This is a genomic window from Sporosarcina gallistercoris (genome assembly GCF_014836415.1).
Taxonomy (GTDB): Bacteria; Bacillota; Bacilli; order Bacillales_A; family Planococcaceae; genus Sporosarcina; species Sporosarcina gallistercoris.
The window spans coordinates 1-41989 of the sequence record NZ_JACSQY010000015.1 but is presented as its reverse complement, the minus strand read 5'-3'; the positions used below and the strand labels follow the sequence as shown (position 1 = coordinate 41989).

The following is a 41989-nucleotide window of genomic DNA, read 5'->3' as shown; positions in this document are numbered from 1 at the left end:
GTAGATTCTCCTCATCTCTTTGGTTGTATTCTACAAGACCCTATCTTTATTGTCTAAGTAAGTGTAGCCTATTCAAATATGCCATATCGAGAAATCGCGTTGATGTTTTTTATACAGGATTTGGGGAGGTGCTCTATTTTATCCTTAGAGATGCAAAGGACTCAGAGTTATAAAATTAATTCATTTAAACTACAATTTATTTGTGATGATCTGGCTTTTCATAGACACTTTAAATTGATCAATCCATTCTTTGAAATACGTATTCTTCGATACAAACTTCACCGCATAATACCCCAGAATCCCTCCGAGCGTATTCGCAATCAAGTCATTCACATCCACGCTTCTGGCACTATTCACAGTGATGTAAAGCAACAACTGCAGCACTTCTATCGCTAGACTGAACAGCAAACTCCTTACTGCTACGAGCTCCCACGAAATCTTGTCCTGCTTCACTACTAGCCACTGATAGACCCCAAACGGAACCAACATAATGATGTTCAAAATAAATGTCGCCATATCAATCGTCAGAATCGGAATCGGATTGATTCGGCTGTACCACGGAGTCTGATTCTTATACATCCCCAAATTCACTTCAATCGGAAACGTCGTCAATGCCACCACCGAAAGAATATATATTCCCAGTGAAATTAACGTAATGTATTGAAAAATACTATAGTTCTTACCCTGTCTTTTCAACTTCAGAATCACTATTATCAAATACACAATAAATAGCGGCCCTATAATATACCCCGCATCAATCGTCCTCATAAACGACCACGATTCTTCTGTTGTCATGCCATTCCACTCCTCTTCTTCAGATTAATCTCGTATCTGCAATTAAGTGATACACTTATTATTTCATTGAAATCTGAAGAAACACGTATGGCAATTCTTAAGGTTTTCTTAGGGTAGTCTTAGAAAGGAGTTTTGGGAAGTTCTACTTCAATTTATGAAGAATTCATTATAGACAGGGTTTTGCCAAGATTCCCCTGTGGGGTACCATTGATGTACCTGTGAAGAAAACTACTCTGCTTAAGTCGTTTGAAACAATTCGGCAATTGTCTTTTGCGTCATTCAGACAGTTTTGCCTTCTATTACTCATTAATAGAACGACATCCAATTGAACATTTCACTTACCTTTAATATAAATCATCTGAGTCTCTCACTTATGCTAGATTACTTTCACATCACTTATGGTACGGTTCAACGCGATTAGTCTAAGTGCGATTTTTAAGATTTTACTACTGGTAACAAAACTCTTCATAGACTTATTACCAATCTCCAACAAAAAAAGTAGCGTATACATATATAAAACCGATTGGAGTTAATGGCGTGAGTAAGTTTAATTCAGAAAGACTATCTGTTGAATACAGGAATGGTGTAACGGCTACGGAACCGATTATTCCAAGAAATCACACTCTCACTCACTCTGATTTCACTGGAGAACTATTCTTAACAATTGGAACTCAATTTGCGTGGGATAAAGTCAATCCTGACATGAGAGATGAAGTATTAGGTGAATGGAAAACAAATAGAAATTGCTTGTATTACAATGTATATCTATTTATAGATCAAGGAGAACATGACTTAATCGCGGCAACAAGACGGAATGAAGTTTTCCGACGCGAATTGCCACTTGCATTAACAGCTATTCGATACGGTGATAGGTTTTTATTCGATCTGTACCCAAATCTAGATTATGCTTTAATAATCGTAAACTTTATGTCCACTCAGCCTCTGTTTGCTAGACAAGAGATTTGGGGGACTTTCAACAGTTATTCCATATAATTTTCATCTAAAAATTTGTAAAGGCTGAAATATACAATGATCTTCTGTATATTTCAACCTTTTTAGTTTACAGTACTTGCACTAAATCATTTTTTATTAGATGGTTCACCATTAGTATAACCTAAGCCTGTCTGTCCTTCCTGCCTCTTTATTATAAGGCTGTTTACATAAATAAATTGCACTTACTTATGATACGGTTCATTCCTCATAATTCTAAACCCACGATACACCTGCTCCAACAAAATCAGCTTCATCAACTGATGTGGGAATGTCATCTTAGAAAACGACAGCAGCTCATCGGCTCTCTTGTAGACATCAGCATGTAATCCCAAGGATCCGCCAATGATGAAAGTGATTTTGCTTTTTCCATATGTCATTAGAGATTGCAGGTTTTCTGCTAGTTGTTCGGATGTTTTCTGTTTCCCTTCAATCGCAAGCGCAATGACGTGTGCATCTGGTGAAACTTTTGCAAGAATACGGTCCGCTTCTTTTTTCTTCACGATTTCCATGTCAGCGTCGCTGAGTTGTTCGGGCGCTTTTTCATCCGCCACTTCGATTAAATCGATATTTGCATACGCACCGAGTCGTTTTGCATATTCCTCGATGCCCATTTTCAAATACTTCTCTTTCAATTTCCCAACCGTCACAATTGTAATATTCACAGCGTTGTCCACCTTTTTTGAAAAGTTATACACGGAAGTTATACACATATCCACAGGTCCATCTAGATATAGTGCCCGATTATGTGTTCGTCACAAGATAGACAGCAAGTGTATCACAGTAATCGCACTTTGTGGATAACTTCTCTTCGTTTGTTATCGGCTCCATGTTCGGAAATGTCTCCTCTTGTGCCACAAATTCGTCAAGTGCCCGGTTTATATGGGTTTCACAGCTATGAATTTTCAAATTATTCACCCCTTTTTTACTTTTACTTCCCCACAGAGTTATGCACAAATTTTCAGTTTTATCCACAAACGTAGAATTGTTGATAAAAAAAGCAGACACAATAGCGGTTTCTCTGCTATCGTGTCTGCTGTGGATAACTAAGTGGTGATTTTATACACATGTGCATTAGAACGAGTTGCCGTCTTTCAGAACCATGTCAATTGTGACAGGCTTTCCTTCGCGATAGACTTTCATCGTCATACTATCGCCGACTTTCTTTTCGTTGTACAAGTGTTTGCGCAACGTCACCATGTCTTCAATCGGTTCTCCGTCCATTTCTACAATTGTATCATATTTTTGGACACCTGCGGTTTGTGCTGGCGTATTACGGAAGACTTCTGTGACTACAACACCATTTTTAACGTCTTCCGGTAACTTCAGAACGCTCTGTTGCTGGACGGGGATACTTCGTAAATCGAGTAGTGATACACCCATTGTCGGGCGATTCACTTCACCTGTCTGTTCCAGCTGCTCAATTACTGGCAAAGCTAAGTTGATAGGAATTGCAAGACCAATTCCTTCTACCGTCTCCTCGGTAATTTTCATGGAGTTGATTCCAATTAGCTGCCCTGCCATATTGATAAGCGCTCCGCCAGAGTTCCCTGGGTTGATGGCTGCATCGGTTTGTAAAACATCCGCTTGCCAGTCGATGGTACCATCTGAGTTAATGTCGATAGGAATAGAACGGTCTTTACCTGAGACGACCCCAACTGTGACCGAACCAGAAAAACCAAGGCCTAACGGGTTCCCGATCGCAATGACCGTTTCTCCACGTTTTAGCGCATCGGAATCTCCAAATTCCATAATGGATGTGATGTCTTTGTCGTCGATTTCAACAACTGCTAGATCCGTCCAGACATCACTCCCAATTAACTTACCTGCAATCTTTGTTCCATCGTCAAGTGTCACTTCCAGTTCTTCTGCATCTTCGACAACATGATGATTGGTGACAATGTAGGCTTTCCCATTTTCTTTCTTATAGAGGACGCCCGATCCCGTTCCAATTGCTTGCGGTGTATCCGATTGGGTCCAGAAATCTTGACCTCGCTGTAAATTCGTAATCCCAACAACGGCGTCAGTCGATTTTTCTACGACTCCTGTTAAATCACTATCGATGTCGACACTCACTTGCTTAGAACTTCCCGATTCCTTAACTGTACCCGTTGTCTTGTTGTCATTGTCATCCGATTCGCCCACGGCAAACATGAGTAACCAGACGAGCAGGCCGCCAAGGATGGCTCCAAATAATGCAGGGAGAAATCCACCTCTTCGTTTTGGAGGTTCTGGAGGCGGTGGAGGTGGTGTGGTTGCTCGTGTTCTGTATACGGGTTCACTTGGCGGAGCCTCGTGATTTTCTGAAGGCGTCGGTTCCTGTAGTGGATCTGTTGGCCTCTGTTGTTCCTCTTCTCGATCCCTGTTGTAGTCGTCCATGGCTCTCGTCCTTTCGATTCCATTCTCTCTTTACACTTTACCCCATTCTGAAAAATTTAAAAGAAATATGGGGACTTCTATAAAAAGACGATGGAATGGAGCGAATCGTTCCCGTTAAAGGAGATTTAAAGTATGCACAACTAAAGGAGCGGATGGCCATGGTAAACGGTAGGGTTCCTGGCTGAAATGAGCGGGTGCTTCGGCGAAACGGGCGGGTGGCCGTCCGAAATGAGCGGGTGCTTCGGTGGAACGAGCGGGTGGCCGTCCGAAATGAGCGGGTGCTTCGGTGGAACGGGCGGGTGGCCGACGTAAACGAGCGGGTACTTCGGCGAAACGGTCGGGTTGCTGAGAATACCAGCGACTGCCACTCACATCAACTTCATTCCCATTAAAAAACCGCATCGCTTAAAGCGATACGGTTTCCTTTTCAAACTGTGATTAATTCAGTTGGTTCTTCTGCGTCCGTATCATGCAGATGGACGAACTCTCCTGCGACAATACCGCACGTTTGTAACGTCTGCTCGACGCTCATGCGGGCAAGGTCCTTCATGTTATTGTCGCGGCTTAAGTGGGACAAATAGATCTGGGTCTCTTTTTGTTCAATGACATCACTCATTGCAATTGCGGCATCCTCATTCGATACGTGACCGACATCACTCAATATACGCCGCTTGACACTCCACGGATAGCGGCCCATTTGAAGCATGCCGACGTCATGATTCGACTCAAAGACAAACGAGTCCGCATTCTTAATGATTCCTTTCATCCGATCACTCACGTATCCAGTATCGGTTATGATCGCAAGTTTTCGATCATTTTCATGGAACACGTAGAACATCGGATCAACGGAGTCATGAGAAACGGCGAACGATTCAATAGAGATCGAACCAAGTGAGTGGACAGTTTCCACGTCGAACTGAAACCGTTGGTCAAGCGCGATTTCTCCTACTAGTCCATCCATTGCTTGCCACGTTTTCTCATTCGCATAAATGGGAACTCCGTGTTTTCTTGCTAAGACACCTACGCCTTTAATGTGATCGCTGTGCTCATGAGTAACAAAAATAGCTTTGACGTTTTTCATCGAACGACCGATTTTTGCAAGCTGTGCTTCAATTCGTTTTGCTGTTAAGCCAGCGTCTACTAAATAAGCTCCCGAGTCATTTTCTATATAAATGGAATTACCAGTACTGCCGCTGGCAAGTATGCTGAAACGCATTGTAAAAACTCCTTATTCGGATTGCTCTTCGGTTTCTTCCGTTTCCTCTTCAAGTTGGAACTCAATCACTTTACCTTCATTCGCACTGAGGAAGTGATGCTCTTTTTCCCCATTCTCTAATTCTACTTGAACATCCCACGTTGGGGCAAACACTTGGGTTTCCGTTAAGCGTACAAGTGTTGAATAGCCCATTTTGACATTGGTCACCTCAGAATTCTGTTTCAACAAACCTCGTGAAGCGAGAGATCCGATGATTTCTAGTGGCGAGAGCAAGTCTTTCTTATTGAAATTTGCAAAGTTATTTAACATCCGCTGCTCATAATATTGAATTTTTTCATCATCATCCCATGTGATCTCGAGCATGGCACTCGGACTATAATAGATCGGGCGTCCCTCGAATTGCTGGAAAAAGAATGCTTTCTTTTGTTCTTCCGCCACCTCCCACAGTACGTATTCCGTTCCGTTCAATACGTATTGGGAAAGGAACGATTTGAAATCATCTTTCTTTGCTTCTTCAAGTGTTATTTTATCGGTAATGGTTGACCTCAACAGGTTATCACTCATGATGGATGTTTTTTGACCTTTTAAATCTTTTAGTGATTCTTTGTTAAAGTCAACGACATCTGCAGAAACAAATGATGCTTCTTTGTCTACGAATGGAGGCAGCTTGTATGTGATGTGTTCTTGCTTTAAGACATCTTCCATAGAAGTCTTCCCCGTCACTTCCAGGTTTTCAATCTTTGCATTCCGATTCAAATACAGGAAACACAGTAATACATTCAGTATCGAAAACACTATGATGAAGATTGTTTTGGTTTTACTCCAATCCAAGAAGGCCGCCTCCCTTCCGATTTAGCTCTTCCTCATACACTTCCCAATTCCCTTTGATGTAATAGAACCAATGAGGTTCGAATTTCAAGACACCTACATCCGTATCATGAATAAGTAGATAGCCAGGCTTTATTTCTTCGATTGCTGTGAAATCGAGATCGTCTGATGCTTCTAGTTGACGGGCAACCTCCGTTGCTGGAGGGAGTGTCACTTCATAACTCTTGATAGGAGAGTTGAGTGTAAAATAAGGACGGCTATAACGGGCTACTCGGTTGTCTCCCAGTATTTCCGTTATTTCTGCACCGTTCGGGACGTCACTGAAGACTGGAAGTCCATTGTCATGGAGCTGAAACTTAATATAACGCGAAACTGGGTTCATGTAAGAGTAGCGGTAATCATCTGTCCAGCCGCTGTGATCATTTACAAATTCCACAGTAGCTGTCATCAGTTCAGACGGAATCGCCAATTCCTGACTTTCAGGAGGATAGACGAAGTTTAAAACTTTCGATTTCGTATTTACATTCATCAGCGCATGATCGTCCCCATACTCTTCCTTATGAGGTTCGACCAAATTTCTTCTGACAGCGTTTGGATCATTAAACAACGCATCTTTAAACAAGGAAGGATTGATCTCCTCTTCGATGTACGTCGAATGGATCGCAGTGATGGGTTCACTTGAAATCGCTAACGTTTTGGTTTCATTCACTTGTACTTCTTTATATTGAGACAACTTCTTACCTTTATCAATAATCGACTTTTGGAAACGCTGAGTATCTTCCATTTTCACTTTCGCTTTATAATGCGTCCTGCTGACGGTACTGATAAAGTGGACCTCAGGTAAACTGTCTTCCGGATTCCAATTGACAATGAGGAGATTGAACAGAACTTCCGGAACGTTTTTGTCCTCGATTTCAAGCACGTCCTCATAGACGGAAACCGGTACTTCCCCTGGATAATAGAGGGTATACTGATTTCCTTTAGTGAGCAAGTTATGCAGTTCTTCTAACGTAAGATTCTGATTCACAGCAGTAAGTCCAAACACTTTCCAGCGCATCATTTCTTCAAGAACCGGCTTAATTACAGACGAATCTGTCGTTCCAAATAATTCTTCATCGTTAAATTTAAAGACCCATTTGTAAGGAAGTACAATATCAGATATCGGTTTCTTGTTTTGTATGGTTGTAATCGATCCATCGACCGACTGATTCGGGTCAATCGGATCGAACTTTGGTGCATACGACCATATTGAAAACGTGAATGTGATGCTCAACAGGACGAGCAGTAGCAGGACGACTGATTTGATTGTCTCTATATGTCTCACACGTCCCACTCCCCATCATCGTGTTGTTCATAAGGCAATGTAAAGAAGATCGAGGTCCCTTCCCCTTCGACACTATGCGCCCAAATCTTGCCCCCATGTGCACTAATCATCTCTTTCGCAATTGCGAGACCTAGGCCGGTACCACCCATTGCCCGGGAACGGGCTTTGTCTGCACGGAAGAAACGATCGAAAATCCGATTCACATTCGCGGCTGGGATGCCAAGACCTTCATCTGCAATACTTACCCGGATCGAGTCCTCCAATACCGCTACATTGAAACGGACAATTCCACCGTCAGGCGAGTACTTCAGTGCGTTCGAAATGATGTTATCAATTACTTGCGTCATTTTGTCCGTATCAATTTCAACAAACAGATCCTCTGGCGGAACAATTCTACGGAAGCTCACTTCTTGTGATTTGGAAAACTCGAATCGATCTATGATCGAGTTGAAGAACGTATTGAAGTCTACCCACTCTGTGTTGAGCTCGTACTCGTTACTGTCCATTCTGGAAAGTTTCAGCAAATCATTTACAAGCCGGATCATCCGTTCAGTCTCTGTTTGTGTCACATTCAAGAAGGCAGGTGCAATGTCTTCATTTCTCCATGCTCCTTCAGCGAGAGCCTCCAAGTAACTGCGCATTGTAGTGAGTGGCGTCCGAAGTTCATGTGAAACATTTGAAACAAACTCACGACGTTCCATCTCAATTTTTTCTTGCTCTGTGTTATCATGCAGAACGACTATGAGTCCATTCACAAAACCTGTCTCTCGTTGAGTCACTGAAAAGGTGGCGCGTAATATAGATGGTTCGTCTTCTGTGCTAAAGTCTAACGGAAGCGATTCACGCATCTCTATCAAGTCTTCAAAGGAATATTCTTTTTCAATTCCAAGAATAGTATTGATCGGTCGGTTCAATACAAGATCACTGGTCATACGAAGCATGCTGAGCGCCGAGTCATTTATCAGACTTACCCGGCCCTTCCGATCTGTTGAAATTACTCCGTCTGTCATATTTTCCAGCACAGACGCCAATTTCCGTCTTTCCGCTTCTGTGGTGGATTGAGACTCCAACAGCTGGTTCGTTAAATGGTTGAACGCAATGGCCAGCTGTCCCATCTCGTCATTTCCATAGACCCGGACTTTCCTGGAGTAATTTCCCTTCGCCATTGCTTGGGCTTGCCTGCGCATGTCCGAAATAGGACGGGTGAACGTCTGGGCAATGAAGATTCCAATGATGATGGTGATCGTAAGCGAGACTGCAGCAGCTCCTGCAAGGATTCGATTGATTTCATCGATCTGCTTAAAGACTTTTTCAATGTTGGACTCCACGTAGAGTGCTCCAATGACTTCACTGCCGTTCATAATCGGATGCGTACGTTTTTGTACTCGTTTATTTGCTTTATCATTGAAGTAAATGATGCTTTGAGGACTTTCAGAGACTATGGCACGTTTGACTATATCGTCCGTGGATTTCTGTCCCACCATCGTTTTCTGGTGATCGAGAACTGAGGATGCTAAAATACGATATTTTGAATCGATGACTCGTACTTCATTGATATCATCAGAACTAAAACCCGTAAGGACTGTCCGCAAACTCGTTTCGACTGACGGATCGTCAGAGGATCGTTCTTTCAGCATTTCTTCACGTACGCTAAATTCAACGAGGTTAATACGATCTTTAATCGACGTGTTAAAGTTCTTTTTCAACGTATCTTCTAACTCTTTTGAAAAGTACAGACCGATAATCTGCAAGGCGAGCAAGATGAGCATGACGTAAATCAGCACAAACTTAACATGAATGGAATTGAAGATCCCCACTTTTCTCATTCTGTTAGTTACTCCTGTTCCGGATCCCGCAAGTAGTAGCCAACGCCACGACGTGTCACAATCCATGTTGGATGGCTTGGTGTATCTTCAATCTTCTCTCGAAGTCTTCGGATAGTAACATCCACCGTCCGCACATCACCGAAGTAATCATAGCCCCAAACCGTTTGCAGCAAATGCTCGCGCGTCATCACTTGTCCTATGTGATTCGCTAAGTAATGCAGCAGTTCAAATTCGCGATGGGTAAGCTCAATGGTTTCTCCTCGTTTTTGCGCTAGATATGCATCTGGCTGGATGACGAGACTGCCGACCGCAATATCATTTGTAACTTCTTCTGCATCTTCAGCTGCAACTTTTTGATGTCTGCGCAAGTTGGCTTTGACTCGAGCAATCAGTTCTCTTGTTCCGAAAGGCTTGGTAACGTAATCATCTGCACCGAGCTCCAGTCCAAGAACTTTATCAATCTCAGAGTCTTTAGCTGTCAGCATGATAATCGGAAAATCATATTTCTTGCGAACTTCGCGACATACTTCCATCCCATCCTGTTTTGGCAGCATTATGTCGAGCAGCATAATATCCGGCTGGACCTCTTCCACTTTCGCCAGCGCTTCGTCCCCATCATAAGCTGTATAGACAGTAAAGCCTTCTTTTTTTAAATTGAATTCCAATATATCTGCAATGGGTTTCTCGTCATCTACGACGAGTATTGTTTTGTTTTGCATGAGTTCTACCCTTTCTGGCCGAGTCGGCGCATTTACTTGGTATCCTTTACTCTACCATTCTTCATGCATTTTCGCACGTTCAATCGTTTCGTAAACCGCATGAAGAGGGCATTCATACTCTATTATTTCCCGGGGAATATTCCCCGGATTTTGTCGAAATTCCCCGCAAGTAAAAACGCTTCCCCACTCCACCCATAGGCAGTAGATGAGGAAGCGTTTTATAGGATTGGCTTAAGCACGCCAAACGCTTTTTACCACGTTTGTTTGTGTACGATCCGGTCCTACTGAGAAGATCGAAATCGTTACGTCTGTGAGCTGGGAAATACGTTCTAAATAATGACGTGCGTTCTCTGGAAGTTCATCGAGTGATTTACACTTCGTGATATCTTCTGTCCAGCCTGGCAGTTCTTCATAAATCGGGGTACATTCAGCAAGCATTCGCAAGTTTGCAGGATACTCTGTAATTGTTTTCCCTTGGTATTCATAAGCTGTACAGATTTTAACTGTCTCCAAACCTGTCAATACATCGATTGAGTTTACCGATAGATCCGTTAGTCCACTGACGCGGCGTGCATGACGGATGACGACACTATCGAACCAGCCGATACGGCGTGGACGACCTGTTGTTGTTCCGAATTCTTTACCGACTGTACGAATCTGATCGCCTATTTCATCGAATAGTTCCGTCGGGAAAGGACCGTCACCAACACGTGAAGTATAAGCTTTACATACACCTACGACGTGATCGATCTTTGTTGGGCCGACACCAGAACCGATTGTTACTCCACCTGCAACTGGGTTGGATGATGTAACAAATGGGTAAGTACCTTGGTCGATATCGAGCATGACTCCTTGAGCACCTTCAAAAAGGACACGACGTGCTTGGTCAAGTGCGTCGTTCAACACTTTGGATGTATCTGTTACATACTTCGCAAGTTCTTGACCGTACCCGTAATACTCTTCTAAAATGTCTTCGACTTTGAATCCTTCAGTATCATACATTTTTTCAAACAGACGGTTCTTTTCTTTCAAGTTCATACGCAGTTTCATCTCAAACACTTCATGGTCAAGCAAGTCTGCCATACGGATCCCGATTCGTGCAGCTTTGTCCATATAAGCTGGTCCAATCCCTTTACCCGTAGTCCCGATCTTGTTTTCCCCGCGGCTCTGTTCTTCCACAAGGTCTTGTTTCAAGTGGTATGGCAAGATGACATGTGCACGATTTGAAATACGCAAGTTGTCTGTATTGACGCCTCGGTCTTGAAGGCCTTTCAATTCGCCGACGAGTGCTTTTGGATCGACAACCATGCCGTTTCCGATAACAGACGTCTTCTCTTTATAAAAAATGCCGGATGGCACGAGGTGAAGTTTATATGTTTCTCCGCCGAAAATAATCGTATGACCCGCGTTATTCCCGCCTTGGTATCGTGCGATTACTTCTGCATTTTCTGAAAGGAAATCTGTAATCTTCCCTTTCCCTTCGTCTCCCCACTGTGTTCCAACAACTACTACTGATGGCATTATCAGCACCTCCGTTGGATGCATAAGCATCCTCATTCAAACAGCTATTATTGTAACAAGTTTTATGGTCCACCGTCAATAAAAACACGAACATTAGAGAGATTATATTCTCCTACATTCGTGTTTAAGCACCAAAGGATTCGTGCTGTGACCAATCGATATTCAAGAACTTGTTGTATTCCTTGGCAAAGGCTAATGTCACTGTTCCAGTTGGGCCGTTACGTTGCTTAGCAATGATAATTTCAATCATATTTTGGTTTTCAGTTTCTTTATCGTAATAGTCTTCACGGTACAAGAATGAAACGATATCCGCATCTTGCTCAATACTTCCTGATTCTCGCAAGTCAGACATCATTGGCCGTTTGTCTTGCCGCTGCTCAACACCACGGGAGAGCTGTGACAAGGCAATGACAGGGACTTTCAATTCACGCGCGAGAGCTTTCAAAGAACGGGAGATTTCCGATACTTCCTGCTGTCGGTTCTCACCCGATCTGCCACTCCCCATAATGAGTTGTAAGTAATCGATCATAATCATTCCTAGTCCATGCTCTTGTTGAAGACGTCGGCATTTCGAACGGATCTCGTTGATACGGATACCTGGTGAATCATCGATGAAGATTCCTGCGTTGGATAGACTGCCCATCGCCATCGTCAGCTTGCGCCAATCCTCCGCCTCGAGATTCCCTGTCCGCAGAACAGATGCATCAATATTACCTTCTGCACATAGCATACGCATGACGAGCTGTTCAGCACCCATCTCGAGACTGAAGATTGCAACGTTCTCATCAGTCTTTGTGGCAACGTTTTGCGCAACGTTCAATGCGAATGCCGTCTTACCCACTGAAGGTCGTGCAGCCACAATGATCAGGTCATTGGGCTGGAATCCTGCAGTGATCTTATCGAGGTCTGTAAACCCTGTAGGGACGCCTGTGACGTCTCCTCTACGTGTATGCAAAATTTCTATGTTGTCATACGTATCCACGAGTACGTCTTTAATATGACGGAAATCACCTGCATTTTTGCGATTCGCAACTTCCATCATCTTCTTTTCGGCTTCGGACAGGAGCGCCTCCACTTCGTCCTCTCGTGTATATCCATCTTCCATGATCGTAGAGGCTACAGAAATCAATCGTCTCAACAGCGATTTTTCTTCTACGATACGGGCATAATGTTCAATGTTTGCAGCAGTTGGCACAGAGTTGGCTATCTCTGTTAAATAAGAGAGTCCTCCGACGTCTTCCAATTCCTTTTTCGCAGACAGTTCTTCCGTGACAGTGACCACATCGATCGCCTGCCCCTTATCACTTAAGCTGATCATCGTTAGAAAAATCTTATGATGTGCAGTCCGGTAAAAATCCTCGGGTATCAGAATCTCAGCTGCTGTAATGAGCGCTTGAGGATCCAAGAAAATTGCACCGATGACGGACTGCTCGGCTTCGTTATTATGAGGGGGAATACGATCTATCATTTGATCCATCAGACTATCTCCTTATCATTCTTCAGTTACGTGGACTTTCAACACCGCGTTGACATCGTGATGCAGCTTCACAGGTACGTTCGTATAGCCAAGTGCACGGATTGCATCCGGCAGATCCATTTTACGCTTATCCAGCTTAATACCGTGTTGCTTTTCCAGAGCTGCTGCAATTTGCTTAGAAGTGACCGATCCAAATAATCGACCATCTTCACCGGACTTCGCTGTCAATTCAACTGTGAGCTCTTCGATGCGCGCTTTTAGTTTTTTCGCATCTTCCAATTCTTCTGCAGCATCTTTTGCCTGGCGATTCTTCTGTCCTTCTAACTTACTGAGGGCTGCTGGCGTTGCTTCAACAGCCACGTTGTTTTTTAGTAAGAAGTTTTGGGCATACCCTACAGAAACCTCTTTTACATCACCTTTTTTACCTTTACCTTTTACATCTTGCAGAAAAATCACTTTCATGTTCAGTCTCCCCTTTCCTGATCATCCAAAATTACTTGTTTCAGTTGCGCTTCAGCCTCTTCTACACTGTCTAACATCAGTTGTGTAGCTGCGTTTGTCAAGTGCCCCCCGCCGCCAAGCTGTTCCATCACTCGTTGGACATTCAGTTCACCGAGTGAACGGGCACTTATACCAATTTTACCATCTGACCGTGGAGCGATGACAAAGGATGCAGATACTCCTTGCATCGTCAGCAAGATGTCGGCGGTTTGTGCGATCAGCACAGAATTGTACGGCACCCCGTTTTCGCCTTTCGCAATGGCAACCCCGCCATTCATGATCTCAACCGTTTCAATAAGTTTCGAACGCTCTACGTAGGTTTCTATGTTCTCCTTCAACAAACGTTGTACGAGAACGGTGTCTGCGCCATTCGTGCGCAGATAGGAAGCTGCTTCAAACGTACGGGAACCCGTGCGTAATGTAAAGCTCTTCGTATCGACCACGATACCCGCTAGCATAGCTGTCGACTCAAGCATCGTCAATTTCTCGTTTTTCGGCTGATATTCAATAAGCTCGGTCACTAGTTCGGCAGTCGATGACGCATACGGCTCCATGTAAACGAGCATTGTATTTTGTACAAACTCTTCACCGCGACGATGGTGATCGATCACCACCAGTTTTTCTGCTCTGTCAATCACACGTTCATCGATGACCATGCTCGGTTTATGTGTATCCACTATGACCACAAGTGACTTGTCCGTCATTTTGGATAACACCTCATCAGGATGGATGAAATGATCATACAAGTCAGGATCTTGTTCGATTTCGTCAATCAGTCGATTTACACTTGCATCCAATTCATCGAAATTCACGACGACATATCCCGGAACATTATTCATACGAGCCATTTTACGTACACCGATTGCTGCCCCAATCGCATCCATGTCCGGCATCTTATGACCCATGACAAAAATCTGATCACTGCCTTGGATTAAGTCACGTAGTGCATGGGATATGACTCGAGCTCTCACTCTCGTCCGCTTCTCCACGGGATTCGTCTTACCTCCGAAGAATTTCAGCTTTCCATCTGATCGTTTAATCGCGACCTGGTCACCACCTCGCCCCAGCACGAGATCCAAACTGGACTGTGCGAGTTCACCCAATTCGATGAGTGATGGAGAGCCTGCACCTACCCCGATACTCAATGTTAAACCATTACTTTGTTTCGCTGTTTTTTCCCGCACATCATCGAGAATCGCGAATTTATTTTTTTCTAGCTCATTCAGCATGGATTCGTTGAACACAGCTATGAACCGGTCCGAGGCTACACGTTTCACAAAGATGCCATTGTCTGCGCCCCAGCTATTAATAAGAGAGGTCACAAGCGAATTCAGCTGACTTCTTGTTTGATCATCCATAGTCTGTGCCAATTCGTCATAGTTGTCGACGAGTAAGATTCCGATAACCGTTCGATCTGCATAATACAGTGACTCGATTTCGCGCTTTTTCGTTACATCAAATAAATAAATGAGTCGATCCTCGGGCTTATATGCAAGTCTGAAGGAACGTTCTCCTACCGTCATCGTCAAATCTTCAGGTACGTCATCTTTTAAAAAAGAACGGAACTGTTCAGAGAGCTCAAAAAGCTCTTCACCAATTAACGATTCTTCTCCAAAGATTTGTGCCGCGTATGGGTTGGCCCATTCAATAATCTGTTTTTCATTCAACAGAATGATCCCAATCGGCAATTCAAATAGTGCCTCTTCACCGACTTTTTTCATTCGATAGGACATCGTCTCAATATGCTTTTCCGTATCCATATAGGTTTGTTCTTCAATTTTCCATGAAGAGCCGATAAGTGCAAAGAAAATCACCGTATAGATCAGCCCCACCCAAAAGTTGAACATAAACAAAAATACTGCCGCCAGGACGCCGAGGAGTGAGACGGCAGCAAGCGGATAACGAATCGCTCTCTTCCTAAAAAAAGATGTCATTGTCTCATCCTCCTAGTTCACCTTGTCTTTTCCTATCCAAGCCCGAATGTCAATGGCCGTGTCCAGTGTCCCAAGCAGGATCGTCATAGGATTCAACATCACCGCAAAAACTGTAGCAATCACAGTTATGAAGCGAGGTAGTTGTCTTTCATGTAAAAAGTAATAGATAAGTGAAAGTCCTTGTAGCAAAAATGCAAATCGCAAAATGACCATCGCATTGATATAGAATAAGTAATACGTGGACGTTGTATCATTTCCCATCAAGAATGAGGAAAGAATCACTAACGCATAAACAATAATTGTCATAAACGGAAGTTTCATTTCCCGGAACGGTGGGAACTTCTGAATGTTCGCCCCTACTCGTTCTGCTGTATAAAAGCTCGCAGCAACAAACAAATAGCCTGCAAACAAGGATCCTAGTATCACCATTGCCGGAATTGTGGAACGGTAGTATAAAAAAGTATCGGAAATGATTTTTTCATAATCCTTTGGAAGTGTACCAACGTCTGATAAAAACTCCGTCATCTTTTGTTGCGCCTCTTGAAAAGTATCCATCATCACTTCAATTGCATTGAATTCAAAAAATAACACGCCGCCTACATACGTAACTACCATTGAAAAAAGGACAGTGAGGCTAACGGCCATTACAGTATAGAACTTGGATTTTCCTAGTTGGATCGTCTCGCCCATTACAAAACCAATGAGAACAAGTGAAATTGCAGCGGGAATGGATAGGAAACCACCTAGTAATGAAGAAACTAATATAGCCGCGACAGCGACCACTAGACTTGCGCTTCGATCATAGCGAAGTCGGTAAAGTAGAATGGGCAGCGGGATGAAAAACAGCGAAACACTGCCAAGCAGCGGTATAAAAAGACTCACCGCAAACAAGACCGCGAACAATGCAATCATCATGGCTCCATATGTCAGTTTTCGTGCATTGTCTTGCATAATTTGGATTCCTCCGGTTCGTAGTGCATCATCTGTATGAAAAGCCCTATGGATTTCGTCTAGATGTCCTCCTCTGATTGTATCACGATTAGAGAACAGACACCAAAACCACACAGCTGTTCCCTGGATTTTTACTGGGAATAAAAAAGCCACCCCGCACCCTAGGGAAATCCCAGGCTGACAAGGTGGCTTTTGTAATTATCTTTCTTCTGCTACGAATGGTAGAAGTGCCATGATACGTGCGCGCTTGATAGCGGAAGTCAGCTTACGCTGATACTTCGCGCTTGTACCTGTAACGCGACGTGGCAAAATTTTCCCACGCTCAGAAACAAATTTCTTGAGCAAGTCTGCATCTTTATAGTCGATGTGTGTAATGTTGTTAGACGTGAAATAACATACCTTACGACGTCTTTTTCCTCCACGACGTGGTGCCATAATCGTTTCTCCTCCTTTTTATCCGTATGGATGAAATCCGGATCAGAACGGCAAATCATCGTCCGATACTTCAATCGGACCGCCACCTGATTGGAACGGATCTTCATCAGTACGTGTATAGTTTTGCTGGTTAGGCTGATAAGATGGCTGATTCTGTTGCTGATTCTGATTATACGGACGGTCGGACTGTTGGTTTCCGTACGCAGGTGCACTTTCTTGTGAGCCGGATCGTTCAGAGTTTGCATTTCGAGGTTCCAAGAATTGCACGCTATCTGCCACAACTTCCGTCATGAAGACGCGCTTGCCATCTTGTCCTTCAAAATTACTTGTCTGAATACGACCGTCTACACCAGCCAGACTTCCTTTGCGTAAGAAATTCGCAGTATTTTCCGCCTGTTTTCTCCAAGCTACACAGCTGATGAAATCTGCTTCACGTTCGCCGGACTGGCTTGAGAACGGTCTGTTCACTGCCAGTGTAAAGCGAGTGACCGCGATTCCACTTTGTGTATATTTGAGTTCAGGATCTTTTGTCAATCGGCCGACCAATACGACGCGGTTAATCATCAGAATTCAGCCTCCCTCATCGTTTTTTACGTTAGTTTTATGGATTATGCGTCTAGACGGACAGCCATATGACGAAGGATTCCTTCGTTGATGTTCGCAAGACGTGTAAATTCGTTGATTGCTTCTGTACCTGCGTTAAGAGTTACCAACTGGTAGAAACCTTCACGCAAATCGTCGATTTCGTATGCAAGACGGCGCTTGCCCCACTCTTTCGACTCGATGATCTCCGCACCGTTAGAAGTCAAGACTCCGTCGAAACGTTCGATCAATGCTTTTTTCGCGTCGTCATCTAGACTCGGGCGAATAATGTACATAATTTCATACTTTCTCATCTGTAGTCACCTCCTTATGGACTTGGGCCCTGCTGCACGCAGCGGGCAAGGAGTAAGTAAATTCGTTTACTCACATCAATACATACTATCATAGGTTCCTTCGTAATTCAAGCGTTTCTCCTGTATAGTAAAGAAAAAGATAGCTAATGAAGTTTGCACTAATAGAAAGAGGTGTTTGGATGCTTGCGTCTCGGGAACCTGCACATATTGTTGACTTAGACTTACAAATAGTAGCAAAAAAAGGGTTATGGGTAACCTTATGGGTAACTCTTGGCATATTTGTTTTCGATAGCTTGATTCAACTTGGTATCCAACAGGAGCTGACAATTTCTTTTTCTTTTTGGAAAGTCCTTTTTGTGATCCTCGGATACATTGTCCTGATCGTTGTACATGAGTTGTTTCATTTATTAGGGTTTCGCGTATTTGCCGGTGTTCCGTGGCGGAAGATGATTATTGGAGTGAATTTAAAGCTCGGTATCGCTTACGCTACAACGGATGAGTGGATGACCAATGCCGCCATTCGAAAGGCGCTGCTATTACCATTTTGGACTACGGGTGTTATCCCGACTATTATCGGCTTATACCTTTCGGACGGAGTATGGTTATTGCTCGGCGGGCTGCTGATTGGCGGAGCTGTTGGAGACTTTGCAATGTACAAAGAGCTCAAGCAATTTCCAGATGATTGGCTCGTAAAAGATGATCCGGAACGCCCGCGTCTTTATCTGCACGAACCTGCAGATTGTCATGGATCAAGCAACACATAAGTTGCGGACTTCTCTATAGATGGATCGAGTATATAACATCCCTTTTATCAACATGAAAAAGCAAGGCATGAAGGAGTTGTCCTCACCTGCCTTGCTTTTTCTTTTCGTTCCGATTAAACGTTAAAACGGAATAACATAACATCGCCGTCTTTAACGATGTATTCTTTTCCTTCAAGACGTACTTTTCCGGCTTCTTTTGCAGCCGCCATAGAACCCGCTGCCATCAGATCCTCATAAGCAACCGTTTCAGCACGGATGAACCCGCGTTCAAAGTCCGTGTGGATGACGCCAGCACATTGAGGAGCTTTCATGCCTTTACGGAATGTCCATGCACGCACTTCCTGCACACCAGCTGTAAAGTACGTTGCCAATCCAAGCAACTGATACGCAGCACGGATCAACTGATCTAGACCGGATTCTTCGATGCCAAGCTCGTCGAGGAACATCTGCTTCTCATCATCATCGAGCTCAGCCATCTCCTCTTCGATTTTAGCACAGACAACGATGACTTCTGCATTGTCTTTTTCCGCGAAGTCACGAACAGCTTGGACATGCTCATTGTTTGCCGCATCAGCGATTTCATCTTCCGAAACGTTCGCTACGTAGAGCATCGGTTTAATGGTCAACAAATGCATGCCTTTCACAACTGCAGTTTCTTCTGGAGTGAGTTCAACCGAGCGAGCAGACTCCCCTGCTTCAAACGCATCTTTCAGTTTGAGCAACACCGGTTCTTCGATCATTGCTTCTTTGTCTTTCTGTTTTGCCATTTTTGTGACACGTTGGAGACGCTTGTCCACGCTCTCCATATCCGCGAGAATCAATTCAAGATTTATCACTTCGATGTCTGACAACGGGTCCACTTTACCACTTACGTGTGTAATATTGTCATCTGCGAAACAGCGGACAACCTGACAAATTGCATCTGTTTCCCGGATGTGAGACAGAAACTTGTTTCCAAGTCCTTCCCCTTTGCTTGCTCCTTCGACGATTCCAGCGATATCTGTAAACTCAAAAGCAGTAGGAACTGTCTTTTTCGGAGTTACAAGTTCCGTCAGCTTTTGAAGCCGCTCATCGGGTACTTCTACGATTCCGACATTCGGATCGATCGTACAGAACGGATAGTTTGCAGCCTCCGCACCAGCTTTTGTAATTGCGTTGAACAACGTGGACTTCCCTACGTTCGGAAGTCCGACGATACCAGCCGTCAATGCCATAACTTTCCCAACCTTTCATCTATACAAAATTATGATGTTCGATTATTCAATGCAGCTCTTCCATTATAAGGAGAGAACGTCTTTCTGTCCATTCAGCTTTCGATTTCACCCTTCTGGGTAACACGCTTCATTTTTTTTGTGAATTCGTTACGAGGAATCATGATACTATGGCCACACCCTAAGCATTTAATACGAATGTCTGCGCCCATACGTATGACTTTCCAAGAATTCGTTCCGCATGGATGCTGTTTCTTCATCTCTACGACATCATTGATGCCAAATTTCTTAGCTTCCAATCTATTCACCCCGATCATCCATTCTTATACATTCACTTGAGATTAGTTATGTACGTATAATCTGGCTTTGTTTTGAGTATACTGCAGGACACCACACATTCCTACTACTATTCCTAGACAGGAGCCTGATTATGCAAAAACTTGAACAAGCTGAATTGAACTCTCGTATTCATTACAAAGAAACCGGAGCCGTTTGGAAATTGAGCACGTTATTGCTTGAGAATATCCCTTTTACAACACGTGAAATCCTGTTCCTCTGCATTGGAACGGATCGTTCAACTGGTGACGCTCTCGGTCCTCTCGTTGGCTCGCTGCTCACAGAAACTCGATCATTTCCTTACCGAGTCATCGGAACTTTAGAAGAACCCCTTCATGCACTTAACATCGAACAGACTGTATCGGAGCTTGCTGTGACCCACCCCGATGCCTACCTCGTAGCGGTTGATGCATGTCTTGGGAAAAGTGAATCCGTTGGCCATCTGCTTATCCAAGACGGTCCCTTGCAACCGGGAAAAGCAGTTGGAAAAGAACTGCCTTCCGTTGGTGATATTGCTATAAAAGGCGTTGTCAATATCGGTGGCTTTATGGAGCATTCCGTTCTTCAAAGCACGCGGCTTCATCTGTCCTATGAAATGGGACGAACTATTTCACGAGCACTGCAACTCGCTCATGGCCGCCTGCAGTCAAAACGCGTATATGATACTTACAATCAGGGCCACTACCGGAATAGCGGGAATGAAATTCGCTACTCGGATCTTAGTCAAGCCGATTAAGTTCAGGCCAATTGCCAAAATCATCAAACCTCCAGTCGCTGTCATCTCCGATATGAAAAGTTCTAGTAGTTCATCCGGGACAAAGCGACTGATCTGTGTAGAAAACAAGGTGATCAATCCTTGATATAGCAATACGGGTACCGCAGAAAAAATCACTCCAATTCCGAGTGTGGAGCTGAGAATGATGGAAGTGAACCCATCGATTATCCCTTTCATCATCAACACATCGTGATCATTCCGCAACCCACTGTCAATTGCCCCTATTATTGACATAGATCCAATGACAAAAATCATCGTCGCTGTAATGAACCCCTGAGAAATGCCTTGTCCACTTTTTTGGACAGGCATTTTTGATTCCAACCACTTTCCTGCTTGCTCCATCATATTATCGACGTTAATCCATTCACCAATAACAGATCCCAGCACAATACTAATAATGACAATGAGCAACTGTGTACTCTCAAAGGTCATTTGGATTCCAATCGCCATTACGGCTAATGCAATACCATACATCACCGTCTGTTTCATACGATCAGGGATGTTTTTAAATACTCTGCCTATCAAAGAACCTGCGACTATCAATGCTACGTTCACTAACGTACCGTAAAACACCACGTATACCACTTCCCGACCATTAAAAAATAGTACCTATTCCGCTAATGCGAAATAGGTACACGTTCAATCATTCAGCAAATCAAGAATCCGCTCAAAATCTTCTTCGGAGAAAAATTCAATTTCAATTTTCCCTTTGTTTTTTGTCTTTTTAATAGATACATTCGTTCCAAAGTGTTCACGCAATGTTGTTTCCTGTTCAACGAGAAACAAATCTTTCTTTTCTTTCTTCTTAATTGTTTCACGTGAAACATGTTCATTTAACTTTTGAACTAACGCTTCCAATTGACGAACATTCAAGCCCTCTTTCATCGTCTTTTCAGCGATAATATTAATTTGGTCCTTTTTACGCAACCCGAGTAACGTACGACCATGTCCCATCGATAACTTCCCTTCCGTAATGTCTTTACGGACTTTCTCGGGCAGTGCGAGCAATCGGATATGATTGGCGATATGAGGACGACTCTTCCCTAAACGGAATGCAAGTTGCTCTTGGGTAAGCTCCAGGCTGTCCATTAAGTTTTGGTACGCTTCAGCTTCTTCAATGGGTGAAAGATCTTCACGTTGAAGGTTTTCCAAAATCGCAAGTTCCATTGATTCGGTATCTGTAAGTTGGCGAACAACTGCAGGAATCTCTTTCAATCCAGCAAGTTTTGCTGCTCTGAAACGACGTTCTCCAACCACAATCTCGTGGGCAGATCCGACTTTGCGTAAAATGATCGGCTGCAAGACACCATGTTCTTGAATGGAAGCACTAAGTTCCTGAATTGCTGTCTCATCAAAACGTTTCCTAGGTTGATACGGATTGACAGTAATACTCTTAAGATTGATTTGCTCCACTGCTTCCGCTTTTACAAGTGACTCTCCTGGAAATAATGCATTAATTCCCTTGCCAAGACCTTTAGCCATTGTGAACCACTTCCTTTGCCAGCTCTAAGTAAACTTCCGCTCCGCGTGAACGTGCATCATATAAAATGATCGGTTCACCATGACTCGGTGCTTCACTCAACCTTACATTTCGTGGAATAATCGTTTTATATACTTTGTCTTGGAAGTATTTCTTTACTTCATCAATAACTTGAATGCCTAAATTCGTACGTGCATCAAACATCGTGAGCAACACACCATCAATCACAAGATTTTCGTTTAAATGCTTTTGCACGAGACGAATCGTGCTGAGCAATTGACTCAATCCTTCCAATGCATAATATTCACATTGTACTGGTATGACAATGGAATCGGATGCAGTCAGTGCGTTGATGGTCAACAACCCTAACGAAGGCGGACAGTCAATAATGATGTAATCATAATTGGCTTTCACTTCTTGAATGGCATGTTTCATACGAACTTCCCTTGAAATTGTTGAAACTAATTCAATTTCCGCTCCTGCCAATGAAATCGTTGCGGGAATACAATCCAATTGAGGTACTTTCGTTGGCAAAATCACGTCTTTCATTGGGACGTCGTCTATAAGGATGTCATAAATACAATTCTGGACATCCCCTTTGTTAATGCCTACTCCACTCGTCGCATTTCCTTGTGGATCTGTATCAATCAACAATACTTTTTTTCCAATATGAGCAAGACAGGCGCTGAGGTTTACCGAGGTAGTTGTCTTCCCAACGCCGCCTTTTTGATTGGCTATTGCGATAATTCTTCCCAAACGAGCACCTGCTTTCTTCCTAACATGCTGTTCGATCCTTACATAATTGTTCTATCTATCAGTTTACCAAAAAAGCATAATAAATGGTACGAATAACAGACCAAAAACTCTTGCCAACTGAAAGCAAGAGTCTTTTCACACGATTTTCATTTAGATTTCGGGATTTTCACTGTGAATGTGTAATAGTCCTCAGAGTCTTCCTCTTCCGTTGTAAGGTCAATTCCACTCTTCGTTACCATCGTCAGGGATTGACGAATTGTATTGACTGCAATGCGGACATCTTTACTTACCGACTTCCTTCGCGGGGCTACCTTTTTCTCTTTTGGCTCAGGAGGCGTTAATACTTCTTTTATTCTTGCTTCTAACTGTTTGACGTTAAGTCCTTTTTCTAACGTTTCCTGAAATACTTGTTTCTGGAGTTCAGGATCTTTCAACGCAATAAGTGCGCGGGCATGACGCTCCGATAACTCTTTAGTCAATATTGCTTGTTTAATATCCTCAGGAAGCTTCAGCAATCTCATTTTGTTCGCTATCGTTGATTGGCCTTTTCCTAAGCGTTGCGCCAATGCTTCTTGTGTCAACGCATGGAGCTCCAGCAGCTTTTCATATGCATATGCTTCTTCAATTGCTGTAAGTTCTTCCCGTTGTAAGTTTTCAATCAGGGCAATAGACGCGGTTTCTTTATCGTCCAAGTTACGAACAATGGCAGGAACTTCTTCCCATCCAAGTTTTTTCATTGCCCGGTAACGGCGCTCCCCGGCAATAATTTCATAAGTGTCTTCTTCAGTCTGTCTTATGACGATTGGCTGGATGATCCCGTGCGTATGAATCGTACGAGCCAGCTCCTCAATTTTCTCTTCAGAGAAGATGGTGCGCGGTTGAAAACGATTCGGCTTAATACGATCGATTTGAATTTGTTCTACGGATTCATTCACCATAGGTTCCGCCTCTTCTAACGGGGGGAGTTCTTTTTCTCCATTCCCAAAAAAACGTGAGAACGTATTTTTCATTCCAGACACCACCTTTTCAAGACTATCCTCTGTTGTGAACACGTCCAGTCGCTGCAGAGAGGATGATTTCCTTCCATCATTCGTACAACTATTTTTCTGTTGGTACATTTTGATGGCAGTCCATTTCCTTTGAATTGGACTGAAAACCTATGTAAGAAAGAGAGCAATGCGCTCACTCCCCTTCTTTCCGGCCTACAATGTTCCACGTGAAACAGTTCAACAGATTGGCGTCTTATTTGGAATGCCCGGTTTTCGTGGATACTTTTTAGGCGTCTTTTTGACTTTAGAGAATACAAATACAGTCCGTTCACTCTCTTCTAGCGGAAGAAAGAATGTATGTTTATCTTCTAACACAACGCCGAGAGTTTCAAGTGCTTTTTTCGCATCAGCCATTTCGTCAGCTGCAGCAGCACCTTTCATGGCAATGAATTGCCCCTCTACTTTCAGTGCAGGAACACATAGCTCTGCTAAGACACTTAGCCGTGCAACCGCCCGTGCTGTTACGATATCAAATTGTTCACGGTATGCTGGATTTTGTCCAAAATCCTCAGCACGCGCATGAACGAATCGAACATTTTCCAACTTTAGTTTTTCTGCAAGTTCATTCAAAAAATTAATGCGTTTATTTAATGAATCCACAATAGTTACGTGTAGATTAGGGAAGCAAATCTTTAACGGAATACTTGGGAATCCTGCACCTGCACCTACATCACAAAGCGTTAGTTCCTTGGATAAATCCGAGAAAAATGCTGCCGAAATTGAATCGTAAAAGTGTTTTAGATAAACTGACGGAGCATCTGTAATTGCTGTCAAGTTCATTTTTTCATTCCATTCTACAAGTAGTTTGAAATACAGATCAAACTGAGCAAGCTGTTGCTCAGTTAGAGAGATTCCTTTCTCTTGTAGTGCTTCTATAAATTGTTCTTCGTTCAATGGAATCCACCTTTCAAAAAAGCTAATACGGACTTTATATCCGTATTAGCTGGGATTAGCCGGATATTTTAGCGATTTTACCTTGTTCAATGTAGACAAGAAGGATGGATATGTCCGCTGGATTCACTCCTGAAATTCGAGATGCCTGTGCAATCGATAATGGACGGACATCACTGAGATTCGCTCTTGCTTCTTTAGCAAGTCCAGTAATTGCGTGATAATCGATGCCTTCTGGTATCTTCTTGTTCTCCATCTTCTTCATTCGATTCACTTGTTGCATCGCTTTTTCAATGTATCCTTCGTACTTGATTGAAATTTCAACTTGTTCTGCCACTTCGGGAGTACATGCTATTTCAGGGGGAATGACTTTGCTGATTTCTTCGTATTTCATCTCAGGACGCTTCAACAGATCGGCAGCTTTCATCGGTTCACGAAGAGGTGTCCCTCCTGCCGCTTCAATAATTGCCTGGACTGCTTCATCAGGCTTCACGGAGACTTTCCGTAACCGCTCAATTTCTTCTTCAATCTGTTGTTTTTTCATTACGAATTTTTCATAGCGCTCATCAGAAATCATTCCAAGTGCATGTCCAATTTCAGTAAGGCGTAAATCCGCATTATCATGTCGCAACAATAGGCGGTATTCTGCACGAGAAGTGAGCAACCGGTATGGCTCACTTGTTCCTTTTGTCACAAGATCATCGATTAGGACACCAATATAAGCATCCGCCCGTCCAAGAACCACTTCTTCTTTTCCTAGCACACGACTTGCTGCATTGATACCCGCCATGATGCCTTGTGCCGCAGCTTCTTCATAACCGGATGTACCGTTTAGCTGGCCTGCGGTATACAAATTCTTGATTTTTTTCGTCTCCAGTGTTGGCCATAGCTGTGTCGGAACGATCGCATCATACTCGATCGCATAACCTGCACGCAGCATTTGAGCTTTTTCCAGCCCTGGAACACTTTCAATCATTTTACGTTGTACGTGCTCAGGTAAACTCGTAGATAATCCTTGGACGTACATTTCCCGCGTATTCCGGCCTTCCGGCTCAAGGAAAATCTGATGTCGTGATTTATCTGCAAAACGGACAATTTTATCCTCTATTGACGGACAATAGCTTGGTCCTTTACCTTTGATGACGCCTGAATACATCGGTGACAAATGAAGGTTATCGTTTATAAGCTGATGCGTTGTTGGGGATGTATATGTTAACCAGCATGGCAGCTGATCTGTGATGTATTCCGTTGTTTCGAAACTGAATGCACGTGGTGTTTCATCACCCGGTTGAATTTCAGTCTTGCTATAATCCACCGTATTACTATTCACCCGCGGAGGTGTTCCGGTCTTGAATCGGACCGTGTCGAAGCCAAGTTCACGAAGGCTATCCGCCAAGCCGATGGAAGGCATTTGGTTATTCGGACCGCTGGAGTATTTCAAGTCTCCAATGATGACTTCTCCTCGTAAAAAGGTTCCTGTCGTGACAATCACTGTTTTCGCACGGTAGATGGCTCCGATTTGTGTGAGTACACCTTTCACTTCTCCGTCTTCTACAATCAGTTCCTCTACAACGCCTTGGTGAAGAGACAAATTCTCCTGATCTTCCAGCATACGTTTCATTTCTTGCTGGTAAAGGACTTTGTCCGCTTGCGCCCGAAGCGCACGTACTGCAGGTCCCTTTCCTGTATTTAACATCCGCATTTGGATGTGTGTTTTGTCGATTACTTTACCCATCGCTCCGCCAAGTGCATCGATCTCACGGACAACGATCCCTTTTGCAGGACCTCCGAGTGATGGATTACAAGGCATGAAGGCAATCATATCCAGATTCATGGTAAGTACGAGCGTGCTCGCCCCCATTTTTGCTGATGCATATGCTGCTTCTACGCCTGCATGACCGGCGCCGATGACGATACAATCGAACGTGCCTGCTTCAAATTGTGGCATGCTCGTTCATCCTTCCTATATGTGAATCACTAGGCTACAGACCAAGTGTTCAATTGATTATTTTCCGAGGCAAAACTGAGAGAATAGCTGGTTGATGAGACTGTCTTGAACGGTATCTCCAACAATTTCACCGAGAAGTTCCCACGTCCGTGTGATATCGATCTGAATCATATCAATAGGAACGCGTGCTTCTGCTGCTTGAATGGCATCTTCAATGGATGTTTTCGCTTGGTGCAGCAGCGCAATGTGACGCTCGTTAGAAACATATGTCGGATCTTCCGCTTCGATGTCTCCCCCGAAAAAGAGGCCGGCAATCGTTTCTTCGAGTTCTTCTACCCCTTCATCTTGAAGGATAGAAGTTGTAATGACGTGCTTTTCGCCCGCCAGTTGTTGGACGGATCCGATATCGATTTTCTGAGGAAGGTCCGTCTTGTTCACGACAATAATCGCATCCATTGGACGGATCGTTTCAAGTAACCTTTCGTCTTCAGGTGACAGATCTTCTGAACCATTCAACAGCAATATGACAAGATCCGCTTCCTTTAGTACTTGTCGGGAGCGTTCTACACCAATTCGTTCCACTAAGTCTTCCGTTTCCCGAATACCCGCTGTATCGACCAATTTCAGGGGTACGCCTTTTACATTCACGTACTCTTCAATAATATCACGAGTTGTCCCTGCTATGTCAGTTACAATTGCTTTATTTTCCTGGACAAGGCTGTTAAGTAAGGAAGATTTCCCTACGTTCGGCCGTCCGATAATGACTGTAGAAAGCCCTTCTCGTAAAATTCTACCTTGGGAAGATGTGGCAAGGAGCCGAATGATTTCACTTCGCACCCACTCCCCTTTCTCAATCATTAAAGGAATGGTCATTTCTTCTACATCATCGTATTCAGGATAATCGATATTCACTTCGACTTGTGCAAGTGTTTCGAGGAGTGCCTGACGTAACTCGCCTATCAGACGTGATAACTTTCCGTCCATCTGATTTAACGCGACATTCATCGCGCGATCGGTTTTAGCCCGTATCAGATCCATGACGGCTTCGGATTGAGACAAGTCAATACGGCCGTTTAAAAAGGCACGTTTCGTGAATTCCCCTGGTTCCGCTAGTCGTGCACCATACTGCAGCACCAGACGAAGTACCCGATTCACGGAAACTAAACCACCGTGACAATTCAATTCGATCACGTCTTCACGAGTGAATGTTTTCGGGGCCTTCATAAGAGACACCATGATTTCTTCCACGGTTTCGTCAGTTGCTGGGTCCACTAAATGACCATAATGAATCGTGTGGGACGATGAATCCACTAAACGCTTGCCGGACGGTGATCGGAACAATCTGTCCGCTATTGCAACAGCTTCATCACCGCTGATGCGGACTATCGCAATTGCTCCCTCTCCCATCGGCGTTGAAATTGCCGCTATCGTATCAAATTGCACGCTGACTCACCTTCCTATTTCTCGTTATCCACATGTGTACAACCATTTTTCGGGCGTAACTATCTAACAGTAAATTTTATCACAAATCTGTCTGTTGGCCTAGCACGTGGCACGAAAAAATGTGGATAACTTGAAAACTTTGTGGCTGCTGCTTATTAAATGTCGATACGGCAGTTTTTCCGTAAAACGGAATTGTTTAAAAATGTCGCTTTCTCCTTATAAAATGGTACATGGAAACTGGAGTTTTTATGTCACTAATCACGTTACAACTAATCGAGTTATGAGCATGTGGTATGGGGGATTTTTCATGAAATCAGGGAATGGTTGTAGAGGTTTTTTATGCATTTCAGTCATCTTCAGTTATAGAAGATATAAAAAAAAGGGCTTTTCAGCCCTTTTTCACACAATCGGTTCGATCACTAAGTAACGACGTGGATCTTTACCTTCAGAGTACGTTTCAATGTCAAGTCGGTCTGCCAATGCATGATGCAAAACCTTCCGCTCGTTTGAAGGCATCGGTTCCAGCTGAACTTTACGCCCACTGCGAACGGCTTTGTCGGCCATTCGTTCTGCAAGCTGCTCAAGCGCCTGTTCACGACGAACCCGGTAATCTCCAACATCTACACGAACCACTTTGTAAGTTCCCGTGCCTTTGTTCGCCACTAATTGCGCTAATTGCTGCAACGCATTCAGTGTACTCCCTCTTTTACCGATTAAATATGCTGCTTTTTCACTTTCCAATTGGAAGTGAAGGATTTTTCCATGTTTTTCACTACTGATTCGCAGATCTTCTACACCCATGTCTTTCGCAATCTGACAGATATATGCACTAGTTTCTGCAATGATTTCATCATCTGTCACGGTTGGTGCAAACATATCTGTTGCCTCTGTTTCTCCTGTAGCATCTTTTTTTTCAGTCTGTTCTACGATGACTTCACTTTCAGAAACTTGAACGGATGCCGATTCTTTTGCAAGTTCCTCATCAACCTCTTCTTTTGAATCCGAGGAAGATGAAGTACTTAAAATCGGTTCTTCAGGAATACGTCTAACTAAAACTTCAGCAGGTACTGCGCCGAAGCCAAGAAAACCTTTCTTTCCTTCAGTGATCACTTGGACATCGACTTGCTCCCGCAAAGTATTCAATTTCTCTAATGCAGAGGCAATTGCGTCTTCAACGGTCTTGCCAGTCTGTCTGATCTCACTCATTTCCGTTTCGTTCCCCCTTTACCTTTAGGCTGTTCCACCACGACCTCTTTTTTCTTAAAAGGTTTGTAGATGAAGAAGTTTTGTACAATCGAGAATATATTACCGACTACCCAATATAACGCGAGTGCTGCAGGTAAAAATGATCCGAATATCATGATGAAAAACGGCATGATATACATCATGATCTTCATCTGAGGGTTATCCATTGCTGGCCCAGTACGCAGGACGATGAATTGCATGATTCCGGCAAAAACAGCCAACGCAATACTTGGTGCAGCTAAGTCAAAGACGAGGAATTTACCTAATGGAATCTCAGGTGTGGCATTCATACGGCTGATCGCATGATAGAAGCCGATTAATATCGGCATTTGAACAAGTACAGGGAGACATCCTGCTACAGGATTGACTTTGTTTTCCGACATGACAGCTTGCATTTCTTCGCGATATTTCTGCTGTGTCACTGCATCCTTGGACTTGTACTTCTCTTTTAATGCTTGCAGTTTCGGCTGAATTGCTTGCATTTGTTTTGAACTTTGAGTTTGTTTCAGTGTGAGTGGCAATAAAATGAGACGAATGATAATTGTGACTGCGATAATCCCGAGCCCGTATGTCCCAAGCAATTCTTTAAACGTTTCAATTAAAGAAACAAGTGGCCATACAATATATTTACTCCAGAATCCTTCGCTCGAAGCCGTTATCGGCTGATTGAAATCTGAACAGCCCGCTAAAAAAACGGACATCGCTGTTAGCATGAACAGCAATCCTGCTTTTTTCTTCAATATAGTTCCCCCAAACCTTCATTCTTTTTCTAGTCATACATAGTGTCAGTGTATCACGAACGCCGATTTCAGTTCTACTTCTTCTTTAAGACACGTGCAATCTTCAACACGTGCTGTAAACTCTTTTTTGTTTCATGGAAATCTAAAGTGGCCGCCGGATGTCTGGCGATAATGACGTAATCCTGATCCTGTCGGAGATCTTCTTTCATTTCTAAAAATGCTTGCCTTATACACCGCTTGATCCGATTGCGCATCACGGCATTTCCGATCTTTTTGCCAACTGAAAGTCCGATTCTAAACTCTTGCTGGTTTTCTGCTTTACATACGTATACGACAAATTGTCGATTGGCAAATGATTTTCCTTGTTTAAATACTCGCTGAAATTCTTCGTTCTTTTTAATACGTTGTTTCTTTTTCATTTGGCACCTGCTTCACTCGGGTGGTTGTAGTAATACTGTAACTATGGCATAAAAAAAAACCACTGAATGTGTCAGTGGCTTACGCTGAAAGAACTTTTCTTCCTTTTCTGCGACGGGCTGCAAGGACTCTGCGTCCGTTTTTCGAGCTCATGCGTGCACGGAAGCCGTGGACTTTTGCGCGTTTACGTGTATTTGGTTGGAATGTACGTTTCATATTAGAAGACACCTCCTGCTTTACTGACTCAATTACATGTTACATATAACAGTCTTGACAAGTATAGCTGTCTGCTGAGTCATTGTCAAACGGTTTTTCAGCGGGGCTTGACTTCTTCTAAAGAGATCCGATTCTACTTATGTAAATTTCATCGATTCCGGTTATCCACAACTTTTGAACGGAACGCATTTTTGTTCTGTGCATCTTTGTCTTTTTGACTTTTTCAAAAATCCGCATTTGTCGACAGCTTTTTCACATATACCTCCTTGTGGATAACGTTCCTGTCCACATTTGCGGTTGATGTGTATAACTCGAGCAATCCCTTGCGATGAAAGAGAAATGCTGATACAATGAGAAAGATTTTGCTGTGTATATAATTTCATACATTCACTCTTATCCACAATTGTTAATAAGTTGTGGATAATTTTTTCAACAACTTTTAATAATAGTTACCCACAAGCGTGGAAACTGTGTATAATACATACTTCCGGGTTTAGTTCGGCAAAAAGGAGGTTCACTTGTGGAGCATTTAGAAAACCTTTGGCAGGAAGTTCTGTCGAAAGTAGAAGAAAAAATCTCCCGGCCCAGTTTTGAAACGTGGCTGAAATCGACAAAACTTTTATCGTACGGATCTGAAAATGTAACAATCGCAGTTCCAAATTCATTTTCAAAAGAATGGCTGGAGAGTCATTACGTACATCTAATAACGGGAATTCTATCTGAGTTGACTGGTGAAGACCGGTTGATTCAATTTGTAGTTCCTGAAGACATGGCTGAGAAAGACTTTGCTGTGCCAAAACCAGTCGTAAAAAAGGTCGAGAAATCACCTGTGGCTACGACTGCTGCGATGCTGAATCCTAAATATACATTCGATACATTTGTCATCGGATCAGGCAATCGCTTTGCACATGCTGCATCACTGGCAGTTGCAGAAGCGCCTGCCAAGTCTTACAATCCGTTGTTTATCTATGGAGGCGTAGGACTTGGGAAAACTCACCTCATGCATGCAATCGGACACTATGTATTGGAACAAAACCCTTCGCTTAAAGTCGTTTACCTGTCGAGTGAAAAGTTTACAAATGAATTTATCAACTCGATTCGTGACAACAAAGCGGGAGAGTTCCGTGATCAATACCGAAGCGTAGATGTGCTGCTTATTGATGATATTCAATTTCTTGCTGGAAAAGAACAAACACAAGAAGAATTTTTCCATACCTTTAATACGCTGCATGAAGAGTCCAAACAGATTGTCATCTCCAGTGATCGGCCGCCAAAAGAGATCCCTACACTGGAAGACCGGCTCAGATCACGCTTTGAGTGGGGCTTGATCACTGATATTGCACCGCCTGATTTAGAAACTCGAATTGCAATTCTGCGTAAAAAGGCGAAAGCGGACGGTCTTATTGATATCCCAAATGAAGTGATGCTATACATCGCCAATCAAATTTACACGAATATCCGTGAGCTTGAAGGTGCGCTAATTCGCGTTGTTGCCTATTCTTCACTCGTCAATATGGATATCACACCGGATCTTGCTGCAGAAGCGTTGAAGGATATTATTCCGAATGCGCGACCGAGGATGGTAACGATTGTTGATATTCAAAAAACAGTAGGGGAACACTTTAGTATTCGTTTGGAGGATTTCTCAGCTAAAAAACGGACTCGCGCCATTGCATTTCCACGTCAAGTTGCGATGTACCTTTCCCGTGAACTGACGGATGCTTCTTTACCTAAGATCGGATCGGAGTTTGGGGGACGTGATCACTCAACAGTCATCCATGCACATGAGAAGATTTCTAAAATGCTCAAAGAGGATAAATCTCTCCAACAAGACATTCAAGATATTCGGGCTGCGCTAGGAAGAAGTTAACGAGACTGTGGATATCCTAGAATAACTAATGCACGTTCACACACAAGTTATGCACATGTGGAAAACCTTACTTGGTATTATTTCAGGAGGCTTTTCCACATATCCACAGCCCCTACTACTATTACTACTATTCTTTTAAGTACTTTAATTCATTATATAAGCGAGGGGTTCCTATGAAATTTGAAATCATGAGAGACAAATTGCTCGAAGGTTTGAGCGATGTCATGAAAGCCATTAGTCAAAAAGTGACGATCCCGATTCTGACGGGTATCAAAATCGAAGTGAATGAAAAAGGATTGCAGATGACCGGCAGTGATTCGGATATTACAATCTGCACATCGATACCAGTAGAACAAGATGGTGAACAGATCATCCAAGTGATGGAGAGCGGAATGATTGTTCTTCAAGCAAAGTTCTTCAGTGAAATCGTACGCAAGCTTCCAACTAATGAAGTTGTGATTGAAGTGACCGAAGGCATGCACACGCATATCCGTTCTGGAAAATCGGAATTCCATCTCATTGGTTCCGATCCATACGAATATCCGGTACTGCCTGAAGTCTCTGATGAACACCGGATGTCTTTACCATCTGATCTCATCAAGTCAGTCATTCGTGAAACCGTATTTGCGGTATCCCAACACGAAACACGCCCTATACTTACAGGCGTACATTGGGAGTTAAAAGATGGGGAACTCGTGTGTGTCGCTACAGATAGTCATCGTCTAGCTAGTCGGAAAACGAGACCGGAACAAGTACCGGAACAACCATTCAGCATTGTCATTCCCGGCAAGAGTTTGCAAGAGCTGAACAAGATTCTCCCGGATACACTAGAACCAGTGGAAATCATTTTCGCAGATCAACAAGTATTGTTTAAAACCCGTAATGTTTTATTCTATTCAAGATTATTAGAGGGCAATTATCCAGATACATCACGTCTGATTCCTTCTGAATACAAAACATCGGTGACTGTGAACGGAAAACAGCTTTTGCAGGCAATTGACCGCGCATCGTTACTAGCTCGTGAAGACCGCAACAATATCGTTCGTTTTTCTGCCGAAGGCGGCAACACACTCGAAGTATCTTCGAACTCACCGGAAGTTGGAAAGGTTGAGGAATTGATTGAGGCACAAGAAGTGACAGGCGAAGAGTTGAAAATCTCGTTTAGCGCAAAATATATGATGGATGCTTTGAAAGCGATCGATGGACAAAATATCGAAGTCCATTTCACCGGGACAATGCGACCATTCATCCTAAAAGCAACAGACAACGATTCTATTCTCCAACTCATTTTGCCCGTTCGCACATATTGAACAAAAAAGGATGGCCGTAAAGCGGCTATCCTTTTTACTTATAGTTAAAAATCCGGTAAAATAGAAATACAAACTAACTTTGTGAGGGATTGAATGCAGATGGAAGAAATACACTTCAATACGGAATATGTAACACTCGGACAACTCTTGAAAATGGCAAATGTCATCAGCTCAGGAGGAATGGCAAAATGGTTTCTCAGTGAGAACGTAATTTACGTGAACGGTGAAGAGGAGCAGCGAAGAGGTCGAAAACTGTATGATGGAGATCTTGTTATGGTGCCGGGTGCTGGTAAGTATAAGTTGATCGCTGATCCATATGGAACTCGGGATGTACATTGACCGCCTCGCGTTAACTGACTACAGAAATTACGCCTCCCTCGATTTATCATTTTCTCCGCACATTAACGTTTTCATTGGCGAAAACGCACAAGGAAAGACCAATGTCATGGAAGCAATTTATGTGTTAGCTATGGCAAAATCGCATCGAACGTCAAATGATCGAGAACTTATCCGCTGGGGCCAGGAGTATGGTAAAATAGAAGGTGATGTGGAACGAAAGTATGGACATCTTCCCATTGAGCTCATCATTTCCAAAAAAGGGAAAAAGGCTCGTGTGAATCATATTGAGCAAAACCGGCTGAGTTTGTACATCGGGCAGGTAAACGTTGTCATGTTTGCGCCTGAAGATCTTAATCTCGTAAAAGGAAGCCCTCAAGTAAGGAGGCGTTTCCTCGATATGGAGATTGGTCAAATTTCGCCGGTTTATCTGCATGATTTGCTGCATTATCAAAAACTCTTGAAACAGCGGAATGCGATTCTAAAAGATAACCGTGGAAAACGACAATTCGAAGATGTCATGTTTGACGTCTATACCGAACAATTTGTTGATAAAGCGGTGCAAATTATAAAAAAACGATACTACTTTTTGGAGCTATTGCAAAAGTGGGCAGGTCCGATTCATCATGGTATTTCTCGCGGGCTAGAGAACTTGGATGTTTCTTATAGCACACTCAAAGAGTTGTCATCCGAACAATCCGATGACGAGATGAAAAAGATCTTGATGAACAAACTTGCGGAAGTCAAAACACGCGAACTGGATCGAGGGATCACTTTAATCGGACCACATCGTGATGATTTAACATTTATGGTGAATGGTTATGATATACAAACCTATGGCTCCCAAGGTCAACAGCGTACGACAGCCTTGTCGTTAAAGCTTGCTGAAATTGAGTTGGTCCGTCAAGAGGTTGGAGAAGCACCTATTTTACTGCTCGATGATGTGTTAAGTGAGTTGGACGATTATCGTCAGTCCCATCTGCTGAATACGATTCAAGGGCAAGTGCAAACGTTCGTTACAACTACAACCGTTGCAGGAATCGAACACGAAACCATTCGTCAAGCTGCCATCTATGAGGTGGAAGATGGGACAGTGTCAAGACGTGAAGACGTGTAGGACCTTTTGATGGATAGGTACCGGAAAAACAAGACCGGGATGCCGGCGTGTTCGAAAAAGGAGAGGTGAACAGTTTGGCCATGGAAGAAAAAGAGTTGCAAAACGTATATGATGCCAATCAGATTCAAGTGCTGGAAGGGTTAGAAGCAGTTCGTAAACGACCCGGTATGTATATCGGGACAACGAGCGGTAAAGGCCTTCACCATTTGGTCTGGGAAATTGTTGATAATAGTATCGATGAAGCATTGGCAGGTTATTGTGACCACATAGAAGTTACGATTGAAAAAGGGGATTGGATTCGCGTCGATGACAATGGTCGAGGTATCCCTGTAGGTATACAAGCTTCCACTGGACGTCCCGCAGTAGAAGTCATTATGACTGTGCTGCACGCTGGAGGTAAATTCGGCGGTGGCGGATATAAAGTGTCAGGTGGATTACATGGTGTTGGAGCGTCTGTTGTGAATGCCTTGTCCGTAGAGACTGAAGTGTTTGTTAAACTTAATGACAAGCTGTATTCGATTATGTTCAGTCAAGGTAAAGTGGTTCAGGAATTGAAAGAAGTGGGTGTGTCTGATGAGACAGGTACTACGATCCGCTTCAAAGCCGATCCTGAAATCTTTACGGAAACGACTGTTTACGAATACGGTATTTTAGCACATCGCCTTCAAGAGCTTGCGTACTTGAATCGCGGTCTTCGAATTACAATTACTGATGAACGCGGCGAAGAAGCACGTAAAGATACGTATTTCTATGAAGGCGGCATCAAATCATATGTCGAGCACTTGAACGAAAACAAAGAGCCGATTTATCCAGAGCCCATCTTCATCGAAGGAGAAAAGGACGGAATTTCAGTGGAAATCGCGATGCAGCATAATAGCGGTTATGCTGATAACCTGCTCTCATTTGCAAATAATATTAATACGTACGAAGGCGGGACACATGAGTCTGGTTTTAAGACTGCTTTGACTCGCGTGATTAACGACTATGCCCGTAAAAATGGATTGTTGCGTGAAGCGGATCAAAACCTGACGGGTGATGATGTACGTGAAGGTTTGACAGCAATCGTCTCCGTTAAACACCCAGATCCACAGTTTGAAGGACAGACGAAGACGAAACTTGGAAATTCTGAAGTGAGTACAATTGTGAATTCACTGTTCTCCGAAGGATTCCAGCGCTTCATGCTCGAAAACCCACAAGTTGCTCGAAAGGTGATCGACAAAAGCTTGATGGCGGCTCGTGCCCGTCTTGCTGCGAAAAATGCACGTGAGTTCACTCGCAGGAAGTCTGCATTGGAAGTTTCGAGTTTGCCAGGTAAACTTGCCGATTGCTCATCGCGTAATCCAGCGATCAGTGAATTGTACATTGTAGAAGGTGACTCTGCGGGAGGGTCTGCAAAAGGAGGACGGGATCGTCACTTCCAAGCAATTCTGCCGTTGCGCGGTAAAATCCTGAACGTGGAAAAAGCTCGTCTAGATAGAATTTTAAGCAACGAAGAAATTCGGATGATGATCACTGCACTCGGTACAGGAATCGGAGAAGAGTTCAACTTGGAAAAGGCCAGGTATCACAAGATTGTGATCATGACCGACGCGGACGTTGACGGTGCCCATATCCGTACGCTGCTGCTAACCTTCTTCTTCCGTTTCATGCGTCCGTTGATCGAGGCAGGTTATGTCTATATTGCACAGCCACCACTTTACCGGGTCAAACAAGGTAAGAACGAAGAATATTGCTATGATGAAGAAGCGCTCCAAGAAATTATGAACCGCTTATCATCAACACCTAAACCGACCATTACCCGATATAAAGGTCTTGGTGAAATGGATGCGACGCAACTATGGGAAACGACGATGAATCCGGATCAGCGTACATTGCTTCAAGTACATCTTGAGAATGCAATCGAAGCGGATGCGATTTTCAACCGGCTCATGGGAGACGAAGTAGCTCCAAGACGAAAATTCATTGAAGATAATGCGATTTACGTGAAGAATCTAGATGCTTGATCGCCAAGCAGTTTGACTGTTATGGAGAGCCGCTCTTGTTTTTCATAAATGAGGGTCAGGCTGAAAGGAGTATGACAACATGGCAGATCTGCCAAAACGCGGTGTGCAAGAAATCAGTATCAGTAAAGAGATGGAGACGTCATTCCTTGACTATGCAATGAGTGTTATCGTCTCTCGGGCACTGCCCGATGTGCGCGATGGACTGAAACCAGTTCACCGCCGTATTTTATATGCAATGCAGGACCTCGGTAATACTGCAGATAAAGCACATAAAAAGTCGGCACGTATAGTCGGTGACGTTATTGGTAAGTATCACCCACACGGTGATACAGCTGTTTACGATACGATGGTACGGATGGCACAAGATTTCAACTATCGCTATATGCTTGTCGATGGCCACGGGAACTTCGGTTCTGTGGATGGAGACGCAGCAGCAGCGATGCGTTATACAGAGTCCCGTATGTCCAGAATTGCGATGGAACTATTACGTGATATCAACAAAGACACGATCGACTACAAAGATAATTATGATGGTCAGGAAAGAGAACCAATTGTTTTGCCAAGCCGTTTTCCGAACCTTCTTGTCAACGGTACATCTGGAATCGCGGTAGGTATGGCAACAAATATTCCTCCCCACCATTTAGGCGAAACCATTGATGGTGTTCTCGCGCTTGCAGAAAACCCTGCAATCACGACAGAAGAACTGATGGAAATCATTCCAGGTCCTGACTTCCCTACAGGCGGGATAATTTTAGGCCGCAGCGGAATCCGTAGAGCTTATGAAACAGGTCGCGGCTCTTTGTTAGTACGTGGTAGAGTTGAAATCGAACAGGCATCCAATGGGAAAGAAACCATTATCGTCCATGAATTGCCTTATCAGGTGAACAAGGCTCGATTGATCGAGAAGATTGCTGAACTCGTACGAGAAAAGAAAATTGAAGGAATCACCCACCTTGCGGACGAATCCGACCGTACAGGTATGCGTATTGTCATTGAAGTACGCAGAGATGCAAATGCCCACGTATTGTTGAACAACTTATATAAGCAAACAGCGCTTCAATCCAGCTTCGGTATTAATATGCTTGCACTTGTTGACGGACAACCAAAAGTCCTTGCATTGAAAGAGATCTTATATCATTACTTAGAGCATCAAAAAGTTGTGATCCGTCGGAGGACACAATATGAATTGAAGAAAGCAGAAGATCGCGCCCACATTCTAGAGGGCTTAAGAATCGCACTCGATCACATTGATGAAATTATTGCCCTCATCCGTGGTTCCAAAACTGCAGATGAAGCTAAAAGCGGACTAATGGAACGCTACAGCCTATCAGATCGTCAAGCTCAAGCTATTTTGGATATGCGTCTGCAACGGCTGACAGGACTGGAACGCGACAAAATTGAGGAAGAGTATCAGCAATTGGTACTGCTTATCAATGAATTGCGTGCCATTTTAGCTGATGAACTCAAAGTGGTAGAGATTATTAAAGAAGAACTTCTTGAAGTCAAGCATCGTTTTTCAGACAAACGCCGTACAGAAATCACGCTTGGCGGTACGGACATGCTGGAAGATGAAGACCTGATACCTGAAGAGAACTCTGTTTTAACGCTTACGCATCATGGATATGTGAAACGTTTGCCAGCGAGCACATACCGCAGTCAGCGCCGTGGCGGACGTGGAATTCAAGGAATGGGTACAAATGATGATGATTTCGTGGAGCACTTGTTAAATACATCCACTCACGACACGATCTTGTTCTTTACGAGCAAAGGTCGAGTATTCCGGAAAAAAGGTTACGAAGTTCCAGAGTTTAGCAGAACAGCTAAAGGCTTGCCATTAGTGAATCTGTTGGACGTTGAGAAAGATGAAAAAGTGACAACCATGATCCCGATCGAAAAGTTCGAAGAGGACCAATACTTGTTCTTTACAACGCGCGAAGGTCTCGTCAAACGAACGTCTGTCATGGCATTTGCAAACATCCGCTCTAATGGCTTGATCGCCTTGCGTCTTCGTGAAGAAGATGAGCTCATTAACGTGAAGTTGACGGATGGCAGCGAAACGATTGCCATTGGTACTAAAGAGGGTATGCTCATTCAGTTCAAGGAAGAGTCGATCCGTCCATTGAGCCGTACAGCAAGTGGTGTCATCGGAATTCGTCTGCGTGAAGGTGACCATGTTGTCGGCATGGATATCGTCAAAGAAGATGATGAAATTCTCGTAGTGACAGAAAACGGATTCGGTAAACGGACCCCTGTTGCAGAGTATCGCTTGCAGTCACGTGGCGGCTTCGGTTTGAAGACACTTAATATTACGGAACGAAACGGTAAGATGGTTGCAATGAAGTCTGTAGATGGTACAGAAGATCTCATGTTGATTACACTGCATGGTATTTTGATCCGCATGGATATTCACGACATTTCCATCATCGGCCGAAGCACACAAGGTGTAAGGCTGATCCGATTAGGGGATGAAGAATTCGTCGCGACCGTTGCAAAGGTTGAAAAAGAGATATTAGAAGAAATAGATGAAGACGAAGAAAACATGGCGGAAGAAGGCCAATCCACTGACTCTGAAACTGAAGAGCATACAGCTGAGATTGAAGAGAAACCATCAGAAACTGAATCCGAAGAGTAATTCATTTAATACCGGTTTGGAGAAAATTCCAAACCGGTATTTTTTTGATGGGTAGAATAGAGTATGATGTGGAGAGAACAATCATCTGGCAAAGGAATGCGGTGACTAAAATTGGAAAACTACAAATACTTAAGTGAACTTCGACCAGGTACAGTTATTGTTGAGGACATTTACGCAAATACGGCATTTCCCATCGTACGAAAAGGAACAACACTTGAAATTGAGCATTTGGAAGTGCTTGATCTATTTAATATTAAGAGAGTGAAAGTAGAAGAACGAATTGTGAATCGAGTTCAGACTGAGCCGCGTGAAATCGGAAAGACGGATACGATTTCAAGCGACATAGATGAATTGCTCGAAAACAAAATTAGTCGATCTTCAGATTTGCATAAGATGTATAAAAAAGCCGTGAATGATTATAAAAGAGAATTCACATCATGGAGATCAGGTGTGAAGCTGGATATTGCTAAAGTGCGTTTACTTATTATGCCGTTGCTCGAAACGTATATGGAACATAAAAAGATGCTCGTCATGTTGAATGAATACTCGAATCGAAAAGAGTATCTCTACCATCATGCCGTATCAGTCGGAATATTGACCGCAGCACTCGCAACTGAACTGGATTACCCCAAAGGAACGACTCTTCAATTAGGGCTTGCAGGAACACTCACGGACTGCGGGATGGCCAAGGTGAATCCAGCTCTCTTAGAAAAGGCTGCCTTTTTAACAAAGGATGAATTTGCTGAAGTAAAAAAACATCCTATATTCAGCTACCAATTGATGCAGGACTCTCCTTTGTTGCGGCAAGAAATGAAACTGGCCGTGTTACAGCATCATGAGAGGTTGGATGGAAGCGGATATCCTCGTGGAGATCAGGCCGAAAAGATTTCACAGCTCTCTCAAATAATTGCCGTTGCTGACGTTTTCCATGCAATGACATGCGAACGCGTGTATCGCGCAAAAGAATCTCCTTATAGAGTCGCAGAAATGATGAAAGAGGAGGACTTTGGAAAGTTCGATTCAAGGATACTGGATGCTTTATATGAAGTGATTGGAACGCCTAGTATCGGTGATAAAGTCCTTCTAACGAATGGGGATGCAGGAGAAGTTGTTTCAGTAAATCATAATAGCCCTTTACGGCCGAACGTGAAATTGCAGCGAAGAGAAGAATTAGTAGACTTAACTACTAACCGCTCGATTGCGATTGAGAAGGTTGTAAACTAACTTAATAGAAGAAGAATAGGTTTATGCAAAGCCTTTTATTTCAGTTGAAACGTTGAAATGGAAGGCTTTGATTGGTTTAATGGTGTTTAATCTCAAAAAGTATGAAATGAGGGTTGCACTATTGAACTAGGCATGGTATTATAGAACACGTTGCTCTTACAGAAAGTATTCAAGTGAGTTGCAGCGAGAAAAAAAGAATTTAAGTGAAGTTGTTGACACGACGATTACACCGTGTTATGATGTAAGAGTTGTTAAAACAAAGCGAAACACTATGAACCTTGAAAACTGAACAGCAAAATGTCAACGAAATATCGTTTGGGAAACCGGTTCTGCCGGTGGAACAAACACAACAGATCTTAATCGATCTGATAGACATCTTAAATGATGCCAGTACGAATTGAGCAATCAATTCTCTTTTATGGAGAGTTTGATCC

41 protein-coding genes are annotated in these 41989 nt (G+C 43.4%); 11 read left to right on the top strand and 30 right to left on the bottom strand.

Annotated elements, in window-relative coordinates; all coding sequences use genetic code 11:
- Positions 1–189: 189 nt before the first annotated feature.
- On the bottom strand, positions 190–795 hold the full coding sequence (locus tag H9659_RS14670; protein ID WP_191691971.1) for a VanZ family protein: 606 nt from the start codon (positions 793–795) through the stop codon (positions 190–192).
- 537 nt (positions 796–1332) lie between these two features.
- On the opposite strand from H9659_RS14670, the gene H9659_RS14665 reads away from it, so the two are divergent.
- Complete coding sequence (locus H9659_RS14665) at positions 1333–1788, top strand: staygreen family protein (RefSeq protein ID WP_191691969.1); 456 nt, start codon at positions 1333–1335, stop codon at positions 1786–1788.
- Positions 1789–1970: 182 nt separating this feature from the next.
- Here the strand turns inward: H9659_RS14665 and rlmH are convergent, their stop codons facing one another.
- From rlmH to H9659_RS14650, 3 genes are all read right to left on the bottom strand, one after another.
- Positions 1971–2450, bottom strand: a complete 480-nt coding sequence (rlmH, locus tag H9659_RS14660) for a 23S rRNA (pseudouridine(1915)-N(3))-methyltransferase RlmH (protein ID WP_191691967.1) — start codon at positions 2448–2450, stop codon at positions 1971–1973.
- A 79-nt stretch (positions 2451–2529) separates the two neighbouring features.
- Positions 2530–2694 carry a CxxH/CxxC protein gene (locus H9659_RS14655; RefSeq protein ID WP_191691965.1) on the bottom strand — a complete coding sequence of 55 codons (165 nt, stop codon included), beginning with the start codon at positions 2692–2694 and terminating at the stop codon, positions 2530–2532.
- 165 nt (positions 2695–2859) lie between these two features.
- Positions 2860–4164 (bottom strand): S1C family serine protease, encoded by a 1305-nt coding sequence (locus H9659_RS14650; protein WP_191691963.1) that lies wholly within the window; start codon positions 4162–4164, stop codon positions 2860–2862.
- A gap of 186 nt (positions 4165–4350) precedes the next feature.
- Here H9659_RS14650 and H9659_RS15625 point away from each other — a divergent pair, with 186 nt between their 5' ends.
- The gene (locus tag H9659_RS15625) at positions 4351–4476 is read left to right on the top strand and encodes a hypothetical protein (RefSeq protein WP_263618301.1); all 126 of its coding nucleotides are present in this window, start codon (positions 4351–4353) and stop codon (positions 4474–4476) included.
- A 115-nt stretch (positions 4477–4591) separates the two neighbouring features.
- On the opposite strand, the gene H9659_RS14645 is transcribed toward H9659_RS15625, so the two are convergent.
- The 13 genes from H9659_RS14645 to rpsF all read right to left on the bottom strand — a co-directional run bounded on the left by H9659_RS14645 (position 4592) and on the right by rpsF (position 17792).
- Positions 4592–5380 carry an MBL fold metallo-hydrolase gene (locus tag H9659_RS14645; protein WP_191691960.1) on the bottom strand — a complete coding sequence of 263 codons (789 nt, stop codon included), beginning with the start codon at positions 5378–5380 and terminating at the stop codon, positions 4592–4594.
- 12 nt (positions 5381–5392) lie between these two features.
- The gene (locus tag H9659_RS14640; protein ID WP_191691958.1) at positions 5393–6211 is read right to left on the bottom strand and encodes a two-component system regulatory protein YycI; all 819 of its coding nucleotides are present in this window, start codon (positions 6209–6211) and stop codon (positions 5393–5395) included.
- Positions 6198–7532 (bottom strand): YycH family regulatory protein, encoded by a 1335-nt coding sequence (locus H9659_RS14635; protein WP_191691956.1) that lies wholly within the window; start codon positions 7530–7532, stop codon positions 6198–6200. The genes H9659_RS14640 and H9659_RS14635 overlap by 14 nt, the downstream gene beginning before the upstream one ends.
- Positions 7529–9358 carry a cell wall metabolism sensor histidine kinase WalK gene (walK, locus tag H9659_RS14630; protein ID WP_191691954.1) on the bottom strand — a complete coding sequence of 610 codons (1830 nt, stop codon included), beginning with the start codon at positions 9356–9358 and terminating at the stop codon, positions 7529–7531. The genes H9659_RS14635 and walK overlap by 4 nt, the downstream gene beginning before the upstream one ends.
- A gap of 8 nt (positions 9359–9366) precedes the next feature.
- On the bottom strand, positions 9367–10077 hold the full coding sequence (gene yycF, locus H9659_RS14625) for a response regulator YycF (RefSeq protein ID WP_191691950.1): 711 nt from the start codon (positions 10075–10077) through the stop codon (positions 9367–9369).
- Positions 10078–10308: 231 nt separating this feature from the next.
- On the bottom strand, positions 10309–11598 hold the full coding sequence (locus H9659_RS14620) for an adenylosuccinate synthase (protein WP_191691948.1): 1290 nt from the start codon (positions 11596–11598) through the stop codon (positions 10309–10311).
- 124 nt (positions 11599–11722) lie between these two features.
- Complete coding sequence (dnaB, locus tag H9659_RS14615; RefSeq protein WP_191691946.1) at positions 11723–13075, bottom strand: replicative DNA helicase; 1353 nt, start codon at positions 13073–13075, stop codon at positions 11723–11725.
- A gap of 15 nt (positions 13076–13090) precedes the next feature.
- The gene (gene rplI, locus H9659_RS14610) at positions 13091–13537 is read right to left on the bottom strand and encodes a 50S ribosomal protein L9 (protein WP_191691944.1); all 447 of its coding nucleotides are present in this window, start codon (positions 13535–13537) and stop codon (positions 13091–13093) included.
- A 2-nt stretch (positions 13538–13539) separates the two neighbouring features.
- Positions 13540–15510 carry a DHH family phosphoesterase gene (locus H9659_RS14605; protein WP_191691941.1) on the bottom strand — a complete coding sequence of 657 codons (1971 nt, stop codon included), beginning with the start codon at positions 15508–15510 and terminating at the stop codon, positions 13540–13542.
- A 12-nt stretch (positions 15511–15522) separates the two neighbouring features.
- Entirely contained in the window at positions 15523–16461 is a 939-nt protein-coding gene (locus H9659_RS14600; RefSeq protein WP_191691939.1) for a YybS family protein, read from the bottom strand.
- Positions 16462–16659: 198 nt separating this feature from the next.
- Entirely contained in the window at positions 16660–16896 is a 237-nt protein-coding gene (gene rpsR, locus H9659_RS14595; RefSeq protein WP_191691937.1) for a 30S ribosomal protein S18, read from the bottom strand.
- Between the two features lie 42 nt (positions 16897–16938).
- Positions 16939–17460, bottom strand: a complete 522-nt coding sequence (gene ssb, locus H9659_RS14590) for a single-stranded DNA-binding protein (RefSeq protein ID WP_191691935.1) — start codon at positions 17458–17460, stop codon at positions 16939–16941.
- 44 nt (positions 17461–17504) lie between these two features.
- A complete protein-coding gene (gene rpsF / locus H9659_RS14585; RefSeq protein WP_025784265.1) occupies positions 17505–17792 on the bottom strand; it encodes a 30S ribosomal protein S6 in 288 nt (95 codons plus the stop codon).
- Between the two features lie 179 nt (positions 17793–17971).
- On the opposite strand from rpsF, the gene H9659_RS14580 reads away from it, so the two are divergent.
- On the top strand, positions 17972–18556 hold the full coding sequence (locus H9659_RS14580) for a DUF3267 domain-containing protein (RefSeq protein ID WP_191691933.1): 585 nt from the start codon (positions 17972–17974) through the stop codon (positions 18554–18556).
- Positions 18557–18669: 113 nt separating this feature from the next.
- Here H9659_RS14580 and ychF read toward each other — a convergent pair whose 3' ends face one another.
- Both ychF and H9659_RS14570 read right to left on the bottom strand, forming a co-directional pair.
- Positions 18670–19770, bottom strand: a complete 1101-nt coding sequence (ychF, locus tag H9659_RS14575; RefSeq protein WP_191691931.1) for a redox-regulated ATPase YchF — start codon at positions 19768–19770, stop codon at positions 18670–18672.
- Positions 19771–19862: 92 nt separating this feature from the next.
- Positions 19863–20066, bottom strand: coding sequence for a DUF951 domain-containing protein (locus H9659_RS14570; protein WP_191691975.1), 204 nt, complete (start codon positions 20064–20066; stop codon positions 19863–19865).
- A gap of 131 nt (positions 20067–20197) precedes the next feature.
- Here H9659_RS14570 and yyaC point away from each other — a divergent pair, with 131 nt between their 5' ends.
- A complete protein-coding gene (gene yyaC, locus H9659_RS14565) occupies positions 20198–20839 on the top strand; it encodes a spore protease YyaC (protein WP_191691929.1) in 642 nt (213 codons plus the stop codon).
- On the opposite strand, the gene H9659_RS14560 is transcribed toward yyaC, so the two are convergent.
- From H9659_RS14560 to rpmH, 11 genes are all read right to left on the bottom strand, one after another.
- Positions 20750–21454, bottom strand: a complete 705-nt coding sequence (locus tag H9659_RS14560; RefSeq protein WP_191691927.1) for a DUF554 domain-containing protein — start codon at positions 21452–21454, stop codon at positions 20750–20752. The genes yyaC and H9659_RS14560 overlap by 90 nt on opposite strands.
- Positions 21455–21517: 63 nt before the next feature.
- Positions 21518–22360, bottom strand: coding sequence for a ParB/RepB/Spo0J family partition protein (locus tag H9659_RS14555; protein ID WP_191691925.1), 843 nt, complete (start codon positions 22358–22360; stop codon positions 21518–21520).
- On the bottom strand, positions 22353–23114 hold the full coding sequence (locus H9659_RS14550) for a ParA family protein (protein WP_191691924.1): 762 nt from the start codon (positions 23112–23114) through the stop codon (positions 22353–22355). The genes H9659_RS14555 and H9659_RS14550 overlap by 8 nt, the downstream gene beginning before the upstream one ends.
- Before the next feature lie 146 nt (positions 23115–23260).
- On the bottom strand, positions 23261–24124 hold the full coding sequence (gene noc / locus H9659_RS14545; protein WP_191691922.1) for a nucleoid occlusion protein: 864 nt from the start codon (positions 24122–24124) through the stop codon (positions 23261–23263).
- Between the two features lie 216 nt (positions 24125–24340).
- On the bottom strand, positions 24341–25057 hold the full coding sequence (rsmG, locus tag H9659_RS14540; protein WP_191691914.1) for a 16S rRNA (guanine(527)-N(7))-methyltransferase RsmG: 717 nt from the start codon (positions 25055–25057) through the stop codon (positions 24341–24343).
- Positions 25058–25112: 55 nt separating this feature from the next.
- Entirely contained in the window at positions 25113–27002 is a 1890-nt protein-coding gene (gene mnmG, locus H9659_RS14535; protein ID WP_191691909.1) for a tRNA uridine-5-carboxymethylaminomethyl(34) synthesis enzyme MnmG, read from the bottom strand.
- A 57-nt stretch (positions 27003–27059) separates the two neighbouring features.
- Positions 27060–28445: a tRNA uridine-5-carboxymethylaminomethyl(34) synthesis GTPase MnmE gene (gene mnmE / locus H9659_RS14530; protein ID WP_191691902.1), complete on the bottom strand. Its 1386-nt coding sequence runs from the start codon at positions 28443–28445 to the stop codon at positions 27060–27062.
- A 399-nt stretch (positions 28446–28844) separates the two neighbouring features.
- Positions 28845–29651 (bottom strand): RNA-binding cell elongation regulator Jag/EloR, encoded by an 807-nt coding sequence (gene jag / locus H9659_RS14525; RefSeq protein ID WP_191691901.1) that lies wholly within the window; start codon positions 29649–29651, stop codon positions 28845–28847.
- A complete protein-coding gene (yidC, locus tag H9659_RS14520) occupies positions 29648–30430 on the bottom strand; it encodes a membrane protein insertase YidC (protein WP_191691900.1) in 783 nt (260 codons plus the stop codon). The genes jag and yidC overlap by 4 nt, the downstream gene beginning before the upstream one ends.
- Before the next feature lie 74 nt (positions 30431–30504).
- Entirely contained in the window at positions 30505–30849 is a 345-nt protein-coding gene (gene rnpA, locus H9659_RS14515) for a ribonuclease P protein component (protein WP_191691899.1), read from the bottom strand.
- A 79-nt stretch (positions 30850–30928) separates the two neighbouring features.
- A complete protein-coding gene (gene rpmH / locus H9659_RS14510) occupies positions 30929–31063 on the bottom strand; it encodes a 50S ribosomal protein L34 (protein WP_025784280.1) in 135 nt (44 codons plus the stop codon).
- Positions 31064–31583: 520 nt separating this feature from the next.
- On the opposite strand from rpmH, the gene dnaA reads away from it, so the two are divergent.
- The 7 genes from dnaA (at position 31584) to H9659_RS14475 (ending at position 41555) form a co-directional block, all read left to right on the top strand.
- Positions 31584–32933, top strand: coding sequence for a chromosomal replication initiator protein DnaA (dnaA, locus tag H9659_RS14505; RefSeq protein ID WP_191691896.1), 1350 nt, complete (start codon positions 31584–31586; stop codon positions 32931–32933).
- A 173-nt stretch (positions 32934–33106) separates the two neighbouring features.
- Positions 33107–34243, top strand: a complete 1137-nt coding sequence (dnaN, locus tag H9659_RS14500; protein ID WP_191691891.1) for a DNA polymerase III subunit beta — start codon at positions 33107–33109, stop codon at positions 34241–34243.
- Positions 34244–34342: 99 nt separating this feature from the next.
- Entirely contained in the window at positions 34343–34582 is a 240-nt protein-coding gene (gene yaaA / locus H9659_RS14495; protein WP_191691889.1) for a S4 domain-containing protein YaaA, read from the top strand.
- A complete protein-coding gene (gene recF, locus H9659_RS14490) occupies positions 34572–35696 on the top strand; it encodes a DNA replication/repair protein RecF (RefSeq protein ID WP_191691887.1) in 1125 nt (374 codons plus the stop codon). The genes yaaA and recF overlap by 11 nt, the downstream gene beginning before the upstream one ends.
- An 80-nt stretch (positions 35697–35776) precedes the next feature.
- A complete protein-coding gene (gene gyrB, locus H9659_RS14485; RefSeq protein ID WP_191691973.1) occupies positions 35777–37699 on the top strand; it encodes a DNA topoisomerase (ATP-hydrolyzing) subunit B in 1923 nt (640 codons plus the stop codon).
- Between the two features lie 79 nt (positions 37700–37778).
- Positions 37779–40331 carry a DNA gyrase subunit A gene (gene gyrA / locus H9659_RS14480; protein WP_191691885.1) on the top strand — a complete coding sequence of 851 codons (2553 nt, stop codon included), beginning with the start codon at positions 37779–37781 and terminating at the stop codon, positions 40329–40331.
- A gap of 111 nt (positions 40332–40442) precedes the next feature.
- Positions 40443–41555 (top strand): HD-GYP domain-containing protein, encoded by a 1113-nt coding sequence (locus tag H9659_RS14475; protein WP_191691883.1) that lies wholly within the window; start codon positions 40443–40445, stop codon positions 41553–41555.
- Positions 41556–41989 lie beyond the last annotated feature (434 nt).

Bases quoted from the DNA above. Each gene is read 5' to 3' on its own strand.
- rpmH (WP_025784280.1), bottom strand. From the start codon at position 31,063: ATGAAACGTACATTCCAACCAAATACACGTAAACGCGCAAAAGTCCAC.
- rnpA (WP_191691899.1), bottom strand. From the start codon at position 30,849: ATGAAAAAGAAACAACGTATTAAAAAGAACGAAGAATTTCAGCGAGTA.
- yaaA (WP_191691889.1), top strand. From the start codon at position 34,343: ATGGAAGAAATACACTTCAATACGGAATATGTAACACTCGGACAACTC.
- H9659_RS14600 (WP_191691939.1), bottom strand. From the start codon at position 16,461: ATGCAAGACAATGCACGAAAACTGACATATGGAGCCATGATGATTGCA.
- gyrB (WP_191691973.1), top strand. From the start codon at position 35,777: ATGGAAGAAAAAGAGTTGCAAAACGTATATGATGCCAATCAGATTCAA.
- ychF (WP_191691931.1), bottom strand. From the start codon at position 19,770: ATGGCATTGACGGCTGGTATCGTCGGACTTCCGAACGTAGGGAAGTCC.
- gyrA (WP_191691885.1), top strand. From the start codon at position 37,779: ATGGCAGATCTGCCAAAACGCGGTGTGCAAGAAATCAGTATCAGTAAA.
- ssb (WP_191691935.1), bottom strand. From the start codon at position 17,460: ATGATTAACCGCGTCGTATTGGTCGGCCGATTGACAAAAGATCCTGAA.
- rpsF (WP_025784265.1), bottom strand. From the start codon at position 17,792: ATGAGAAAGTATGAAATTATGTACATTATTCGCCCGAGTCTAGATGAC.
- H9659_RS14650 (WP_191691963.1), bottom strand. From the start codon at position 4,164: ATGGACGACTACAACAGGGATCGAGAAGAGGAACAACAGAGGCCAACA.
- recF (WP_191691887.1), top strand. From the start codon at position 34,572: ATGTACATTGACCGCCTCGCGTTAACTGACTACAGAAATTACGCCTCC.
- yyaC (WP_191691929.1), top strand. From the start codon at position 20,198: ATGCAAAAACTTGAACAAGCTGAATTGAACTCTCGTATTCATTACAAA.
- jag (WP_191691901.1), bottom strand. From the start codon at position 29,651: ATGAGTGAGATCAGACAGACTGGCAAGACCGTTGAAGACGCAATTGCC.
- H9659_RS14670 (WP_191691971.1), bottom strand. From the start codon at position 795: ATGACAACAGAAGAATCGTGGTCGTTTATGAGGACGATTGATGCGGGG.
- walK (WP_191691954.1), bottom strand. From the start codon at position 9,358: ATGAGAAAAGTGGGGATCTTCAATTCCATTCATGTTAAGTTTGTGCTG.
- yycF (WP_191691950.1), bottom strand. From the start codon at position 10,077: ATGCAAAACAAAACAATACTCGTCGTAGATGACGAGAAACCCATTGCA.
- H9659_RS14580 (WP_191691933.1), top strand. From the start codon at position 17,972: ATGCTTGCGTCTCGGGAACCTGCACATATTGTTGACTTAGACTTACAA.
- rplI (WP_191691944.1), bottom strand. From the start codon at position 13,537: ATGAAAGTGATTTTTCTGCAAGATGTAAAAGGTAAAGGTAAAAAAGGT.
- mnmG (WP_191691909.1), bottom strand. From the start codon at position 27,002: ATGCCACAATTTGAAGCAGGCACGTTCGATTGTATCGTCATCGGCGCC.
- H9659_RS14605 (WP_191691941.1), bottom strand. From the start codon at position 15,510: ATGACATCTTTTTTTAGGAAGAGAGCGATTCGTTATCCGCTTGCTGCC.
- H9659_RS14620 (WP_191691948.1), bottom strand. From the start codon at position 11,598: ATGCCATCAGTAGTAGTTGTTGGAACACAGTGGGGAGACGAAGGGAAA.
- H9659_RS14555 (WP_191691925.1), bottom strand. From the start codon at position 22,360: ATGGCTAAAGGTCTTGGCAAGGGAATTAATGCATTATTTCCAGGAGAG.
- noc (WP_191691922.1), bottom strand. From the start codon at position 24,124: ATGAAAAATACGTTCTCACGTTTTTTTGGGAATGGAGAAAAAGAACTC.
- rpsR (WP_191691937.1), bottom strand. From the start codon at position 16,896: ATGGCACCACGTCGTGGAGGAAAAAGACGTCGTAAGGTATGTTATTTC.
- dnaN (WP_191691891.1), top strand. From the start codon at position 33,107: ATGAAATTTGAAATCATGAGAGACAAATTGCTCGAAGGTTTGAGCGAT.
- dnaB (WP_191691946.1), bottom strand. From the start codon at position 13,075: ATGGATCAAATGATAGATCGTATTCCCCCTCATAATAACGAAGCCGAG.
- H9659_RS14645 (WP_191691960.1), bottom strand. From the start codon at position 5,380: ATGCGTTTCAGCATACTTGCCAGCGGCAGTACTGGTAATTCCATTTAT.
- H9659_RS15625 (WP_263618301.1), top strand. From the start codon at position 4,351: ATGAGCGGGTGCTTCGGCGAAACGGGCGGGTGGCCGTCCGAAATGAGC.